Below are 57,671 nucleotides of genomic sequence, written 5' to 3'. Positions count from 1 at the left end.
AATTGCTTTTGAGAACGGTGATAAAGTTGAAGAGCTACATCAAATAGGTACGTGTGCTAAACGAGATACAGGAACCAGTGTTCATTTCTGGCCGGATAGCACTTACTTTGATATTCCTCGTTTCTCATCAAAAAGCTTATCTCATGTATTAAAAGCCAAAGCGGTGTTGTGCCCAGGCGTCAATGTCTCTTTTACCGATAAAGTCAATAATACCCAAGAAACGTGGTGTTACGCTGATGGTTTAACTGACTATTTAAGTGAAGCTGTCGCTGAATTTGTTCGCCTGCCTGAAGAGCCATTTACAGGGAAATTTGAAGGTGATAACGAAGCCGTTGAATGGTCAATGCTTTGGTTGCCGGAAGGCGGTGATTTACTCACAGAAAGTTATGTGAACCTCATTCCAACCGTACAAGGTGGTACACACGTTAATGGTTTGCGCCAAGGTGTATTAGATGCCATGCGCGAGTTTTGTGAATTCCATAATTTATTGCCAAGAGGCATTAAATTAACCGCAGATGATACATGGGAGCGTTGTGCTTATGTGTTATCAGTAAAAATGCAAGATCCTCAATTTGCAGGACAAACCAAAGAGCGTCTATCGTCACGTCAAACCAGTGCCTTTGTTGCTAGTGCAGTAAAAAATGCATTTAGTTTATGGTTAAACCAAAACGTTCAAGTCGGTGAATTACTCGCTGAAATGGCTATTAGTAGTGCGCAACGACGTATGCGTGCGGCTAAAAAAGTGGTGAGAAAAAAACTGACTTCGGGGCCTGCATTGCCGGGTAAATTAGCAGATTGTACTTCGCAAGATTTACGTTATACCGAACTCTTCTTAGTTGAAGGGGACTCTGCGGGGGGCTCTGCTAAACAAGCTCGCGATCGTGAATATCAAGCGATTATGCCTCTACGTGGTAAAATTCTTAATACTTGGGAAGTCTCTTCTGATGAAGTATTAGCGTCACAAGAAGTGCATGATATTTCTGTGGCGATCGGGATGGATCCTGATAGTGATGATTTAAGCCAATTACGTTACGGAAAAATTTGTATCCTTGCGGATGCGGACTCCGATGGTTTACATATCGCCACTTTGCTTTGTGCTTTATTTGTTCGTCATTTCCCGGCATTAGTAAAGCAAGGTCATGTCTATATGGCTATGCCACCTCTTTATCGTATCGATTTAGGTAAAGAAGTGAGTTATGCCCTTGATGAAGCAGAAAAGAACGCTATTTTGCAACGCCTTAGCCGTAAAAAAGGTAAGCCAAATGTGCAACGCTTTAAAGGCTTAGGTGAGATGAATCCACTGCAATTACGTGAGACAACGCTTGATCCTAATACACGTCGTTTAGTGCAATTGGTGATTGATGATGAAAATTATCAAGAAACGTTGGGCATGATGGATATGTTACTTGCCAAAAAACGTTCTGAAGATCGCCGTAACTGGTTGCAAGAAAAAGGCGACGAAGTTGACATCGAAGTGTAATGGAACTCACCAAGCGTCTGAGGAAAATATTGAATGAGTGAACTGACTCATGATGGTGTAGAGCGCCAACCGCTCCACTTATTTACGGAAAATGCCTATCTCAATTATTCAATGTACGTGATTATGGATCGTGCATTGCCTTTTATTGGCGATGGGTTAAAGCCAGTACAGCGTCGTATCGTCTATGCGATGTCTGAATTAGGTTTAAACAGCAGTGCTAAATTTAAAAAATCAGCACGAACAGTGGGGGATGTATTAGGTAAATATCATCCCCACGGTGATAGCGCCTGTTATGAAGCCATGGTATTGATGGCGCAACCCTTCTCTTATCGTTATCCATTAATTGATGGGCAAGGTAACTGGGGGGCTCCGGATGATCCAAAATCTTTCGCAGCTATGCGTTATACCGAGTCTCGCTTATCTAAATATTCACAGATCCTGCTAAGCGAATTGGGACATGGTACTGTTGATTGGATCCCCAATTTTGATGGCACCCTGCAAGAGCCAAAAATGTTGCCTGCTCGTTTACCTAATATTTTATTAAATGGGACAACGGGGATTGCTGTCGGTATGGCAACGGATATTCCGCCACATAATGCGCGGGAAATCGGCCAAGCATTAACCATGCTATTAGATAATCCTGATGCTGGGTTATCTGATGTTATGCAATATGTACAAGGACCTGATTATCCAACAGAAGCGGAAGTGATCACCGCTCCTGAGGATATCAAAAAGATTTATAAAACAGGACGTGGTTCTATTAGAATGCGTGCTGTTTGGCAAAAAGAAGAGGGTTGTGCGGTGATAACAGCTCTCCCTCATCAAGTCTCTGGTGCTAAGGTACTTGAACAAATTGCTGCATTAATGCGAGCGAAAAAATTGCCTTTAGTTGATGATTTACGTGATGAGTCAGATCATGAAAATCCTACTCGATTGGTGATTGTTCCTCGTAGTAATCGCGTCGATTTAGAACAAGTCATGTATTACTTATTTGTAAATACAGACTTAGAGAAAAGTTATCGCGTTAACCTCAATATGATTGGGTTAGATAACCGTCCTGCTGTGAAAGGGCTATTAACCATTTTAAATGAGTGGTTAGTTTATCGCCGTCAAACCGTAACCAATCGTTTAAACCATCGCTTAGAAAAAGTATTACGCCGTTTAGAAATTCTAAAAGGTTTATTAATCGCTTATCTCAATATTGATGAAGTGATTGAGATCATCCGTTATGAAGATGAGCCAAAAGCGGAATTAATGCGTCGTTTTGCATTATCAGATATTCAAGCAGAAGCGATTTTAGAGTTACGTTTACGTCACTTAGCTAAGCTTGAAGAGATAAAACTGCAAGCTGAAAGTGATGAACTGGAAAAAGAGCGCGACAGTATTGAAAAACTGTTAAATTCTCCTCGCCGTCTCAATACGTTATTGAAAAAAGAGATAGAGGCAGACGCTAAAGAGTTTGGTGATGAACGACGTTCTCCTATTCGACCTCAAGAAGAGGCGAAAGTGGTTAATGAACAAGATATGTTGCCATCAGAGCCTGTGACTATTGTGCTTTCTGAAATGGGATGGGTGCGTAGTGCGAAAGGGCACGAAATTGATCCTAGTACCATGAGTTATCGTGCCGGAGACAGTTATCATAGTGCGGTACGGGGTATGAGCAACCAGCCAGTATTGTTCCTTGATTCAACGGGTAGAAGCTATAGTTTAAGTCCCAATGACATGCCATCAGGCCGTAGCCAAGGTGAGCCTTTAACCGGTAAATTGACCTTCCCACCTGACGCCAGCGTAAAATATATGTTAGCGGGAGCCGCTAAACAGGAGTATTTACTGGCAACAAAAGAGGGTTATGGCTCCGTACTCAGTTATGAAGAGATGGAGACAAAAAATAAAACCGGTAAAGGGTTGTTAACGGTTTCAGATGAAACAGAATTGCTAGCGCCTTTCTTAGTCGATGCAGAAAAGAAAAACAATCAACATTGGTTAGTTATTATCACCGATAAAACACGTATTCTGGCGATATCTGCAGAACATCTAAATGAGATGAATAAGAAAGGTCGAGGCACTCGCTTAGTTGCATTAGGCAAAGAGCAAAGTGATGTTATCGAACAAATCGTATTAATAGCAAAAAATGAAGCCCTCACTTTTACTGTTGATGGTCAACAACAAACATTAAAAGCAGAAGAGATTAGCTATTTTAGTGGTGATGTTGGCGATGAGCCTATCCCATTAAAACATCTTCACCCTGAAGCGGTTACCGTGATCATGTCTGAAAAAGGGCTTATCCGTTGCCAAAAAGGCCATAACATTGATGCGAAATCAGTGGGCTTTAAAACAGGGGATGATTATTTTGATGCAGTTGAAGGGATGAGCAATCAAGCGGTACATCTGATTGATACCACGGGTCAAAGTTATACTGTTGATGTTGACGCATTACCATCAGGCCGTAGTAAAGGTGATGATTTAACAGGACGATTAAAAGTCCAAAAAGGGGCTCAATTACGTCATGTAGTGATGGGGGAAAGTAGCGATAAGATCTTAATGGCATCCGACGCTGGTTATGGGTTTATCTGTAGTATTGATGACTTAACCTCTAAAAATAGAGCTGGTAAATCATTATTAACATTACCTGAAAATGCATTACCATTACCACCTCAACGCTTAAATGATGAATTGAGTGATTTGATCATGATCATTACTCAGGGTGGGCGAATGCTGATTTTTGAAGCCTCTGAGTTGCCAACTATGGTAAAAGGAAAAGGTAACCAAATGGTTTCTATTCCTGCTTCACAGGCTGCAAGTGGTGAAGATAAAGTCGCTTGGTTGCGGGTATTACCAGAAAATGCCAGTGTTACATTGCATTTTGGTAAACGTAAACTCACGATGTCGATGAATGAATTACAGACATTTAAAGCCAAACGTGGTCGTCGTGGAACCTCGCTCCCTCGTGGTGCACAAAGTATCGATCATATAGATATCGAAACTCATTAATTTTAACTTTCAATGTAGATTAGTGGGTCATATGACCCACTTATTATTAGGACGCTAAAAGCTTATGCTAGCCATTATTCGAGGCATTATTGTCATTCTGTACACCATTATTGTGGTGACTTTTGGGATGATCTATTGCATGTTTTCTCCCAGAAATCCGAAACACGTAATGACTTATGGACGTTTATTCGGCAAATTATCACATGTCTTTGGGATCAAATTAGTTGAGCGTTTTCCTAAAGAAGCTAAAAGTTATGGACCCAGTATTTATATTGGTAACCATCAAAATAACTTTGATATGGTGACAATGTCGAATGCGGTACAACCTAATACCGTGACGGTGGGTAAAAAAAGCTTGGTGTTTATTCCTTTCTTTGGACAGCTTTATTGGATCACTGGCAATATTTTGATTGATAGAGGTAATCGCTCTAAAGCCCATAGCACCATCACTCAGGTTGCAGAGCAAATCAAAGCGAAAAAAATCTCTGTATGGATGTTTCCTGAAGGAACACGTAGCCGAGGACGTGGTTTATTACCTTTTAAAACAGGGGCTTTTCACGCGGCGATGCAAGCGGGGGTGCCTATTGTGCCTGTTTGTGTCTCTACCACACAAGGTAAGATAAAATTAAATCGCTGGAATAATGGCTACGTTATTGTTGAAATGTTGCCTCCCATTGATGTATCAAAATATAACAAAGATCAGGTGAGAGAATTAGCTGAAGATTGTCGTCAGATCATGAAGGCTAAAATTGAAGAGCTTGATAAAGAAGTGGAAGAAATGAATAAACGCGATTTTGCAGGTAAGTTAAATTAACAGTCTGTAATTTATTTAATTGTTTATCATACCTAATGCCAAATCGATTTGATTTGGCATTTTTATAACATCATGATTTTTATGGTTTAATTATATACTTTATAATGGCTAACAATAAACGTTATAGGTTGATTGATAGTTTGAATATATCCCGATTTTCGGACGGATATTGTCTTTAATAAATTAAAATGCACTAAGTTATCAACTATTTTTAGGATTTATGTCATATCCGCGTTATTATGCTGTCATAATTTGATTTAAGTCTTTTGTCTTTAAATATCACAGCAGCTTTTTTCCTATCAGTTGATCCTCACTCGTGGGATAGGAATATGGGTATTTTGTTGCGGAGAAAGTATGTCATTTAGTCGTCGCCAGTTTTTACAGGCTTCAGGCTTAGCGGTATGTCTGGGCTCATTATCTTCATCTGTTCGTGCAGGATCAGTTAGTGATAGAAAACTACCTATTCCCCCATTACTTGAATCACGTAATGGTCAGCCTCTTTTTGTAACGTTACAAAAAGTGCATTGGGCCTTTGATGGCACACAAAAAACAGAAGTCTGGGGCATTAATGGCTCAATGCCGGGTCCGACAATCAAAGTAAAAAGCGGTGATGATGTCAAACTGATTTATAGCAATCGCCTTAATGAACCCGTTTCTATGACCGTAAGTGGCTTATTAGTTCCGGGAACACAAATAGGTGGAGCTGCAAGGATGATGTCTCCGGGAGCCTATTGGTCACCGGTGTTGCCTATTCGTCAAAAAGCGGCCACCTGCTGGTATCATGCGAATACGCCTTTTAAAATGGCGCCTCATGTCTATAACGGATTGGTAGGCATGTGGATTGTTGAAGACGAAGAGAGCAAATCGTTACCATTGCCTAAACATTATGGGGTAAATGACTTTCCTATTATTCTTCAAGATAAACGCCTTGATAACTTTGGAACGCCACAGTACGACAAAGAAGCCGCGACAGAGGGATTTTATGGTGACACATTATTAGTGAATGGCTGTGAAGATCCCTATATTGAAGTATCAAGAGGTTGGATTCGTTTACGCTTAGTTAATGCCTCGAATGCCCGACGCTATGAGTTATCGGCGAATGATGGTCGCTCACTCTATCTGATAGCCTCTGATCAAGGTTTGTTAACATCACCGGTAGAATTGAAATCTATTCCTATGGCACCGGGTGAGCGACGTGAAATTCTTATTGATCTATCAGAAGGCGAAGAAGTGACTATCACTGCTGGGCAAAGTGCCGGATTTATGGATAGATTACGTGGTATTTTTGAACCTTCTAACTTATTACGCAATACCAATGTGCTAACCATCAAGCCTACTGGACTGATGTCACTGGTTACCGATAAAGTTCCACAACAGTTGGTGGTGGATGACACACAAATTACCACCTCAATTCAACCGAGAACGATCCAATTACAAAACAGTCCTCCTGGTATTAATAATGCGCGTTGGGAGTTATCAAGGATCGATCTTGTCGGTAAACAAAATGGCTGGGAACGTTGGTTAGTGACAGTGGAAACACCACAACCTTTTCATATTGAAGGTGCACGTTTTAAAGTGATTAATCATGATGGACAAAAACCAGCGCCTGCTGATTTTGGTTGGAAAGATACAGTGTGGATCGAAAAACAGAGTGAATTATTAGTTGAGCTAAAACAGCCTTCTTATTCTCATTTCCCTTTTGTTTATTATAGCCAAATACTCGAAAATGCGGATAAAGGGATTGCGGGGCAAATGGAAATCACGCCATCAGAATAAAAATTAAGTAATATCACGTCAAAAATTAAAATAAAAACAGTATTTTTAAAATAAAGATACTGTTTTTTTTATTACTATAAAATTAAGAAAAATAAATTTTTCATACTAGAATTAAATAGCTAAATCAGATTATAAAATAAATTGTTAATTAATTTAGCTATTATGTTTTTTTATTGGTTTACTTTTTATCAGCTTTATTTAGCTATTGAAAGCTGTCAGTATTACTGTAGAAAACGTTAAATCTATTTATATAATATTAGATTATGTTTTAAAATTGTTTAATTAAACTATTAAGTTGTGATTTGTTAGGCAATCTATCTATTTTTGTGGTTTAGCTTCGTATATTTGAGAGATCCCTCAAGTAATTATTGTTATAAAAAAGAGAGGATCGCTACGTCTTTTGTTTTTATTCCTTAATTAATGTTATCCCTTTCAACATAACAGAAGGTACAGAATGAACAAAGAAATAGCTTTAAGTCACCATCCCATTAATCAGAAAAAAAATACCACAAACTCTCTATTTCAACTCTCCCTTATTACTTCGGCACTTCTTTTTTCTGGCTATGCTGTTGCATATTCAGAAGTTGGACAATTAGGTAATAAACAAAGTTGGGAAAGCCCTGAATATCAAAAAGACTGGGGGCTTGCAGCCATGAATGCCTCTAGTGCTTATGCTCTGGGTTTTCATGGTCAAGGTGCTAAAGTCGGGGTGATGGACTCTGGTGCACTGCTCTCACATCAAGAGTTGAGTGGATCACGCTTTCATGCAGTAAAAGCCAAAGGTGAATATGGCTCTACGGGAATGCGCTATCCACAAGAAATGGGCGGACATTATGAAAAAGGCCAAGTCTTTGATGTTGATGGTAATTGGATCAAAGGGGTGAATGATACCCATGGCACACATGTCACTGGTACTGTGGGGGCTAACCGTGATGGTAATGGTATGCATGGTGTGGCGTGGGGGGCTGATATTTATTTAGGGAATACTGGGGCAACAGACAGCAATAACTATGGCCCTTATCAAGACTATACCTATTTCTATACTGGCTGGAAAGCGATGGTCGACGCGGGTGCGCAAGTGATTAATAATAGCTGGGGGACTAACCCGCGCATTATTAATACAGATAAAACAGAGGGGCCTGATGGTGGTAATACCACGATACATATGCCAGTTAACACCACGGCACAGACAGAATACGAATATTTCTACTTTAAAAAAGTCTATGGTGATAAACCTTCCTTTGTTGATGCTGCTTATGATGCAGTTAAAGGAACGAATGTTGTTCAGGTCTTTACAACGGGTAATCGCGACTTTGCTCAACCTTATTATCGTCCTCTTTATCCTTATTTTAATCCCGAAGCCGAACAGCATTGGATTGCGGTGGCGGGATTGAAGCAAAATGCGGATAACACCGGTTATGTATTAGAAAAAGTCTTCAATGAAGCGGGTAATGCAAAATGGTGGACAGTGGTTGCACCGGGTCGAAATATCTATTCTACAGTGGTTGATAAAGAGGGAAATCCAGGTTGGGATACCTTTAGTGGTACTTCAATGGCAGCTCCTCATGTGACGGGGGCGATGGGAGTATTAATGTCTCGTTATCCTTCCATGAACGCCATTCAAGTTCGTGATGTCATGTTCACTACCGCTAACCATCGTGATCCTGATGGCTCTTTATATGAGAGCTGGACGGCCGCAGAAGGTACTCCTGATGTACGTTATGGGTGGGGAACACCAGATTTAGATAAAGGGATGTATGGTCCGGGTCAATTGCTAGGTAAATTTGAATATAACCTAAATGCGACACCGCTTGATGTGTGGACTAATGATATTTCCCAAACAGCTTTAGATCTACGTAAGCAAGAAGATCTCGCATGGTTGAAAGAATATACCGAAAAAGGTATTGCGGCAGGAGGTGATTATCATCTCGGTACTGATTTTGTGATTAATGATGGCAATCCTGATCCTACATCGCATATTGTTAGCCAAGAAGATGCTGAAAAATGGCGTCAAGAATATTACCAAAAACGCGCTGATGCTATTCAAGCTAAAATTGATGCTGGCTTATATGATGGTGCTTTGGTGAAGCGAGGCGAAGGTACGTTAGTCATGACGGGAAATAATAGTTACCGTGGTGGTACAACTGTCGAACAAGGTACTTTATATGGCTTTAGCGGATCTTTTGGGACGCAAGCCGTCAATGTTAATGGTGGGAAATTAGGTATTATTGAGCGTTATAACGATACTTTTACTCAAAAAGGCCAATTAACCTCAAACCAAAACCATAAAGTAAACATTAATATTAATGATAAAGGTCGTTATTTAGTGACCGCAGGACACAATGTTAATATTGGTAACTTAGTGCTTAATCAAGGAGCCGATATTGATGTGGGGGCGGATAATGTTGGGCAACTAAAAGATATTTATCTTAATAATAGTGTTGTTGTCGGTGAGGTGAATACAGATAGTTTAGTTGATAATCGCACTAAAACGAAAATGTTAGCCAGTAACCGTGTGGTTGCAGATCCAGCCACAACCACGACTGTCACCAATAATGATTATGCTTTATTTGATAAACATATCACGATAACAGATAAAACCATCAGTGGTAGTTTAACTAAGAAAGAAAATACGACTTTAGCCACCTTTGCTGATAATGAAAATGGTCGTGCTATTGCTAATGCATTAGATAATACAGGAGATGGTGAGCTATTTAATGCTGTATTACCGATGAATGAAAATGATCTGAAAACCACTTATCAATCATTGGGTAGTGATATGTATTTAAATGCCAATAATGCCAGTATTGTTAATGTATTGGGTTTAACTCGTACAGTGAAAGATCAGGCTATTGGTATCGGTGATGGTCGTCATGCACAACTAGGTAATAGTAATGCGCGTATTTGGATCAGCGGCATGGGTCAGTGGGGTAAGACGGATTATGGCCACAGTGATATGGATGTTGATTTCTATGTTGGGTTATTAGGTGCTGAAATTGATGTTACTGAAAATACTAAAGCGGGTCTATTTTTCGGTGCAGGCTCCACCAAATATAAAGGTAATCAATATGGAAAGATAGATAGTAATGATATTCATATTGGTGCTTATGGGATCTCTAATCTTTATGATGTTGCCTCATTAAATTATGGATTTACACATACAAACCAAGATAGAGATGCCAAAAGAACACTCTGGATAGGACAAACTGCAGGTTATAACTCAACCAGTTACGATGCGAAAATTAGTCAATTCTTTTTAGAAGGTGCTTATACTCAATTGAATACTAGCCAGTACTCAATTGAACCTTATGCTGGATTTAGTTGGTTAAGAGTATCCACTGATAATATCAATGAAAATGTGGGTAATATGAAGTTTACCACTAAAACAGATGCACAAGATATTCAAGTTGCTACGGTTGGTTTACGTGGTGGATATCCATTTATGGCAGGCAATATTAATATGGCATTAAAAGGTGATATATCAGCAAGCCATCTGTTTGGTGATAATCGCCCTGAATCACGTCTATGGTTATCCAATTCAGGTGAGGCATCACTACGAGGTGGTAAACTAGATAATTTATTTGGTGTTGGTCTAGGTGTTGATGCGCAGTTAAGTAAATCAACCACTTTCGGTATCTCTTATCAAGGTCAATATAATAGTGATATCAATTCGAGTGGTATTAATGCAATATTGAAAATTAATTTCTAAATCTTATTTGTTTTTTGATATTTATAGCCCTTAGTAATAAGGGCTTTTTTTTGTATGAATATGTAAGTAAATAAAGGATAGTTTTACTATGAATAAGGAGTTTTTATGCATATAAAAAATAATTCTGATAACGTTACTTCAATAAAAAAATACTATGAAAATATAAAAGAGAAATACCAAATAAAAAATAAAATCAACAATGTGTTAAATACACTTTCAAGTCTTTATATTGAAAGGGAAAAAATTACTTTACTATCTAAAATATCATTTTTTATAAAGAGTGTTTTTAATATTAATGTTGGGGTGGTTTTTCTATTAGACAAAAGTCAACATGCGAAAATTAATACATTATCCATTTTGATGAGAAATGGAGGGGAAGTATATTTTAAAAACTGTAAGCTAATTAACTCAGATTTTGTTAGCTTTAAGAATAAACATTTAGATACATTTTTTTTAACTTTAAGTTATGCAATAAAAAATGATTGTCATGATGATGTTAAAAGATTAATACAATGTTATCTTTATGAAAAATCAAAAACAAAAGGAGACTTTATTACTATAATGGACATTGCTTTCAATATAATTAATCATTATCCAAAAGAAATGTTTGAACAATTAAAGAAATATCACCCAAAGTGTGATGATATGGTATATTATAGTGATTTTAACTATAAACAACATATTGATATGGCATTAATTTATGTTTGTAAGGAGATTAATAGAAAAGATAATAATGAATTAATTAATTCAATAATGAATTTAGTTACTATAATGTATAATATTTATTCGGTGGAGATGGATAAAGCGTTTATTGTCAATATAACTAAATGTTTTATTGATAAAGCAATGGAATATAATACGGTAAACTATATTAACGATGCTTTTAAAAAGTCAATATCAAATTTTTTGACTAATAAATTAAGAAATAATGAAGACGTTCAAAAGTTTGTAGATGATATGCTTACATTAGGAGTGTTAGAAAAAAAAGATATTATTAAAGCTAAAAAAATGACAATGGAAGACGAGAGTTTTATCACTAAACATAATAGAAGAATGCAAAATATTTTTACTAAGAATGAAAATAGTGATGAAATGAAATATACCATTGCTAATGTTATTAGAAATAATCATGAGAATATTTTAGAAAAAATAGACAATGAGTGTGGTGATCTTAAAGATAAATATAAAGATATTTTACTGGATATTATTGATTACTTAAGGGACGATAAGGATTGGAATTTTGATTCATTAATAATCGATTACACCTATTTCATTGATAATTATTTACATCTATTTTAGTTCTTTTTATTAAAGAGATCTTTGTTTCTTTAACACTACTTTAATCTTTAAACCAACCAGCACGACACTTAGCACTTTATTGAGCTATTTTTTATTGACAAACTTTAACTAACAAAGGCAAGTAAACGACTATTAATCCTAAGTAATAAAAGCGTATCACAATTTTTCACCTGTACTCGAACTGACTCATATTGATGTTACATAGCGATAAAAAAGAGGGGAGCTTAAGAGAGTGTTGATGAAAGAGAAAATGGTATAAGAGTCTTTTTAACGTAGATTTGCAACCAATACTCTCTATTTTTATCAATCGTATGATTGCCTTAACGAAAGGTGATACTTTAATGTTAAAAGTGCTATAAGCCAGTCAATGAGAAGTGGCAGTGCCTCTTTTCGCATGTTATTGATAAGGTGCTACATTTTTTACGATGAGAAAAAAGTAAGGTTCTTGCGCCTGTAATGAGCGTAAAGTAATTGTAAAAACACCTAAAGAATTTTCAAATATAATAGCAACTGCCATATAGCACTATTATAATGTTTAAAGCTTTCATGATTAAGTTAACACTTCCTGTATAAAGCAATTATTTATTATCGGTGAAGCATAAATTGTATCGACTCAAGTTTTCGCTTTCCGTATAGTATAAATAGTTTTCCCATTTTTACCCGTAGGTATGTAAATGAATATTAGTTTAATCGCAGCATTAGCGGCGGATCGTATTATTGGTATGGAAAAGGCGATGCCTTGGACATTACCGGGTGATCTCGCATGGTTTAAAAAAAATACATTAAATAAACCCGTTATTATGGGCCGGGTGACTTATGAGTCTATCGGGCGTCCTTTACCTAATCGTCTCAATATTGTATTAAGCAGTCAGCCTGGAAATGATGACAATGTTGTTTGGGTGAAATCCGTTGAAGAAGCACTACAAGCTGCTGAAAATAATGATGAAATCATGGTGATTGGTGGCGGTAAGGTTTATGAGCAATTCCTACCAATGGCGAATAAATTATACCTTACTCATATTGATGCTGAAGTGATTGGTGATACAACCTTCCCCGATTATGAGCCTGATGAGTGGGATTCTACTTTTATGGAATACCATGAGGCAGATGAAAATAATTCGCATAACTACTGTTTTGAAATATTAAAAAGAAGAAAATAACAAAATTTAAATAAAAAAGGAGATTAAATATCTCCTTTTTATTTTTATTAATTTATTAATATATTCATATTTAAATATGAATAGTTACTATAACTAAAATATAATTAGCTATAAAGAGTACCCTATAATTAAATATTCATTATTTATCTTTTAATAAATATCTTTATAAAGAATAATCTATAATAAATAGCGCAATATAGCGGTTAATTCTGCTTGTTGTTATAAAAAAGCTACTTAATTTGTTTTGAGAAAAAATAACCTATTGATTTAAATCAAGTTATCTTTGTGATGGCTCTCAGAAGAGAGTAGATAGCCCAGATAGCATAGTAAAATAAATCAACACCTATGCTATCTTAACGCTACAAAATTATGGTAAGTGTGTGAGACTAGGTTGGATAAAATAACGTTTGTCTTCCCAACGTAGACAGGTTAGAACACCGCCCCAGCAACACCCAGTATCTAGCGCATAGATATTTTCAGGGGTGCCTTTTCCCTCTAAAGAGGCCCAGTGGCCAAAGATAATACTGTAATCATTCGGTAGTTGATTAGGTAGATCAAACCAAGGTTTTAATGGCGCAGGCGCATTTTCAGGCTTATCTTTACAAATCATATCCAACTGCCCGTTAGGAAAACAATAGCGCATACGAGTAAAAGCATTGGTGCTAAAGCGTAATCGCGGTAAGCCAGTTAATTCGGGTGACCAATTATTGGGCATATCACCATACATGGAATTAATGAAAAGGGGGTAACTATCGCTACTTAATATGGCTTCTACTTCTCGGGCACATTTTTTAGCTGTTGCTAAATCCCACTGAGGGGTAATACCTGCGTGTGCCATAACGATTTTCTTTTCTTCATCAACTTGTAATAGCGGTTGACGTCGTAACCAATTAATTAATTCATCAGCATCTGGTGCATTGAGTAATTCATTAAGCTTATCTTTGGGTTTATTACGACTAATCTTTGCAAATACCCCCAGTAGATGCAGATCGTGATTCCCTAATACGAGTTTTAACGCTGAGCCTAAGCTTTTGACAAAACGCAATACTTCAAGTGAATCAGGTCCTCGAGCAACCAGATCCCCCGTTAACCAAAGTGTATCTTGATTGGCGTCGAAATTAACTTGATTGAGAAGTTGGCGTAATTCACGATAACAGCCGTGAACATCGCCAATTAAATAAGTAGCCATAATTAATTTATCAATGTAGGGATAGCAAGGCGGAAAACAGGGATGTCAATTTGAAACAGACGTCCTTGTGCGTCAATCATTTCATAATGACCTTCCATGGTGCCCATCGGCGTTTCAAGAACTGCGCCACTGGTATAACGATACCGTGAGCCAGCTTCAATCAGAGGTTGTTCACCAACAACCCCTTCACCTTGAACTTCAGTGGTATTTCCTTGTGCATTGGTGATCAACCAATAGCGACGTAGGAGGCGAATAGCATGTTTATTCAAGTTATGTATGGTGATGGTATAAGCAAAAACATAGCGCTGTTCTTCTGGCGAAGATTGGCTCTCAATGTAAACGCTTTGTACCTGTATCGCCACTTTGGATGAAGTAAACATAATACCTCCTAGGTCTAGTGTGCGCTATTTCACTCAGCGTGTTGCTGTTGTGATGATAACCAGTTTGCCACTTTACAGTATTGCTCAACAGAAATATTTTCTGCGCGTGCTGTGGGATCAATATCTAATGCCAGCATATCTTCTGCTGTAAGTAGTCCACCTAAGCTATTACGTAACGTTTTACGGCGCTGATTAAAGGCTTGTGATGTGATACGGCTTAACATAGCAATATCTGTCACCGGATAGGGTTTTTCCTTATAAGGGATCAGACGCACAACGGCAGAATCTACTTTCGGGGCTGGCTTAAATGAGCTTGGTGGCACTTCAATAATAGGAATGACTTGGCAGTGGTATTGTGCCATGACACTTAAGCGGCCATAAGTTTTACTACCATGACTTGCCACTAGGCGATTAACCACCTCTTTTTGCAACATAAAAGTCATGTCAGAAATGGCATCAGCAAAACTAAATAGATGGAACATTAATGGCGTTGAAATATTATAAGGTAGGTTACCAAAAACCCGCAGAGGTTGCTGACGCTCTTTTGCTAATTGGGCAAAATCAATCGTCATCGCATCTTGCTGAATAATGGTTAGCTTATCTTTTAATGTAGGGTGAACTTCTAAGCGTGCAGCTAAATCACGGTCAATTTCGACGACCGTCATTTTATCCATTCTTTCCCCCACCGGCTCAGTAAGCGCGCCTAAACCAGGACCGATTTCAATAACGGCTTCACCGGGTTGTGGATAAATAGATTCAACAATACTTTCAATAATATAGCTGTCTGTTAAAAAGTTCTGCCCGAAGCGTTTGCGGGCAAAGTGCCCCTGATGGACTCTATTATTCATTACAATTTTGTATCATATTAATGGCTAAATTTAATGCGGTGCGAAAACTGCCAGCATCTGCGCTTTTAGTACCTGCAAGTTCAAGGGCGGTCCCATGATCAACAGATGTACGAATAAAAGGTAGACCGAGCGTGATATTCACAGCACGACCGAAACCTTCATATTTTAGCACAGGTAATCCTTGATCGTGATACATCGCAAGCACAGCATCTGCATGTGTTAAATATTTAGGCTGGAATAAGGTATCCGCAGGGTAAGGCCCATGAAGTTGAATACCTTGTTGGCGTAATTGCTCTAATGCGGGTTCAATAATATCGATCTCCTCACGCCCCATATGACCGCCTTCTCCAGCATGAGGATTTAGACCGCATACGTAAATATGTGGTGATGAGATGCCAAATTTGGTTTTTAGATCATGGTTTAAAATGGTGATGATCTCATTAAGCAACTCACCCGTAATCGCATCAGCAACTTCTCTTAAGGGCAGGTGTGTGGTGGCGAGAGCGACTCTTAAAGTGTCCGTTGCCAGCATCATCACCACTCGTTGACAATGGCTACGATCGGCAAAGAACTCTGTATGCCCTGTAAATGGCACACCGGCATCATTAATAACCCCTTTATGTACCGGCCCTGTGACTAAAGCAGAAAACTCTCCGTTTAAACATCCATCACAAGCGCGAGCAAGCGTTTGTACCACATAGTGGCCATTGGCAGTATTAAGTGTACCTGCGACAACCGAAGGGTCGGTTAATTCAACGGCAAGTACACAAATTTGGCCAGGGATATGTGCTGTAGGTGGATTATCTGGGGAATATTCAACTAAAGTGAGTGGGAGATTGAGTTGCTGTGCTCTTGCTCGTAATAATTGAGGATCAGCGCATACTACCCAAGGAAGTGCCCACTGTGACTGTGCTAATGAAATAATCAGGTCAGGACCAACCCCGGCGGGTTCGCCGGGGGTGATAACGAGGGGTTTTTTTAGCTTAGTTTGCATTATTCTCGTTCATTATTTTCACATAAGCGCCTGCACGCAACTCTTGCATCCAGTTTTGCACTTCTTCATTAAACTTGCGGTTAAACAGTAAGCGGTAAGCTTGTTCTTTATTCGCTGCATCTGTTTTATCAACGCTACGCGTATCTTCAAGTTCAATTAAGTGCCAGCCAAAATTAGAGCGCACAGGTTGGCTTAATTCATTTTTGTTTAAACGCATCAACGCGTCACGGAAAGCTGGATCATAAATATCAGGCATTGACCATCCTAACTCACCGCCACGTAATGCTGAACCGGGATCTTCAGAATACTCTTTAGCCGCATCCGCAAAACTGATTTTACCGCTACGAATATCGGCGGAAATTTTCTGTAGTTTGGCATAAGCTTGCTCATCATTCATGATAGGCGAGCTTTTTAGTAAGATATGGCGTGCTTTTACTTCTGTCACAGAAACGGTTTTTGAAGCACCACGTATATCATTGACTTTAATAATGTGTAGACCAACACCTGATTGCAGTGGCCCGACAATTTCACCTTTTTGTGCATTAGCAAGCTGTTTAGCAAAGATTGTCGGTAACTCATCAATTGATGCCCATCCCATATTACCACCATTAAGTGCTTGTGGATCGGCAGAATAAGTGGCAGCTAATTTTCCGAAATCAGCACCGTTTTTTAGCTGGTTCTTAATACGGTTCACCACTTGCTGTGCTTTTTCAATTTCTGCAGGTGATGGATTTTCTGATAATGGAATTAAGATATGGCTAAGATTAAGATCAATACTTTGGCTTGCTTGGCTTTCAATTTGTTTAGCTAATGAGTCCACTTCTTGTGGCAAAATCGTAATACGACGACGAACTTCGTTATTACGCACTTCTGCTAACATCATCTCTTTACGAATATCTTGACGATAATCGTTATAAGCAATGCCATCGGCAGCAAGACGTTTTTTTAACTGCTCTAGTGTCAGGTTATTTTCTGCGGCAATCCCTTGAATGGTTGACTCAATGGCAGCTTCAGGAATATCAATTTGCATCTGTTGAGCCATTTGCAAGATGATGTTATCCATCACCAAGCGCTCTAAGATTTGTTGGCGCAAAACTTGCTCATCAGGCATTTCTTGCCCGGCATTTTTGGCATTCATTTGCACCGTTTGTAACATTCTATTGACGTCGCTTTCCAGAACGACACCGTTATTGACGATAGCCGATACGCGGTTGAGTTCTTGTGCTGCAAAAGTGGTTGTGCTGGTGGCTGCACCAACCGTGATCATTAAGCCGATAACCAGCGTTTTCCAATTTTTCATAAGTTTCCCATTATGTGTTTTCCGCATTTTGCGCGATGACATATTCATTCAGCCAATTTTGTCGTTTGGGTTAATCAAAACGCTCTTTGATAAGGTAAGATACCGCGCTCAAGCATTTTTTGACTACCTAAACTATGATTGTTACTTAGGCCTCTGAGTTCCAAATTGATTGACCATTTGTTGTCAATATCGCTGTGGTCTTCTTTCCAGCCAACAATTTTACGTTCATAACCAACGTTTACCGCCCAGCAACAGGTGTTATATTGTAAGCCAACCATTTGGCTTACTGGCTCTGAATCTTTGGTATCAAAGTAATAAGCGCCGACCAGTCCCCAACGTTCTGCTAAAGGCCAACTGCCGACAACACCAATTTGAGAAATGCCTTTTTGGTATTCAGGTAGTTGTCTTATACTGCCATCATAAGGGCGAACCCGTGTTGCTTGAATATAATCACGGTCTACATAACGATAGCTCAATTGTAAGAGATGGTCGCTATCACGGCGATACTCCATAATCGCATCACCCATAGAGACACTGCCTAAACGACGGTCATATTGTAAACCACCACGCATACCTAAAGTATCAGTAATGCGCCAATATGCATCGCCTGCCCATACCATAGACCCGGTTTCATCTTTGTTATTGATAATTTCATTCGATGAACCTGTTTTAGGACGCTCAAAGAAATAGATTTGACCAACAGAAATATTAAAACGTTCAACCAGTTCACTGTCATAAAAACGTGAAGTAACACCTGCCGTTAATTGGTTTGCAGAAGCAATGCGATCTAGACCACCGTACATTCTGTCACGGAAAAGTCCGCTATAGTTGGATTGTAATAGCGCTGAGTCAAAGTTATTGATATTAGACTGATCTTTATACGGTACATATAGATATTGTACTCGTGGCTCTAACGTTTGCGTAATATCGTTAGTGTCATATTGGCGTTCAAATACCACTTTCATATCTGACTTAAATTGTGGTAGTACGCGGTTGACGCTATCATCAAGTCTTGGATTTTTAGCGTTATTTTTATAAGCATCAGGAATATCTTGATCATAATGAGTCGCCATCAATTTAAACTCATTATTAAAGCTTGCCCAGCCAGTGGAGGCAGGTAAGGAAATGGTTGGCTCTATATGATAACGGTTCGCTTCAGGGGTGTTTTCTCCGACACTGGTAAAGCGGACAAATTGTGCATAAGTACGAAAATCAAATGGGCCAATATCATTTTTATAATAATTAAGATCAAGCTGCGGCTCAGCACGATAAGCCCTTGCATCTTTATTATCTGAGAAAATTTGGAACTGTTTAGTGGTTAATGTGGCATTCCAATTTTGCTGAGCATAACCGGTACTGAATTTTTGTGTCGCATAACCATCAGTGGTATTACCATATTGCGAAGTAAAGTCGGTGAAATATTTGTTATCACTGACTTTTGTGTAGTCAACATTAAAGCGCCACACATTGTTCATCACCCCACTGTGACCCCAATAGAATAACCAGCGTGTAGCAGAATCACGCGCCAGATAACCCGCTTTTTCGTCTGCTTTATCTTTATTGTATTGACTGTCGTGGTGGATCCAATCAACCGCAATCGTACCGCGACCCGGTTTTGTTAAATAACGAAATTCATTATCGAATTTTAAACCACGGCGACTAATATAATTCGTGGTAATAGTCGCATCATAATTAGGGGCAATATTCCAATAGTAAGGCAGTTGGAAGTCAAACCCAGAACTACGAGAATAGTTACCATTAGGAATTAAGAAACCAGAGCGACGTTTATCGCCAATCGGTAATTGCAGATAAGGACTATAGAAGACTGGGACGTTAGCAACACGAAAACGCGCATTCCAAATTTCTGCTACTTGCTCTTCACGATCTAAGATAACCTCAGAGCCGACAACACTCCAACTATCGTCGCCGGGTAGACAAGAGGTAAACATCCCTTTATCCATAATGGTATAGCGGTTTTCGCCACGCATTTGCATTTTATTCGCGTAGCCACGGCCTTGTCGGCCCACCATTTGGTATTTACCTTCTTCGATATCAGTATCTTTATTATTTAGATTAGACCAAGCACGTGGGCCTTTTAAGATGATTTGTGGATCATCATAAGAGACATTACCTGTCGCGGTGACCATTCTTAATGGTGTTTCACCTTCTGTTTGGGTCAACTCAACATTATCTGCGCTTAATGTTTGATTTCCCTGTTTAATGTCCACATTGCCTCTATATTGGATCATGCGTGGGTATTCCCCTTGCATATCCTTAGCCGTAATGGTGACAGGTAATGAGTTAGGATCGCCTTCGACTAATGGCTTATTATAAACAGGGACTCCCAGTAAACATTGAGAGGCAAGATCAGCATATGCAGGCTGAGCATAAATTGTGGCCCAAACTAAGGTGGCCAGCAGTGTGGGATAACTTTTTTTCATGAGTATTTATGTGCTTCCGTCATCAGTGGCTTCTACTGCTAAATAGCGAGAAACTAACGCAGGGAGTTATGCAACACTAGCCCAACGTCCTGAACATTGTTCTAACGGTAACCGAAAAAAGAGCAGTTCCCTTTTTTCGATGTTTCTATGTTGAAATCGGTTTATAGCTTTATTAGAAACAAAAAAACACCGCGCTTGTGCGGTATTTCGTGCTGCATAACAACGCTAAAGTTATTCGTTTGGTCACTTATTTTACTTTAACACAATTTAAACGAAAACAGCATTATCTCTGTGCAAGCAGCTAGCGAAAACCTCATCATTTTAAGAAAAAGTTTATTTGAGCTTGCTTGATGTTAGGTGTGAAAGCAAATGAATAGTATGATAATGCAAAATTGTGAGCAGGGCATTGAAGATTTGAGGAGTCTATGCGCTATTGGGGAAAATTATTAGGCCTTATCATCGGTAGTTTTGCCGGGATCGGCTTTTGGGGCATTGTGATTGGGGTTTTTCTAGGACACCTTTATGACGTACAAAGAAGTAAATTAAGCTATGGTGGGCGCTATAATCGTGATAGACAAGCCTATTTCTTTGCTGCCACATTCCAAGTCTTAGGGCATTTAACCAAATCCAAAGGACGAGTGACACAAACCGATATCACATTAGCCAGTACGTTAATGGATAGAATGAATTTACATGGGGCAGCACGTCAAGCAGCACAACAGGCGTTTCGAGAAGGTAAAGAGGTTGATTTCCCACTTAGAGCCACCTTACAACGTGTTCGCCAAATTTGTGCTGGTCGCCGTGATTTACTGCAGATGTTTCTGGAAATTCAATTACAAGCCGCATTTGCTGATGGGCAGTTACATCCTAACGAACGTAAAATGCTGTTTATTATTATTGATGAGCTCGGATTTTCTCGCGCCCGTTTTGAACATATATTAGCCATGATGCAGGCGGGGCAAAGTTTTCATTATCAACAAGGGCAAAATTATCAGCCACAAACTCAAGGCCCAACGCTTTCTGACGCCTATAAAGTGTTAGGTATTAAAGAGGGTGATGATGTTAAAACAATAAAAAGAGCTTATCGAAAATTAATGGGAGAACATCATCCTGATAAATTGGTTGCAAAAGGTTTACCACCGGAGATGATGGAAATTGCAAAACAAAAAGCACAAGCTATCCAAGTTGCTTACGATTTGATTAAAAAAGAAAAAGGATTTCGTTAACATCTTGTAAATAAAGATGAGAAAAGAGAGAATTAATCCGTGATGAAGATAACTCAGTCTTAGTTGAGATTATTATTTGTCACGGTAAAATATAAGTGAAATTTAATTATTTCACTCTCATTCTCTTATAAAAGGAACTATATCAATGTCAAACGTCCGTGTTCTTGTTGGGGTAATAGGATTAGCGCTCTGTCTGCTCCTTGCTTCACTAAGTTCGGTGACCGTTTTAGTGTCGTAAGACAGGTTAAAAATCTGCCAGGCATTCAAAATGTATCGGTGAATGAAAGGCCGGATGCGTAATAAATAATTCCTGAGCATGTAACTGCAGGCGAGGTGCGAGTGCTCTTGCCTGCGGATGAGCATAAAAACGATCCCCTAAAATAGGATGACCTAATGCTAGCATATGAACCCGTAGCTGATGGGAGCGTCCGGTTATTGGTGATAGTTTTACCCGCGTTGCATTTTCTTCATATTCCAACACTTCATAAAAAGTTTGTGCAGACTTTCCTGTTTCATAACATACTTTTTGCTTAGGTCGATTAGGCCAATCGCAGATCAACGGCAGATCTACTAACCCTTGTGGTTTTTCAAGCTTTCCCCAGACACGGGCAATATAGGTTTTTTTCGGCTCTCGTTCACGAAATTGGCGTTTTAATTCACGCTCGGCGGCTTTATTAAGCGCAACAACCATCACACCACTCGTGGCCATATCAAGGCGATGAACAGATTCCGCATCAGGAAAATCGGCTTTTATACGCGACATAATGCTGTCGTGATGTTCTAGCGCTTTGCCGGGTACAGATAGCAATCCACTGGGTTTATTAACAACAATAATATGCTCATCTTGATATAAAACGTGTAACCAAGGATCAGTGGGGGGGTTATAAACTTCCATCATAGTGGATATCTCAGCAAAATAACGGGGGAGATAAAGCTTTCCCCCGTTTTAACAGTGATTATTGGTGGGTAACAACAATTAAACGGATCGCATCTAAGCGCCATGTCGCTTCATCTAAGTGGTTAAGAATATGCGTACGCTCATTTTCAATTGCTTCAACTTCGTCATCACGTATATTTGGGTTAACGGCACGTAATGCCTCTAAGCGTGATAACTCATGTGTTAATGCGTTGTCTGCTTCTTGCTTCGCTTGTTCAATTAGCGTTTTCGCTTCCGCTTCCATTAAGGATTCTGATGCTTTTAGTACATGATGAACTTCATTTTGTACCGCATTGACCAATTTGCTGGATGTGTGGCGATTCACCGCATTTAATTGGCGGTTAAAACTTTCAAATTCAACTTGTGATGCAAGATTATTACCTTTTAAATCAAGTAATAAGCGTACTGGAGTTGCCGGTAAGAAGCGAGTTAAATGAAGGTGTTTAGGGGCTTGCGCTTCTACGACATAAATCAGTTCAACTAATAGCGTACCTACAGGTAATGCTTTGTTTTTCAATAAAGAAACCGCACAACTACCTGTATCACCAGATAAGACTAAATCTAAACCATTGCGGATAATAGGATGTTCCCAACTGATAAATTGCGTATCTTCACGAGAGAGTGCATGCTCTCTATCAAAGGTAATTGTGCAACCATCTTGTGGTAATCCTGGGAAGTCAGGAACTAACATATGATCTGATGGCGTTAATACAATTAAGCTATCATTACGATCTTCTTGGTTAATGCCCACAATATCAAATAAGTTTAAGGCGAAGTTAACCAAATCGGGATCGTTATCTTGCTCTGCAATCTTATTCGCTAACTCAACGCCAATTTCACCGCCGTTAGAGTGCATTTCTAATAGACGGTCACGACCTTGCTCTAGTTTGAGTTTCATCTCATCATGTTGCTTACGACAAGAAACGATAAACTTATCAAAATCACCTAGTTCATTAGGTTGAGCAAGATAATTGACTAGCGCATCATATTCGTTGTCATAAATTGTACGACCCGTCGGGCAGGTATGTTCAAATGCATCTAACCCTTCGTGATACCAACGTAATAGAACAGATTGAGCGGTTCCTTCAAGATAAGGCACACTGATATCAATGTCGCGGTTTTGACCGATACGATCAAGACGACCAATACGTTGTTCTAATAAATCAGGATTAAAGGGGAGATCAAACATCACTAGTTGATTAGCAAATTGGAAGTTACGCCCTTCTGAACCGATTTCAGAACATAGTAACACTTGTGCACCTTCCTCTTCTGAGGCGAAATAAGCGGCTGCACGATCTCGTTCAAGTAAAGACATCCCTTCATGGAATACTGCGGCACGAATACCTTCACGTTCACGTAAAACTTGTTCTAATTGCAATGCTGTGGCGGCTTGAGCACAAATGACTAATACTTTTTCATGACGATTGGCGGTTAAAAAGCCTAGTAGCCATTCAACGCGTGGATCAAAGTTCCACCATGTGGCATTTTCACCTTCAAACTCTTGGTAGATACGTTCAGGATAGAGCATCTCTTTTGCTCGTACTTCGAGGCTCTTTTTCGCTGCCATAATCTCAGCCACCTTAATGGCGGTTTGATACTGAGTTGGTAGTGGCATTTTTATTGCGTGCAACAGTCGGTTAGGAAAGCCTTTGACGCCGGAGCGAGTATTGCGAAATAACAGACGACCCGTACCGTGTCTATCCATCAACATATGAATAAGCGCTTGGCGAGATTTTGTACGCTCTTCACCTTGGGTATTAGAGGCTTTTAGCAACGGCTCTATATCTTGCTCGCTGATCATCTCACTGATGCTATTTTGCTGTTCGTTATTTAAATCATCTTCTGAAAGCAAAATGGTTACCGCATCGGCCACGGGGCGATATTTTTGTTGTTCATTAATAAATTCGTTGTAATCGTGGAAACGATTAGGATCGAGCAAACGTAAGCGGGCAAAATGGCTTTCTTGACCAAGTTGCTCCGGTGTTGCGGTTAATAACAATACAGAAGGGATCGCTTCAGCCAGCGTTTCGATAACTTGGTATTCTCGGCTTGGTGCCTTTTCACTCCATACCAGATGGTGGGCTTCATCGACAACTAACATATCCCAAGTCGCTTCAACAAGGTGTTCAAAGCGTTGTTTGTTTTTACGCACAAAGTCTAATGAGCAAATGATCATCTGCTCTGTTTCGAAAGGATTATCGCTATCTAATAAAGATTCGCTATAACGGCTATCATCAAACAGTGAAAAACGTAGGTTGAAACGACGTAACATCTCAACTAACCACTGATGTTGTAAGCTTTCAGGAACGATAATTAAAACACGCTCAGCGCGTCCATCCATGATTTGCTGGTGGATTATCATACCCGCTTCGATAGTTTTACCCAGCCCAACTTCATCCGCTAATAAAATGCGTGGATTATGACGTTTACCCACTTCATTAGCAATATAGAGCTGATGAGGAATAAGACTTGCGCGAATACCACGTAGACCACTTTGTGCTTGCTTAAACTGTTCGCTCATAAATTTACGCGCACGATAGCGTAAAGCAAAACGATCCATACGGTCTATTTGACCGGCAAAAAGACGATCTTGTGGCTTATTAAAAGTGAGTTTGTTATCTAAGAATACTTCACGCAGTTGTGCTGGCTCTTCGGTATCTAAACGTACGCCGTGATAAATAAGTAAGCCATTATCTTCCACAACGTTGTCGATGGCGAGCTTCCAGCCTTCATGGCTGGTGACAGTATCCCCCACATTAAACATCACCCGCGTTATTGGGGCATCATGGCGGGAATAAAGACGATTTTCGCCACATGCAGGAAAAAGTAAGGTCACCATACGGGCATCAATTGCCACAACAGTACCTAGTCCAAGTTCGCTTTCTGTATCGCTAATCCAACGTTGACCAAGAGTAAAAGGCATATATATAAACTCAGCTCTCAAATATATAATTTATTAAATCATTATTAATGAATGCAGTATTGCGGTGTTGTCATCCAATCTACGGGATAAAAAATAGTATCTTTCTCAAGATGAGAAAAAAGGTGATTATCACCAAAGGGGCGTTATGTTAATAGATGCAAAGCAAGCCGTCACCTGCAAAATAACACATCTTAAAAAGAGAGCGTCATTTGCCCATTTAACAAGGTAGAAAAATCATCTTGTAGAAATGGCAAAATAGCATCTGCTATCGGCATTAATTGCTTATTAATGTAGTGTTCATAGTCAGGTGTCGAAGTGATATGCTCTAACGGCTCTGGCCCCAAGTGAGTAATTATATAACTAATCCAACCGCCTTGCTGATATTGTTGCGGCCTATTTTGTAATTGATTATAGTCATCCGCTAATCGAGCTGCTTTGACGTGAGGGGGGATATGGTGCTGGTAGTCTGATAATTTTCGTCGCAATCTTTTTCGATAAACCAGTCTATCATCATATTTTCCTAATAGCGTATCAGCAACATAATCACGAATAAACTGTTGATAAGGTTGCTGATTAAAGATGCGTGTATAAAGCTCTTTTTGAAAAGCTTGCGCCAGTGGTGTCCAGTCTGTTCTGACTGTTTCCAATCCTTTAAACACCATTTTATCATGACTTAGCCCTGCATAACGTTTTTTACTTCCGGTTTCCATGCCTCGAATAGTGGGCATCAAGAATCGGCGATAATGGGTTTCGTACTCAAGCTCTAATTGGCTATCAAGCTGGTAAGTTTCAGTCAGATAGCTTTTCCACCATTGATTAACATCTTGCGCTAATTGACGACCGATCTGCTCTGCTTGTACTTCGTTATGAGCGGCTTTAAGCCAAACAAAAGTAGAATCAGTATCACCATAAATCACTTGATAGCCTTTTGACTCAATTAATTCACGGGTCTTTTTCATTATTTCATGACCACGTAAAGTAATTGATGAAGCCAATCGAGGATCAAAAAAACGACAGCCTACCGAGCCTAATACACCATAAAAAGCATTCATAATAATTTTCAATGCTTGAGAGAGCGGGGCGTTGTTATGACGTTTAGCATTATCTCGTTCATGCCAGATTTGTGAAACAATGGTGGGTAAACAGTGTTTTTCTCGTGAAAACCACGCTTGACGAAAACCGGGAACGGCATGTGTGCTATCAGGGTGATGCATACCTTCAATCATTCCCACCGGATCGATTAAAAAGGTGCGAATAATAGAGGGATATAGGCTTTTATAGTCCAGTACCACCACTGAGTCATAGAGACCCGGTGTTGAGTCCATGACAAAACCACCAGGGCTATGCTCTTCGGGTTTTTCACCTTGATTGGGGGCAACATAACCAAGACGATGCATTGAGGGTAAATAGAGGTGAGTAAATGCTGCGACAGAGCCACCACTTCTATCTGCTGCCAGTCCTGTTACACTGGCTCTTTCTAATAAGAATTCCATTAAGTGTGTGGTATCAAAGATACGATTAACCAAGACACAATCTTGCCAGTTATAATACGCTAAGGCGGGCTTATCCTCTTTAAAACGGCGATTGATTTCGTCCATTCTGGCATAAGGTGTATCAATCGCTTTCCCTTCCCCTAACAGTGTTTGAGCAACTGACTCTAGGCTAAAAGAGGGAAAATTCCATGTCGCCATTTTTAAAGCATCAATACCATCAATAATTAAACGCCCTTGTGCTGAGGCAAAAAAGTGCCCCGCTTTAAAACCATGTTCACGCCACTCTAATGGGGTATTTTGTCGTCCTAATAATAAATTGATCCCGTAACGCTGAGCATGGGTATGCAAGATACGCAAATCAAATTGAATAAGATTCCAACCAATAATCGCATCAGGATCGTACTCTTGTATCCAAGCATTTAGTTTTTCAAGGAGTTGTAATCGACTACTTACATAGCACAGACGATAGCCTTCAGGTTGTTGGCTTTCTTGAACTTCTGGGAGGGTGTCACTAAGCATAAAAACAACGTTATCACCGCAACCGGCTAATCCAATAGAATAAAGCTCACCAAACTCACTGGTTTCAATATCTAAAGAGACGGTACGTAATGTAGGACGATAATCACTGGCAGGTTTTAGCGTGACAGTATGACTATTTTGATAACGAAACCATACAGGCGCGGTGATAAAACGCTCCATCATATAGCGTTCATGTGGGCGGATATCGGCTTCATATAGGCGAATATTATACTGTTTTAATTGCTGTTCAAGCTGGGTAAGTTGGCGGTATTGTTTACAATAAATCCCCAAAACAGGTTGTCTTTCAAAGTCTTTTAACGCCAGAGGACGAATATCAATATCGCGATTATGACCAACCACTGAGCGTAATATACTTTCATTTTGTTGAGCAACAAAACCAATAGCATACTGCTTTGCAACCGTGACTTTACGCGGTCCATTTTCTGTCGCCAACCAATAGGAGACAGCGATACCTTGTGGGGTGTCACTCCAATGGCGGGTAAGAATAAAGCCTTGCTCTGTGTGGTATGTCATAAATAATACATATCAAGTAAGTGAAGATATGTTTATTATAGTTAAATTAGTGGTTATTTATACAGCTATATTTCAATAGATTAATTAAAAGGTATCCCTAAAAGCAGTGATTGATCCACTTCGCCTTTGATTAATGACGCTGTATTTCCATCATAGACAATGGTGCCATTATCAATAACAAGCGCTCTTGGTGCGATTTTATGAGCATCTTCTAAGCTGTGAGACACCATGAGTAAAGTGAGATTTTTTTCATCACAAATTTGTTCTAATAATGTCAGCATTTCGATACGTAATGCGGGATCAAGGGCGGAAAAAGGTTCGTCTAACAATAAAATAGGCTGTTCACGTACCAGACAACGGGCAATTGCCACTCGTTGACGTTGACCTCCTGATAGCTGTGAAGGTAAACGCTCTAGATAATCACTTAAAGAAACCTGTTTGGCTCGACTTTCTAATAGTGCTTTCTGTGCCACAGTGAGCTTTAACCCTGGATCTAGCCCTAAACCAATATTTTGTCTTACCGTGAGATGAGGAAAAAGATTGTTATCTTGAAATAACATCGAGATAGGGCGTTGGGCAGGGGCTGTTTTGGTATGATCTTTCCCTTTTAAAAATAACGAGCCTGACTCTGAGGGCAGAAAACCCGCTATTAAGCTGAGTAATGAGCTTTTACCTGCACCACTGGGACCTAAAATAGCAATACGCTCCCCCGCTTTTACCGTTAAATTAAAGGTCAGATGTTGGTGCTCATAGGTATAAGAAAGCTGCTCTAACTTAATCATAGGATTTTCCTGAAACGCGTTCGATAAGGCTAAAAAGCGTGAAACATAACAGCAAAAGGAGCATCGCGGTGACAGCGCCATCTTGTGTGTGATAAGCACCGATTTGCTGATAGAGGTAAAAAGGTAATGTTCTAAAAGTTTCATTTCCAAATAAGGCAACAATACCAAAATCACCAATGGAAATGACACAAGCAAAAGCCAGTGCTTGTGATAGTGGTTTTTTCAAAGCGCGTAGCTCTATCCAACGTAGACGATTAATACCTCGCAAATTAAGGGAAGCACATAATAGATTATAGCGGGCTGCAATATCATTCATTGGGTTTTCAAGTACTTTTAAAGCATATGGAATAGCCATAAGCGCATTAGTGAGGATCACTAAAAGATAGGGGGATTCAGGTAATCCGGTTGTGCTGTTTAATAATAGAAAAAAGCCCGTCGCTAATACAATGCCCGGCATAGCCAGAATAATGAGTCCACTCATTTCCAGCGCTTGTCCGGCCTTTTTAAAATGGCGTAAGCGTAATTCTCGACTACTCCAGAGCAACATCATCGTTAAAATAACACAAAGTCCCCCAGCGCCAAGTGCAATAATTAATGATGTTGTAAAGGCTTGCCAAAGTACCGGCTGTTGTAGAACACCTAATAATTGACTGTTTAAGCCATCACTTATCACCGCTAATAACGGAGGAAGTAAAAAGAGCATAGCAAGTACGATAATTAAACTATCCGTTATTTTATTGATTAATGAGTCGCTAGGATCACGCCAGCTTAGTTTTTGATGACTACCGACAAAGAGTGTTCCCTTTAATTTTTGGCTAACAAGTACTAATCCTAAGCAGCAAAATAGCTGAATTAATGCTAATAGCGCTGCACGATGTAAATCGTAGTCATAACTTAATGCTTGATAAATTGCCAATTCAACAGTTGTTGCCGCAGGCCCACCTCCCAGCGCTAATACAGTCGCGAAACTTGCAAAGCAGAGCATAAAAATCAGTGATGCAGTAGGCAGGATTTGTCGCCATAAATAGGGCCACTCGAGAAAACGAAAACGTTGCCAGCCATTCATTCCCAATTGTGATGCTAATTGGCGTTGCTCGGTAGAAATACTTTCCAAGGCTTGTAACAACATTCTGGTAGCCAGTGGCATATTGAAAAAAATATGTGCGAGTAAAATGCCTTGTAAACCATAAGGCGTAAAATGGTAATCAATCCCTAACCATTGGCATATTTGAGCCAGCCACCCCATGCGACCATACACAGTTAAAATGCCAAATAGCGCCACTAACACCGGTAGAACTAAACTCATTGCACATAAGCGTAAAAAGAGCGTTCTGCCAACAAACTGGCGTCGATAGAGCGCTTTTGCTAACCAAATTGCCGGTAAAATGGAAAATAGCGCGGATAAAAATGCTTGCCAAAAAGTAAAGCGCACCACATGCCATAGGTAACTATCAGCAAAAATAGTCGATAAATCACCACTTGGCGCGTTAAACCATAAAGCACCGAAGGAGAGAAGGGCGACGGTAAGTAATAATCCCGAGGCGCATAGCCCCGGGATAAGCCATTTACCCATTAGCGGCTAACCGCAGATTGCCAGTTACGTGTCCATGTTTGGCGCTCTTTGGCTACCACATCAGCATCAAATTGTAATGACTTTTGCGGTTTAGGCATAACGGAGTAGACCTCAGGTAGTGGCATATCAATAACAGGATACATCCAATTAGTGGTTGGGATGGTTTCTTGGAAAGCGGGGGTTAGCATAAATTGCATAAATTGCTGAGCTAATTCTGGCTGTTTGCTGGATTTTAGCTTGGCTGCAACTTCTACCTGTAAATAGTGTCCTTCATCAAAAATAGCAGCCGCATAATTGTCTTTTTTATCAGCCAAAATATGGTAGCCCGGAGATGAGGTGTAACTGAGCACAAAATCCCCTTCTCCTTTCAAGAATAAGCCATAGGACTCACTCCAGCCTTTGGTTACTGTCAGTGTTTTATTCGCCAATTTTTGCCACTGCTCAGCGGTATTGTTTGGATACAGTGATTGCATCCATAACATTAAGCCTAAGCCGGGGGTACTGGTACGTGGATCTTGATAAAGGATTTTCCACGGCTGTTGGCTATTTAACAACTCATCCATGCTTTTAGGGGGATGAGTAATACGATTTTTATCGTAAATAAAAGCGAAATAACCGTAGTCATAAGGCACAAAAGTGTCATCAGTCCATTTTTCAGGTAATGCCAGTTTTGATGTATCAATATTGCTTGGTGCAAAAAGTCCGGTCTGTTTTGCCGCATGAATAAGATTGTTATCTAGCCCTAAAATAATATCTGCCTTACTTTTACTCCCTTCCATACGTAAACGATTAAGGAGAGAAACCCCATCCGAAAGGGCAACCAGTTTTAGCTCACAATCACATTGTTGTTCAAATGCTTTTTTAATTGCCGGACCAGGCCCCCAATCCGCGGTAAAAGAGTCATAGGTATAGACGGTAAGTGTGGGTTTGGTTTGTTGTGCATTTGCGGCAAAAGCACTGAACAAACCTAGTGCACTGAATAAAAGAGTTGAACGAAGAGAATTTATTAACACGCTATTTTCCTCAGTAAAAAGTCAAGTAGGATCTGAGGAGTGAGGAGGCAAATGAGTTATTATTGCGCCATCCTGACTCAAATCCCTACGCCAGTATTAGCTGGATCAGGTTCCACGAGTTTTTCTCAGCTTAAAAAAGCACCCCGTTGAGACATTCCCATTGTAGATAAATACTCACGTTGTGCAAAGTCTGTTGATAGTGGTTTACCGTTTGTGGGTAGTATGAAACAATGAGTTATCTTTCAAGTTTGGTTATTGAGGTAGTCTGGTGATCGATGATGATGGCTACCGCCCGAATGTGGGGATTGTAATTTGTAATCGGCAAGGGCAAGTGCTTTGGGCCCGTCGCTATGGACAACATTCATGGCAATTTCCTCAAGGGGGAATTAATCCTGGAGAATCACCAGAACAAGCCATGTATCGTGAGTTGTTCGAAGAAGTTGGATTAAGTCGTAAGGATGTTAAAATCCTTGCCTCCACGCGTAACTGGTTACGTTACAAGTTACCTAAGCGTTTGGTGCGTTGGGACACAAAACCTGTTTGTATTGGACAAAAACAGCGTTGGTTCCTTTTGCAGTTAACAAGTAACGACAAGGACATTAATGTTCAGCAGAGCAAAACGCCAGAGTTTGATGGTTGGCGTTGGGTTAGCTATTGGTATCCTGTTCGTCAAGTCGTCTCTTTTAAACGAGATGTATATCGTCGCGTGATGAAAGAGTTCGCACCAGTAGTTATGCCATTACAAGAACAAGTGTCTATGTCTCGTCCTTCCTATGGATATCGCCGTAAAAGGTATTAGATAACACTATGCTGACACGTTTGCGGGAAATTGTAGAAAAAGTGGCTATGGCAGCGAGTCTGCCAGAAGCACTTGAACTATTAGTGAAAGAAACGTGTCAAGCCATGCACACGGATGTGTGTTCTATTTATCTTGCCGATATTCCTCATCGCTGTTTCTATTTAATGGCCACAAAGGGATTGAAAAAGCCGAAAGGACGTGCCGTCAGCCTCTCATTTGATGAAGGGGTGGTGGGTGAAGTAGGACGTCTTTCTGAGCTGATTAATCTGGCTGATATTCGTGAACATCCTAATTTTACCTATCTGCCACAAGTAAAAGAGGATGATCTGCGCGCTTTTCTCGGCGTGCCCATTGTCTATCGTCGTCAGTTACTTGGGGTGCTGGTGGTTCAGCAAAAAGAGCGACGCTTATTTAATGAAAGCGAAGAGTCTTTTATGGTGACACTAGCCACCCAATTAGGGGCGATATTGTCGCAAGTGCAAACGAAAGGATTATTTGGACAATATCGTCAAAGCCGTATTAAAGCCCTATCCGTTTCTACGGGGGTAGTGATGGCATATGGTTGGCAAGAGATGTCTCAGCCAACCTTAGATCATGTTTTTAAAGCAAGTGCACTGGATATAAAAAGTGAATTAAACCGATTAACGGTCGCCTTAGAAGATGCGACATCGGAGTGTCGCCGTTTTAGTAAGCGCTTTATGGCAAATTCACAAAAAGAGAGTGCGGCTATTTTCGATCTCTATTCGCATTTACTTAACGATCCCCAATTAAGACAAAAAATGACTGGGGTTATACAACAAGGCTATGTTGCTGAGTGGGCAGTAAAAGTGGTGATAGAGAAGTTTTCTGCACAGTTCTCAAGTCTTAAAGATAGTTATATGCGAGAACGAGCTTCAGATTTAAAAGCATTAGGTCAGCGCTTACTATTTCATTTAGATGATGATCTCAGTACGACAAATACATGGCCAGATCGCTTTATTCTTGTGGCGGATGAGCTTAGTGCCAATCTATTGGCTGAGTTGCCAGAACAACAACTGGCAGGGGTGATAGTTCGTGATGGTGCGACTCATTCACACTCAGCGATTTTAGTGCGAGCAATGGGGATCCCTGCCATTATGGGGGCAGATATTCAACCGGAGCTGCTTCACAACCGAATGCTGATTCTTGATGGTTATCGTGGTGAGATTTTTATTGAACCAGAACCCTTTATCATGCAGGAATATCGGCAAATTATTGATGAAGAAAGAGTATTGAGTCAACTTGCTGAAGAGCAGCTTGAACAGCAAGCGGTATTAAAAAATGGTGAATCCATCAGTGTGCAATTAAATGCAGGGCTAAGCATTAAATATGAACAACGTATTAGCGTTGGTATAGATGGTGTCGGTCTTTATCGCACAGAAATCCCTTTTATGTTACAAAGCGGTTTTCCTTCCGAAGATGAACAAAAAAACCGTTATCGTGAAATCTTATCATTTTTTCCCAATAAACCCGTCGTACTACGTGCTTTAGATATAGGTGCAGATAAACAGCTTCCTTATATGCCGATAAATGAGGAGAACCCTTGTTTAGGGTGGCGGGGGATCAGAATATTACTTGATCAGCCAGAAATATTTCTGATCCAACTACGAGCGATGTTAAAAGCTAATCTTGAATTTAAAAATTTGAAAATATTGTTGCCGATGGTGACAAGTATTGATGAAATTGAAGAAGCGAAAGCATTGTTACTAAGAGCATGTGCTGAAGTTAGCCGAGAAATGAAATGCGAATGCATTCTACCACCTGTGGGGATCATGCTTGAAGTCCCCTCATTGGTCTTTATGTTACCGCAATTAGCACATCGAGTAGATTTTATCTCGATTGGTACTAATGATTTAACGCAATATTTACTTGCAGTCGATCGTAATAATACCCATGTAGCACTGCTCTATGATAATTTGCATCCTGCATTACTGCGTTCGCTTAATATTATTGCTTTAGAATGCCAACGTTATCAGTTACCAGTCAGTGTTTGTGGCGAAATGGCGGGTACGCCGATGGGGGCATTGCTACTAATAGGGCTAGGTTTTCGTCAGTTAAGCATGAGTGGCCGTAGTTTACCTAGGGTAAAATACTTATTGCGCCATCTAGATCCTGCTATCTTACAGCCTTTTATGCAACAGGTGTTGAAAGCTGAAACGGCAATAGAGATAAAAAAATTGTCTGCTGATTTTATGGAAAGACAAGGATTAGGTGGATTAATTCGCGGAGGTATCTGATAGGCCTTCGTATAAACTTTTTGTCTAAGGGGTTATCCATATCGACCCATAGATAGAAAATCATTAATAAAGTGAAGTAGGGAAGAATGAGTATAAACTACCTTAAATTTCCAGAAATCGATCCAGTTATGTTTTCTATCGGGCCAGTATCTTTGCACTGGTACGGCATGATGTATTTGATTGGATTTGTGTTTGCATTATGGCTAGCAAACCGCAGAGCGGCAAAACCTAACAGTGGTTGGCAAAAAAGTGAAGTCGAAACATTACTTTATGTAGGGTTTGTGGGCGTGTTTATTGGTGGGCGTCTAGGATATGTTTTATTCTATAACTTACCGGTATTTTTAGATAATCCACTTTACCTATTTAAAGTCTGGGATGGCGGAATGTCCTTCCACGGTGGCTTAATTGGGGTGATCTGCGCCATGATTTGGTTTGCTCGTCGCACTAAACGTCACTTTTTTCAAGTCGCAGACTTTGTTGCTCCATTAATCCCATTTGGTTTAGGTTTAGGACGTATTGGTAACTTTATTAATGGAGAGCTTTGGGGGAGAGTCACCTTAGATACCCCGTGGGCGATTTTATTCCCAGGCTCCCGTGCAGAAGATCTACAGCTTGTCGCGCAAGATCCCACTACACTATTACCTATCATTCAGCAATACGGCGTATTGCCTCGCCACCCATCGCAACTCTATGAAATGTTCCTAGAAGGCGTGGTATTATTTATTATTCTGAATATCTTTGTACGCAAAAATCGTCCTATGGGCAGTGTATCGGGGTTATTCTTAATTGGTTATGGTGCTTTCCGTATTATTGTTGAATTCTTCCGCCAACCTGATGCGCAATTAGGTTTATTTAGCGGTATCAGCATGGGGCAAATTCTTTCCATTCCAATGATAATATTAGGCATTATCTTTATGGTGTGGGCGTATCGTCGCGATAAAGCCACTCCACAGACGCCAACAACACACTAACTATTATTAGCTAACAAAAAAGAGAGACTACATGAAGCAGTATCTGGCATTGTGTCAACGCATTATCGATGAAGGTGAATGGATTGATAATAAACGGACAGGAACCCGTTGTTTAACGGTGATAAATGCCGATCTGGAATATGATGTTGCCAATAACCAATTTCCACTCATAACAACGCGTAAAAGTTTTTACAAAGCCGCGATTGCGGAACTATTAGGGTACTTACGTGGTTATGATAATGCAGCACAATTTCGTGCTATTGGCTGTAATACGTGGAACGCGAATGCTAATGAAAATAGCGCATGGTTAAATAATCCGCATCGTAAGGGTGAAGATGATATGGGCCGAGTCTATGGTGTTCAAGGACGCCAATGGCAACGCCCTGATGGCTCGCACTTTGATCAATTACGTAAAGTGGTAGATAACTTAACTAACGGTATTGACGATCGTGGTGAGATAGTCACTTTTTATAATCCCGGAGAAACAGCGTTAGGGTGTTTACGTCCATGCATGCATACACATACTTTTTCATTGCTCGGTGACAGGCTTTATTTAACCTCATATCAACGTAGCTGTGATGTCCCATTAGGGTTGAATTTTAATCAAATTCAATGCTTTGTATTATTAGCGCTGGTGGCTCAAATCACAGGACATAAACCAGGTAAAGCATTCCATAAGATAGTTAATGCTCACATTTATGAGAACCAATTACCTCTGATGCGTGATGTTCAACTAAAAAGAGAGCCATTGCCATTACCTAAGCTACATATTAATCCAAACATTAAGACATTAGATGATATAGAAACTTGGGTCACGACAGATGACTTTAGTGTTGAAGGTTATCAGTGTCACGAGGCGATAAAATACCCGTTTACGGTGTAGTTTAACTCACTGATTTGGTTTAACACTTAATAACCCCCAATAGTTGAATTCGATTATTGGGGGTTTTTGATATACAAAACCCCCCCTTTATTGGGGTTTATTTGTATATCAAGGTAATGTACTATACTCAAATATACAAAATAACCCCTCGTTGGGGGTGATTTAGTAGAGGTTGATATGGAGTTAATAAGAGCAATTAATGTTTTTAACAAATTCAGTAAGCAAGGTAGAAATATCTTCCTCACCAAAGATTTAAAAATGCTTTTTCCTGATGAGTCTCCGAAAACATTACAAAAATCAGTTGACCGGCTGATCGCGCATGATGTGCTACGCCGAGCATCAAAAGGTGTATATATCTATACTCAAGGTTCATTGGGGCCTTACCCTTTAGAACGTCTGGCCGAAAATATTCGACGAGGCCACTACAACTACATTAGTTTGGAATCCGCTCTATCTCAGTACGGTGTAATTTCACAGATCCCCATCGACAGACTTACGATTATGTCCACAGGCCGGTCTGGAGAGTTTGTAACGCCTTGGGGCGTTATTGAGGTTACCCATACTGCCAAGAAGCCTCTTGAAATACTCAATACTACGGTGGAAGGAAGGGGGCCATTAAGAATTGCAACAAAGGAGACTGCCATTAAGGATCTAATGAAGGTTGGCAGGAATACACACCTCATCCAACGTGAGGAATTAAACTATGTCTGATTTTGTCAATTTTAATGAGCTGGTTGACAGCATTGTCATCGAAAAGGATTACGGCGCGAACAGGCCTGTCGTGGAAAAAGAATTGCTACATTATGACATTCTTTATGCTCTTTCCGCCACAGGGCTTTTAAAGCACATCACATTTCAGGGCGGTACATCGCTTAGGCTTTGCTATGGATCAAACAGATTTAGTGAAGATCTGGACTTTGCTGGTGGTCGTGACTTCTGTTCAGCGCAACTGCTTGAGATTAAAGCGTGTATTGAGAAATATGTTGGTGAACGATATGGCTTGGAGGTTGTGGTTAAAGAGCCAAAAGAGCTAAGAAAAGAACCTGATTATGCAGATGTAAAAGTCGATAAGTGGCAAATATCAGTGACTACCAATCCAGGAAAAAAAGACCTACCAAAGCAGAAGATCAAAGTGGAAATAGCCAACATTCCTGCATACACAAACACCCTTCGAACGCTTGTTAAAAACTATGAGCAGCTTCCTAGTGGCTATTCTGACCTGATTATTAGAGTGGAAGAGCTTACGGAGGTCATGGCTGATAAATTGGTTTCATTCCCAGCAACAACCTCACGTATTCGGTATAGAGATATGTGGGATTTGGTGTGGTTGCACCAGAAAGGGGTTAAACCAGACGCTGAACTGGTAATGAAAAAGGTTGCCGATTATAAGCTCAATGAGCATTTTGAGGAATGGTTGCAAGCAAGAATTGAGTCTTTGCCTGCATTGGTTGCGAGTGAAAAGTTTAAGGGAGAGATGAAGCGATTCTTACCTGTGTCTGTCGTAGATAGAACTCTCCTTCACCCAGATTTTCTTGAGTTTTTACAAATTACTCTTCATGAACTGCTAGTCACTATCCAAACAGATATTTATGGAAGTAAAGATCCGAAGCTAGTAAAAAAATTTGAAATGTAGCACTCCAGCTAAGCCCGAACCTTTGAAGTGACCCCCAATAGTTGAATTTAATTATTGGGGGTTTTTGATATCAAAAAATAGTCATTTTATTGTTATTAACTTAAAAAAATATCGTATTGCGTAACCTCTCTTAAATTTGATGAGCTTTTATTTACCTATCTGGTTTTTGCCTGCATTGTTATTGAGATAAAACAGTAAAAATGACAAGGAAAACAAGCAGGAGGCATGGATGACAGGCAATCATTATTCCCACTCTAAACATTTAGGGAGTAGCTTATTCGAGGTGCTTATTGTTATGGCTATAGTAGCAATATTGAGCGCTTTATCCTTGAGCTCATATCATCAGTTGTTACGCCAACGCCAGTTAGTTCAAAGTGTAAGAGAAGTGATGGCGTTTTTAGCTTATCAACAACAACGCTCACTGCTCTTTAATTGCAAAGTGCAAATTGTATTGTGGCTATCACCTATCAATAAATTAGAGGCAAAATCGTTAATAACACCCACAACCAAAGAAAGTATTCAATTAGGGTTAAGCAATCAGCTTATTCGCTCTACAGCAACACGCTTTACATTTTGTGGCTTACGCCAAACATTACGACCGATGCATTTTGTGCTGTCAAATGGTGATGAAGAGGTCAAAATTATTATCTCTTCATTAGGGCGTATTCGAGCGTGCAGTCAGACAATAAAGGCATTTTCAGTATGCTAAAGCGTCCTTTGTCTATTCAATATCATGATTTTGCGGGTTTTATGTTGATGGAGTGCCTCTTTGTGATGACGATAAGTAGTATTTTATTAGTTTGTATTGGACGTTCTTATCCTTATATTATCAATGAGTTAACTTCTTCTTATCAACAATATCGTTTAGAGATTTATCTAAAACAGCGTTTGCAGTTACTGGAAACGCAATTAAGGCGAGCAGGGTACTGCAATGGTGATTGCACTGTTAAAAAGGCTTCTTTACCTGTACCACTTAAAATAGGTCATTATCCTTATCACCCTCATGGCTCTTGTGTTTTGTTTGTTTACGATATGAACAATAACGGCCGTTGGGAGAGTCCAGAAGAACAAGAGAGTGATTACTTTGGTTTTAGATTAAAAAACGGTCAGCTTGAACAACGTCGTGGTGTGCAAAATTGTGATTCAACAGGATGGCAACAGATCTTCGAAAAAGAAGAAATTGAGGTGACAGAATTTATCTTAACTCCCTATACACACTATTCTCCAATAAAAAAACGTGCATTTAACTATCTATCATTATCATTAAAATTCCAAGCAAAACAAAATATTAACCTAAAAGTACACTATCAAACATCAATACTATTAAGGAATATTTCGTGATAACGACACAGGGAACAATAAAGGAGCAACAGGGTGTCATCGGTCTGATGGCTGCAGTAGGTTTTATGGTGATAAGTTTATCGTTACTGACAAGTTTTGCTTATCACTATCGTCAATGTCAATTAATGGTGATGCAAGAGTTACAAGCAAAGCAGACCTTTTTATTCGCTGGATCTGCGTTGTCATGGGGAATGACCTTAACATGGGATTTATCGCCTTCTCGTCTTTATCAATGGCAATGTCGTACTTTTACTGCTGAACCTAATATGAAAAGCTGTTTCTCTTTGAGAGGAAAGACAAGCGCTTTACTACTCGGAGAGGCTAAAAGTCATAGCGGAGATAAGATATCTCATTATCAATGGATTAATCTGGTGGGTAAGGAAAAACTGCATATTGAAGCACAACATAATGGTTGGCTAGACTACTGTCCACTAGTTAAAGAAGGCTGTATTTGATAATAAATACTTAATTAATCATGAAAGAAAAGAAGATAGTATGCTAATTAATATGGTGTCAGTATTGCTATTCTTTAATATTAGCTTTGTCGCTATTATAGGGTATAGCCAAGCCTTAAAAGTTGATTTTCAGCGCTTAGTGGCTATCCAACAAGCCGGAGCGTCTCTTTTTGCTTTTTATGGGCAAATGTCATTCAACTCTGTTGATAACCTTAAAATAATGACACAATCACTTATTGAAGCGGAAGGCTGTCAAAAAATAGAGGGATCGATAACCCACCATTCAGGTTATGTGACACGCTTATACCATTGGTCATGTGATTAATAAAATGAGGATCTGATGTTCCATATTTACCATTCAAATCAATTATCACTACTTAAATCACTGATGGTACATTTTATGCAAAATCGGCCACTATCATCGCCTTTTGAGCAAGAAGTGATTTTAGTGCAAAGTCCCGGAATGTCGCAGTGGTTACAAATCCAATTAGCAGAAAGTTTGGGTATTGCTGCTAATATCCGTTATCCATTACCCGCTACTTTTATTTGGGAAATGTTTACTCGGGTATTATCAGGTATACCTAAAGAAAGTGCGTTTTCTAAAGATGCCATGACATGGAAACTAATGGCATTATTGCCTAATTACCTTGATGATCCGGCATTTAAACCCTTGCTACATTATCTTAAAGATGATGAAGACAAACGTAAATTACATCAACTAGCGGGGCGTGTGGCGGATCTCTTTGACCAATATCTGGTTTATCGTCCCGATTGGTTGTCGGCATGGGAAAATGATCAACTAATTGATGGCTTGAGTGACAATCAATACTGGCAAAAAACACTGTGGTTGGCACTGCAACGCTATACAGAAGATCTTGCGCAACCTAAATGGCATCGTGCTAATCTTTATCAACAATTTATTTCTACTTTGAATGATGTGCCTATGGGGGCGCTTGCGCACTGTTTTCCATCGCGTATTTTTATTTGTGGTATTTCAGCATTGCCACAAGTCTATTTGCAAGCACTGCAAGCAATTGGTAGACATACCGAAATCTATTTATTGTTTACTAATCCTTGCCGCTATTACTGGGGAGATATTCAAGATCCAAAATTCCTCGCTCGTCTAAATAGTAGAAAGCCTCGACATTATCAGCAACTTCATGAACTACCTTGGTTTAAAGATGAACAAAATGCATCGACACTATTTAATGAAGAAGGGGAGCAAAATGTCGGCAATCCACTATTAGCGTCTTGGGGAAAGTTAGGTAAAGATAATCTCTATTTTCTTTCTGAGCTTGAATATAGCGATGTGTTAGATGCTTTTGTTGATATACCAAGAGATAATTTACTGCATCAACTTCAGGCCGATATACTCGATTTAGAGGATTTTTCACAAATAGGTCAGACGCTTGAGGATTACCAAAGTAGTGAAAAAAAACGGATCATCGCCAATGATGATCGCTCTTTGACCTTTCATGCTAGCCATAGCCCACAACGGGAAGTCGAGGTATTACAAGACCAATTACTGCATCTCCTCGAGCAAGATGCTGATTTATTACCGCGAGATATTATTGTTATGGTGGCGGATATTGATAGCTATACGCCCTATATTCAAGCCGTATTTGGTAATGCGCCCGCAGAGCGTTATATTCCTTTTGCCATTTCAGACCGAAAAGCTCGCCAAGTACATCCTGTCTTACAAGCTTTTATCACTTTATTAGAATTACCTCAAAGCCGTTTTACCGCAGAGCAAGTGCTTGCATTACTTGAAGTACCCGCCTTAGCTGCGCATTTTGCCATTTTTGAAAATGAGTTGAAGCTACTACGGCGCTGGGTTGAAGAGTCAGGTATACGTTGGGGATTAGATGATGAAAATGTGGCCTCCTTTTTATTACCTGTGACAGGAAAAAATACGTGGGAGTTTGGGTTATTAAGGATGCTTCTTGGTTATGCGATGGACAGTGAGGCAGGGCCGTGGCAAGGGGTACTGCCTTACGATGAATCAAGTGGCCTAGTCGCTGAGTTAGCAGGGCATCTAGCAGATTTTTTATATACCTTAAGTGAATGGCGAACTCGATTAAGCGAAACTCGAAACTTAGAAGAGTGGCTTGATATCGGTCAACAGCTTGTTGATGCCTTTTTTGACACTGATGAAGAGACAGAGCTGGTATTGGCGCTTATCACACAACAGTGGCAAAAGGTGATAAAAAATGGTCTAGAGGCGCACTATCAACATGAAATTCCATTAGTGCTGATCCGCGATGAACTTACAGTGCGTTTTGATGATGAGAAAATTAGCCAACGCTTTTTAGCCGGAAGCCTTAATTTTTGCACCTTAATGCCAATGCGTTCAATTCCATTTAAAGCAGTCTGTTTATTGGGAATGAATGATGGGGTCTACCCACGTAATATTCAGCCATTAGGATTTGATTTAATGGCAGAAAAACGTCGTCGAGGTGATAGAAAACGTCGTGATGATGATCGCTACCTGTTTTTAGAAGCATTAAGCTCAGCAGAAAAATACCTTTATATCAGTTATATTGGTAAATCTATTCGTGACGATCGCGAATGTAATCCTTCGGTATTGATTAAAGAGTTACAAGATTATATTGGGCAAAATTTCCGTTTAAGGGAAGATGCATCATTAAATGTTGATGACAGTGCGCAGCGTATCATCAGCCACTTATTAACCCAACATAGTCGAGTGCCTTTTGCGCCAGAAAACTTTAAAACGGATGCGCTATATCGCTCTTATGCCGCTGAATGGTTACCGGCAGCAAGTGGGAAAGGGACTGCTCACCAAGCATTTCCAACGCCATTAAATAAAAAAATTGAGAAAGTCTCTTTAGATGAACTATCACGCTTTTATCGCCATCCCGTACGCGCTTTTTTCCAGCAAAGTCTAAAAACGAATTTTGTTATTGAAGAGACCGAGCTACCGGAAGAAGAGCCTTTTGTCATTAATGCATTACAACGTTATCTATTAAACCAATGGTTATTAAAAGCCTTAATCGAAGGGACATCAACAGAAGCACTTTATGAACGCATTAAAGCAGCTGGAAAATTACCAGCTAGTGCGTTTGGTCAAATTTATTGGGAGCAACAAATAGAAACGTTGCAACCTTTAGCCGAAAAAGTCAGAAGTGAACGTTTAGCAACCCATTCTGTCACAATAGAATACCAATTTAATGCGATCCCATTAATTGGTCGTTTAAATGAAGTACAAGCCGATGGCTTACTCCGTTGGCGACCCGCCACATTAACAGCTAATGATCTACTGCAATTATGGATAGAACATCTCGTGTACTGCTTAAGTGGTGGAACTGGCGAAAGCCGTTTTTATGGTAGAAAAGAGTCGCAATGGTGTCTATCACCGGTGTCTGCGGATATTGCGTATTCAACCCTTGAAAGATTGATCCAAGATTATCAAACAGGGATGAATACACCTTTAGCCTTATTCGCCAATAGTGGTTGGGCTTGGTTACAAGCTTGCTTCGATAAAAAAACACAGACGTTTTTATTTGATGATGAAGAGATACAAAACAAGGCAGAATTGGTATTAACGCAATATTTAACCGATAGCTATAACCGAGAAGGTGAAATGAATGATATCTATATTCAACGTGTATTTCATCAGCTTGATGCACCTTTTCTTGAGGCAGTAAAACAGACCACGTTAGCCATATTTAAGCCAATCATTCCATTTATAAAAAAATAAGGGAGCTCATATCAGATGAGAAAATACTTATCGCAACTTTGGATTATGTTGCTATTGATGCTAGTCAGTATCAACAGCTTCGCAACAGATCCACTTTGGCAAGTATTGCCGGATAGCATTGAAAAAAGTGAAAGTGATCCACGTGATTATCAGGCTATTAAATTAGCTAATGATATGACCGTATTACTGGTTTCAGATAAAAAAGCGGTCAAATCATTAACCGCCGTTGCTCTGCCTGTCGGTGCATTAGAAGATCCAGATAGCCAACAAGGTCTTGCCCACTATTTAGAACATATGGTGTTAATGGGCTCGACCAAATACCCAAAATCAGGGGATCTGACAGAGTTTTTAAATAAAAATGGTGGCTCTCATAACGCCAGCACAACCACTTACCGCACCGCATTTTATTTAGAAGTTGAAAATAGCGCCATTAATGAAGCTGTTGATCGCTTGGCAGATGTACTAGCGGAGCCATTACTTGATCCTAAATATGCCGATCGTGAACGTAATGCGGTTAATGCGGAATTAACCATGGCTCGCTCCCGCGATGGAATGCGTTTTTGGCAAGTGAGAGCCGAAACTTTGAATCCGGCTCATCCAAGCTCTCGTTTTATGGGAGGAAACTTAGAAACATTAAGTGATAAGCCAGAGAGTAAATTACAAGATGAATTAGTGAAATTCTATCAAACATACTATTCTGGTAACTTAATGAATGGGGTGATTTATAGTAATAAATCACTGGACGAACTCGCTAAATTAGCGGCTGATACTTTTTCCCGTATTCCTAATAAAAACACCCAAGCACCAGTAACGACGGTGCCTGCGATGACAGAAAAAGAAAAAGGGATAATGATCCACTTAGTCCCAGCTCAGCCACAAAAAACCTTACAAATCGAATTTGGTATTGATAATAATCTTGCCGATTTTCGCAGTAAATCAGATGAATATATTGGCTACCTTATTAGCAATCGTAGCACGGGAACACTAGCAACTTGGTTACAAGAGCAAGGATTAGCAGAGAATATTAGTGCTTCATCTGAATCCTATATCGATCGCAACCAAGGTTCATTTACCATTTATGTTTCTTTAACAGACAAAGGCCTTGCTGAGAAAGATAAAGTTATTTCAGCGATTTTTTCTTATATTCAACTGATCCAAAATAAAGGGGTCAGTGAGCGCTATTTTAAAGAAATAGCCAATGTGCTTGACCTCTCATTTCGCTATGGCTCTATTGTCAGAGATATGAACTATATTGAAGATATCTCCGATATGATGCTGCGTTATCCGATTAAAAATATTCTTAATGCAGATTTTATTGCCGATGATTATCAACCTTCAGCGATCCTTTCTCGCCTAGGATCGCTTACACCAGAAAATGCGCGTATTTGGGTGATTAGCCCTAATGAGCCTTCAAATAAGCAAGCTTATTTTGTTCATGCACCTTATCAAGTGGATAAAATTACTGCGAAGCAATTAGCTTCATGGCAGGAATTAGCCAGCGACATCTCATTGTCATTACCGACACTAAACCCTTATATTCCTGATAATCTGTCACTTATTGATGCTGATAGTAACATCACTAAGCCTCAATTATTATGGCAAGACAGTCATGCTCGGTTATTCTATATGCCATCGCACTATTTTTCTGATGAGCCGAAAGCCAGTGTGACGTTAAGTTTAGTGAACAAAAATGCAGATCGCACAGTTAAACAGCAAGTTATACAAACATTGACCAATTACCTTGCTGATCTAACCTCTAGTGAACTGGCTTATCAAGCTTCTGTTGCCGGCATGAATATCTCCTCTTCTTCTGGGCGTGGAGTCGATTTCTCAGTCAATGGTTATACTCAACATTTACCAGAGCTAGTAAATGCCACACTAAAAAGCTATATAACGTTTGAAGCCACTCAGCAAGAGCTTGATCAAGCTAAATCTTGGTATCGTGAACAACTGGAAGTGACGCATAACCTTAAAGCGTATGATGCTGCAATGTTACCTGCCCGTCGCTTAAATACGATCCCTTATTATGAAGAAGCCGATAAACTTAAGGCGTTAGAGTCGATAACGTTACAAGATATTAAAGATAATCGTCGTGATGTCATTGAAAATGCAGCGCTTCAAGCATTAATTATCGGTAATTTAACGCCAGAGCAGAGCCGTGAGATAGTTAAATCGGCACAAGCATTATTAGGCAATAAAGGAACAGAATATTGGATTGGCGACACATTAGTTTTTGATAAATTAAATCAAGTTACATTCCAAAATAAATCTAAAAGTACCGATAATGCGCTAGGGGAATTGTTTATCCCTGTTGGCTATGAGCGTCTACAAGGAAAAGCGATTACATCAGTATTATCCTCTATCGTGCATCCTTGGTTCTTTGAACAACTCAGAACAGAAGAGCAATTAGGTTATGCGGTCTTTGCTTTCCAAGCTTCAATGGGCGAGCAGTCCGGTTTAGGCTTTTTACTGCAAAGTAATGCTAAACCACCAGTTTATCTCAATGAGCGTTATCATGCATTTTATCAACAAGCTTATGATCGTTTGAAAAAGCTAAGTGAAGCTGAATTTAATCAATATAAAAAAGCCATTATTGATGAAGTAAAACAACCACCGCAAACATTTTATGAAGAGGTTTCTCTTTATCGTAATGATTTTTATCGTAATAACTTAAAATATGATGGTCGTGAGAAGTTTTTAGCCCAACTGAATAAGGTAACGCTAAAACAAGCAATCGAATTTTATGAAAAAGCGATAATTAAACCGACAGGACTCGTGTTTGTTTCACAAATAATCGGGAAAGAGGGTAACAACGCTGATTATGCGCAAAATAAACAGTGGAAAATCTATTCAACCGTGAGTGAATTACAAAAAACATTACCTGTTGAGGAAATTAAAGAGTGAGTGAAGTGATACAGGCACAGGTATTAGATCCCTATACACTTCCTTTGTATCAAAGACGCCTCATTGAGGCGTCTGCGGGAACAGGGAAAACGTACACTATAGGGTTATTGTATTTACGATTACTGCTTGGATTAGGGGGCGAGTCAGCATTTCATCGCCCCTTAAGTGTTGAAGAGATCTTAGTCGTTACTTTTACCGAAGCGGCAACGGATGAATTACGCGCCCGTATTCGTCAAAATATTCATCAGTTAAGGCTAGCCTGTATCCGTCATCAAGTAGAAAATGACAATAACGCTTACCAAATATTATTAGATCAAATCCCGAATAAAATGGTGGCGGCGCAATGGCTATTAGAAGCTGAGCGTCAAATGGATGAAGCCGCCATTTATACTATTCATGGTTTTTGTCAGCGCATGTTAGCCACTAACGCCTTTGAATCTGGTGTATTGTTTGAACAGGTGTTGATCCAAGATGAATATGAGTTAAAAAAACGTGTTTGCGCTGATTTTTGGCGCAGGCACTGTTATCCCCTTTCTTATGATGTTGCCTATGCGGTAAGCGAAATTTGGTCTGGCCCTGAGCAACTGCTGTATGAAATTCAACCCTATTTACAAGGTGAATGCCCCGAAATTCAAGGTATTGATTTCGACGCTAAAAAAGAGACTGTTGAACAGCGCCATCAAGCAGTCATTGAGGCCATTGATAAAGTTAAAGCACTATGGCGTCATCATTGCAATGAGATTGCAGATTGGATAACTTCATCTGGTGTTGATAAACGCAGTTACAGTAGTCGTTTCTTACCTAAATGGATCGATGAAATCACCGCATGGGCCACTCCACTCGAAACCAAAAGTTATCAGTTACCTGACTGTTTAAGTCGTTTTTCGCAAGCAACCCTACATGAAAAAACTACAAAGGGTGCTGCGCCTGAGCACGCTTTATTTGCGGAAATCGAACTACTTTGCCAACAAAGTTTAACGTTACGTGATGTGATCATTGCTAATGCCATTCCTGAAATACGCCAAGGGATAGAAAATGAAAAAATGCGTCGTGGTGAGTTGGGATTTGATGATCTGTTGACGCGTCTCGATAAGGCATTGCAACGAGAAGGCGGCGAAGCATTAGCAGATGCTATTCGCCAACGTTATCCCGTCGCGATGATTGACGAATTTCAGGATACCGATCCTCAGCAGTATCGTATTTTTGATACTATCTATGGTGAGCATACAGAGAGTGGTTTGCTATTTATTGGTGATCCCAAACAAGCCATTTACGCATTTCGTGGTGCAGATATCTTTACCTATATTCGGGCAAGGCAACAAACCGATCACCACTATACATTGAATACTAACTGGCGCTCGGCTCCGGGTATGGTAAGTGCAGTTAATAAACTGTTTTTACGTTCTAAAACCCCTTTTTTGTTTGATCATATTCCTTTTATTGAGGTCAATTCGGCTGAAAAAAATCAGCATATGAAGTTTATTTACCAGCAAAAAACGGTTGCCCCATTAAATTTTTGGTTAGCTGAAGGTGAAAGCCTTTCAACTGGTAATTATGAACAATTAATGGCCTCGCAATGTGCGATGCAAATTCGTGACTGGTTATCAGCCGGTGACAATCAACAAGCTTGGTTAATCGAACAAGATAATAAAAGCGCTGTTACATCTGCCGATATTGTGGTGCTAGTGCGTAGTCGCCGAGAAGCATTATTGATCCGAGATGCATTAGATCTGTTATCTATCCAATCAGTATTTTTATCCAATAGAGAAAGTGTGTTTGAAACCAATGAAGCCAAAGATCTACTTTGGTTACTACAAGCAGTGGTAACCCCTGAAAAAGAACGGGTGTTAAGAGCTTCTCTTGCCAGTGCACTGTTTGGATTTAACGCACAACAAATTGACGAACTTAATCAAGATGAACAGCGTTGGAACCGCTATGTGGAGCAATTCGCTGATTATTTTGTCTTGTGGCAAAAACGTGGTGTGTTACCTATGCTACGTAAAGTCATGATAGAAAACCAAATCGCTGAGAACTTACTCGCAAGCCAAGCAGGAGAACGACGTTTAACCGATATCATGCATATTGGCGAGTTGCTACAAGAAACATCATTACAGCTTGATAGCGAGCACGCCCTTATTCGTTGGTTAGCCCAGCAAATTTCTCGACCAGATGCACAAGCGGAAAGTCAGCAAATGCGTTTGGAAAGTGATAAAAATCTAGTGCAAATTTGTACCATTCACAAATCTAAAGGATTGGAATATCCCATTGTTTGTCTACCTTTTGCCTGTAATTATCAAGAACAAAAGGGCGCGCTTTATCATGATAGAGATGAATTTTACGCAAAACTAGATATTTTTAATCAACCTGATAGCGTGCGTCTTGCTGATGAAGAGCGATTGGCAGAGGATTTACGCTTGTTGTATGTTGCATTAACTCGGGCGAAATTTTGTTGTTATGTTGGTGTTGCGCCTTTGGTTAAAGGAAATAAACGTAAGTCAGGATTAACTGATTTGCATAAAAATGCGCTGGGATATCTGTTGCAGCATGGGGAAGAGGGTAATAGTGAGCTATTACATCAATCCATTAATCAATTGCTTGATGACAATATAAAAGTGATCACGTTAGGTGATACCTCAACGCATCGATATCAATCTCCACACACAACGAATATTGCTTTAGATGCCGCCATATTTAAGCGAAAAATTAATGATAATTGGCGTATCACCAGTTATTCGGGATTAACGGCACAACACTCTGCTCGTGGATATCTATTTGATAGTGCTGATTTGGATGCCTTGGTGCAATCTATCGCTCCGGGCTTAGATACCGATGCTAAAGGTGAGAAAACGGCGCAACACAGCGATGAACTCTCTATTCATCACTTCCCTCGTGGTGCAGTCGCGGGGACATTTTTACATAGTTTGCTTGAACAGCTTGATTTTTCACAGCCTATTGATGAAAGTTGGATGCAAGAGCAACTTATTGTCCAAGGTTTTGAGGAGAAATGGACGCCATTGTTGGTGGCTTGGATGGAAACCCTTTTTCATACCCCATTAAATGCGCAAGGCTTATGTTTAGCTGATATTCCTAAGGAGCATCAACTCGATGAGCTACAATTCTATCTGCCTATTGAAAAGGAGATGTCGGCGGCACAGTTAACAGCATTAACCCGTCAATACGATCCTTTATCTGCGCAATGTCCAGCCCTCAATTTTCAGCAAGTGCAAGGCATGCTAAAAGGTTTTATTGACTTAGTATTTTGTTGGGAGGGTAAGTATTATGTGGTTGACTATAAATCTAACTGGCTTGGTGAATCGAGTGAGGATTACACGCAAGAGGCGATGAGCAATGCAATGCGCGATCATCGTTATGATTTACAGTATCAACTCTATACTTTAGCGCTACATCGATTTTTACAACAACGCTTACCTGATTATGATTATCAACGTAATTTTGGTGGGATCTGCTATCTCTTCTTACGTGGTATTGATGCTGACTACCCGGGCAATGGCGTCTATACCTATCTCCCTGAAGAAAAGTTTGTAGAGGCATTAGATGCGCTATTTAAAGGGGAAGCGCTTGAGGTTAACGGCAGTAAAGTGAACGTGCTGGGTGAGAACAATTCAAATGATTAAATTATTAGAACAAGCAATTGCACAAAACCTATTGCGCCCGTTAGATTTACGTTTTGCTCAAATGCTGGTGGCAGATGAAAATCCTATCCTACTGTTTATTTTTGCCTATCTCAGTGCTCAAACAGGGGCGGGCCATGTTTGCTTACCGTTAAATATCATACAACAAGATAAATTGTTTGATGGACGACACACCGAGCTTTCACAAGCCATTTGGCAGGAAATGGCGCAACCATCAGCGAAAGAAATACTGGCAGAGCTTAATCAGAGCGAGTGTGTTAATCAAGGCCATAGTGATCTACCTTCACCTATTATTCTCGATAACGGATTACTTTATCTACAAAGAATGTGGCGTTATGAAGAGCAAGTTGCGCAATTTTTTCGCCAAGAGCAACGGGTGGTTGATATCGATGAAAATCAATTAACAAACGTATTAAATCAACTTTTCCCAAGCGTTAAAACCCATGCTGAAACTAACTGGCAAAAAGTCGCCGCAGCGGTTGCTATTACAAGCCCTATTTCGATTATTTCGGGTGGCCCAGGAACAGGGAAAACCACGACAGTAGCAAAGATTTTAGCTGCTTTTGTCATGCTAACGGCGAATGAAAAACCCATTATTCAACTAGCCGCACCCACGGGAAAAGCGGCAGCTAGATTGACCGAATCATTAGGTAAAGCATTAGCGCAATTGGCACTAAGTGAAGAAGAGTTAAAATGGATGCCCGATCAAGCGCAAACCATTCATCGCTTATTAGGTGCTCAGCCGGAAAGTCAGCAAGTTCGTTATCATCGCGATAATCCGCTACAACTTGATATCTTGGTCATAGATGAAGCTTCTATGGTGGATTTACCGATGATGGCGCGTTTAATTGAGGCTTTACCGGAACATTGCCATGTTATTTTTCTGGGAGATAAAGATCAGCTCGCTTCGGTAGAGGCAGGAGCCGTTTTAGGGGATATTTGTCGTTTTGCGGATCAGGGGTTTAGCCAACGCCGTTTTGAGCAGATTGATCGCTTAACACAAGGTGAATTACAGAAAGATCCCGCTTCTATGACGACTTCTACTACGCCAGTTTCGGTGGTCAGTGATTCACTATGTTTACTGCGTAAAAGTTATCGTTTTGGCTCACATTCAGGTATTGGTCAATTAGCTTTTGCGGTTAATCAAGGACAAGTGAAGAGTGCTATGACGTTACTGAAAAAAGCGACAGTAACACAAGAGAGCACTGAGCGAGAAAAACATACCGATCCGCAGGACATCGAATTTATCTCATTAGACACCGATGAGAGCTATATGAAGATGCTTCAAGATGTTGCTAAGGCTTATCATCACTATCTATCGTTAGTCGCACAAAAAGCAGCACCAGAGACTATTCTTCATAGCTTTAATCAATATCGTTTATTGTGCGCTTTGCGAGAAGGGCCTTTTGGTGTCACAGGACTAAATGAACGTATTGAGATGCTGTTACATCGCCAACGCTTGATACGACGACCTATAAATAGTTATCAGCGGGAGTATATTGGGCGACCAATTATGATCCAGCGTAATGACAGCACATTGGGGCTATTTAATGGTGATATCGGCATTATGCTTAATAGCGATGAAGGAGAAATGAAAGCTTTCTTTCAGTTGCCTGATGGCACATTGAAAGCTATCCAACCTAGTCGTTTACCGCAACATGAGACTGCCTATGTGATGACAGTGCATAAATCACAAGGTTCGGAATTTACCCATACGGCATTGGTATTACCGACACAATTTTCTCCTATTGTTAGCAGAGAATTACTCTATACGGCGATAACGCGAGCCAAGCAGAAGCTATCACTTTATTCTTCTGAATATATGGTGAAAATGGCGATCCAGACACGTATTCAACGCCGCAGTGGATTAGTTGAAAAACTGCGTTACTGAGTGATTTTTTAATTTAATATAATTATAGTGAATAGTAAAAGACAGGCTTTGAGAGGGGGAGCCTGTCTTTTTTACTTTATTAATAAAACTACTCTTTATGTAGATCTAAAATTAAGATCTTAGAGCGGCGCTGATAGTTATACAGAGCCTGTTTTTCAATAGGTAATTTATCGATTTCAGCAGGCGTAAAGCCTTTTTCTTGGAACCAATGAATACTACGAGTCGTGAGCACAAATAATTTATCTAACCCCATCTGTTTAGCTTGGGTTGATATGCGTTGTAACAACACTTCACCTCGACAAGAGCTACGATAGTCAGGATGAACGGCGACACATGCCATTTCTCCTATTTTTTCAGACTGATAAGGATAGAGGGCGGCACAAGCAATGGTGAGATTATCGCGCTCAATAATAGTGAATTGATCAATTTCCATCTCAAGTTGCTCTCTTGAGCGGCGTACTAAAATGCCTTGTTGCTCTAATGGACGAATAAGCTCTAATATGCCACCAATATCATTAATATTGGCGCGGCGGACTTTCTCGGCACTTTCCATCACAATCTGCGTACCAATACCGTCACGAGAAAATAACTCTTGAACAATGGCACCATCCGCTTGATAGCTTAATAAATGGCTACGCTCAACACCACGACGGCAGGCTGTTACCGCACCTCGTAAAAAACGTACAGTACCTGAGTGATAATCGCCTGTAGTTTGTAATGCTTGAATTCGTTCTTCTGCTTGATTAGGTAAAAGTTCAGACACAATCTGGCCACTTGCATCTACAACCCCTTGCGAAGAGCAAAAGCCAATAAGCTTTTGTGCTTTAAGTTTGATAGCTAGCTGGGTTGCGACCTCTTCAGAGGTTAAATTAAAACTTTCCCCTGTAACAGAGACGGCAACAGGGCCAATTAACACAATGGCATTGTTATCTAACTGACGATGAATGGCCTCTTCATCAATACGGCGAATTTTACCGCTATGGCAATAATCGACCCCATCATCGACACCTAAAGGTTGGGCAATGACAAAATTACCGCTAACCACATTAATATGCGCTCCTTGCAAGGGCGTATTACTTAAACTCATTGATAAACGAGCAGTAATATCGAGTTGTAAGGTACCGGCAGATTGTTTAACTACTTCAAGGGTTTTACTATCAGTAATTCGTGTGTGTTTATGATAGAGCGGAGAAATTTTTTGCTCTTCAAGAGCCATGTCGATTTGTGGTCTAGCGCCGTAAACCACCACTAACCGTATTCCTAAACTATGCAATAAACCAATATCGTTAATGATAGAGGGAAAGTTCTCATGGGCTATTGCTTCTCCCCCTAGCATAATGACAAATGTTTTACCTCTATGTGCATTGATATACGGAACCGAGTGTCGAAAACCATCGACCAATTCGGTGCTACGCTCTTTCATAAAGCCCCTCTCAAGTGAATTTTTATTCGCATTTAATGTATTTTTATTCTTTTTGAGCGGAAATGGCAAGTAAAATCCGATCTTACTGTTTTAACAGAAGGCAGAATATTTGTATAAAAGTGTGTAATTGTGCTGTTTTTAAGTGACAGTGAAGTGTGGATTCGGTAAAGTTTTTCGTTCAGATATTTTTTGACCGTCTGTTTTAGCACTTTTTGATGTTAATCGTTTTTTTTGGAATATTTTCATGAGTCATTCAGAACATAATCAAACACGTCGTCGTCTTATTAAAGGAATTGGCGCGTTATTGTTATTAAGTGTTAGTCCTGTTGGCTTAGCGGCAACATCATCAGTGGTTGCCGTCAGGGTATGGCCTGCATCGACTTATACACGTGTGACTATCGAATCAAGTAGACCCTTGAAATATCGCCAGTTTGCGTTATCAGCACCAGATAGAATTGTGGTTGATCTTGAAGGTATCCAACTGAATAGCGTTCTGAAAGGTATGGCTAGTCAAGTGCAAACAAACGATCCTTACTTAAAACTTATTCGTGTCGGTCAAAATACCCCAACTACGGTTCGTTTAGTGTTTGAAATTAAAACCCCCGTTCAGCCACAAATGTTTACTTTAAAACCAGTTGCTGAATTTAAAAATCGCTTAGTGCTCGATTTCTATCCAAGTCATGCGGCGACAAGTGAAGATGATCCGCTATTAGCGCTATTGCGTGAATATAACGAAGGGGATTTACAACAAGCTGTGCCTGAACAAACGGATACGCGTAAGCCCGGAAGAGCAGGACGAGATAGGCCGATTATTATCATGATTGACCCCGGCCATGGTGGTGAAGATCCGGGAGCGATGGGGAAATATAAAACTCGTGAGAAAGACGTTGTACTACAAATTGCCCGTCGCTTAAGAGCTTTGATTGATAAAGATGCCAAAATGAAAGCGTATATGACGCGTAATGAGGATGTGTTTATCCCCTTAAAAGTGCGAGTAGCGAAAGCGCGGAAAATGCAGGCTGATCTCTTTGTCTCTATTCATGCAGATGCATTTACCAATCGCTCGGCTAGAGGCTCTTCTGTTTTCGCGTTATCCAAAACAGGCGCAACAAGTAATACCGCACGTTACCTAGCTCAAACCCAAAATGAAGCGGATTTAATTGGTGGGGTGAGTCGAAGTGGTGATCGCTATGTTGATCACGCAATGCTTGATTTAGTACAGACCGCGACAATTAATGACAGCCTAAAATTTGGTAGTGAGGTATTAAAATTATTAGGTGGCGTGAATAAGCTACATAAAAATAAGGTCGATCAAGCCGGATTTGCGGTTTTAAAAGCCCCTGAGATCCCTTCTATTTTAGTAGAGACGGCTTTTATTAGTAATATTGAAGAAGAGCGAAAGCTCAAAACAGCCAAATTCCAGCAACAAGTTGCTGAATCTATTTTCAAAGGTATTAAAGCCTATTTTGCTAATGGTGGTGAACTGACATTAGCTGATCGAGGCTGATCTCGCTATACAACTACAACTTATTTTTGAGACTTCTAGTGGGAAATAAATAGTTATTTTCTACTAGAGGTAACAACTTATTATTTTTTTATCCAATAAGTTAAATCATAACTGAGTAACAGGGAGTATATCGGTTATTGTAAATAGAGTAGGGATTAAGAGAGTATTTAATGGGAATTTGTAGAAAATAGAATTAGGGAAAGGATTGGTTGCGGGGGCCGGATTTGAACCAACGACCTTCGGGTTATGAGCCCGACGAGCTACCATGCTGCTCCACCCCGCGTCCGAAAACATTTATAGAAATTGGTTGCGGGAGCCGGATTTGAACCAACGACCTTCGGGTTATGAGCCCGACGAGCTACCAGACTGCTCCATCCCGCGACTGAATCTATAAATTTTAACTTAATGCGTATGTTGTGAATTGGTTGCGGGGGCCGGATTTGAACCAACGACCTTCGGGTTATGAGCCCGACGAGCTACCAAGCTGCTCCACCCCGCGTCTCCACAGAGGGGCACTATACTCAGGATCTGATAACTTGCAAGTTTTTTATGTAATTTTTGCCATTTTCTTTTAAAAACGGTCAGAAATAATACATAGAGGTGTAATTTTAGACAGTTATACTTTAGATAACACACTAAATGGTGAAGCCGATAATTAAAAAAACCGCAACCACTTCTGTATCGATATCTTTCTTGATTTGGCTTTGGTATCTTTCTTGTCATCAACTCTTTTTAAAGTAGGAATATAAGTAAAAAATGGTTACTTGGCGAAAATCGTTGCTTTTGGGGATATTAGCGCTTGCCTTAACAGGCTGCCATCGTCCAACAGATCAGGGACAACAGTATAAAGATGGTAAGCTTAAGCAAGATCTTATTGAAGTTAACTCGCCAAATACGCAAGGCAAGCCCATTAATGGCTCAGATTACCTTGAACAAATTAACCAAATAAATCAAACATCTTCACGTCTATACAATAGTAATCAAGATACTTATCAAGCAGTGGAAAATTGGTTACGCTCAGGGGCAGATACGCGTCAATTACGTCAATTTAATATCGCAGCCTTTCAAATGGAAGGGGAAGATAATTATGGGAATGTAAAATTTACCGGATATTATACCCCTGTTTTAGAAGCACGTTTAACGCCACAAGGTGACTTTAAATATCCGCTCTACCGCATGCCAGCCAAAGTGCGTGGTAAATTGCCTTCACGAGCGGCTATCTATAACGGTGCTTTAAGCCCCACTTTAATTGCCGCTTATAGTAACTCCATCATGGATAACTTTATGATGGAAGTGCAAGGCAGTGGCTATGTCGATTATGGTGATGGTAAACCTTTAACCTTCTTTGGTTATGCTGGGAAAAATGGTCATCCCTACCGCAGTATTGGTAAAGTGCTGATTGATAATGGTGAAGTTGAAAAAGAAGCGATGTCAATGTTGGCAATTAGAGAGTGGGCTGATAAGCATAGTGAACAAGAAGTCAGAAAATTATTAGAACAAAACCCCTCTTTCGTTTTCTTTAAACCTGAACCTTTTACGCCAGTAAGAGGGGCAAGCGCTATTCCGCTGATTGCTAAAGCGTCAGTGGCTTCGGATAGAAGTATTATCCCCGCAGGAACCGTATTATTAGCTGAAATCCCTATTTTAGATAATACCGGTAAGTTTACTGGACAATACCAAATGCGTTTAATGGTTGCTTTGGATGTGGGGGGAGCCATTAAAGGACATCATTTCGATATTTATCATGGTATTGGTAAAGAAGCCGGACAAATGGCGGGTTTTTATAATCATTATGGACGTGTATGGGTATTAAAAAAATCGCAACCCACCTTACTGAACCCCATACAGTAAAACGATTGACTATTTATATTGTCATATTAACGGTAAAATGAGCAAACGCCATGGCTATTGATTAACAATAGCCATGATTATTTCTGCTATCTAGGTTGTTATCGCATTATGCAAAATTCATTATCAGACTCCTATCTGCAACGCTTTTCTGGTATTGGCCGTCTTTATGGACAACAAGCGCTGTATTATTTTTCTCAGGCACATATTTGTGTTGTCGGCATTGGTGGCGTTGGTAGCTGGGCTGCAGAAGCCTTAGCTCGCAGTGGGATCGGCGCTATTACGTTAATTGATATGGATGATGTGTGTGTCACCAATACCAATCGACAAATTCATGCGTTAAAAGAGCATGTCGGCCAGCCTAAATGTGAAGTGATGAAGCAGCGAATTTTGCAAATTAATCCTGAATGCAAAGTTACTTGTATTGATGATTTTGTTACGGTTGATAATGTGGCAGAAATGATGCAAAACTCATTTGATTATGTGATTGATGCTATTGATAGTGTTAGACCAAAGGCTGCATTATTAGCTTACTGTCGTCGCTATAAAATTCCTGTTATCACCACTGGTGGCGCAGGCGGACAGATTGATCCAACTCAAATCCAAGTCGTCGATTTAGCGAAAACCATTCAAGATCCATTAGCCGCTAAATTACGTGAGCGTTTAAAATCTGATTTTAATGTTGTGAAAAATAGCAAAGGTAAATTAGGCATAGATTGTGTTTTTTCAACCGAGCAATTAGTCTACCCTCAAGGAGATGGTACGGTGTGTGCGGCCAAAAGTACTGCCGATGGCGTCAAACGTATGGACTGCTCAGCGGGTTTTGGCGCGGTGACAATGGTAACTGCTTCCTTTGGTTTTATTGCCGTTTCTCATGTATTAAAGAAGATGTTAGCTAAGGCGCAACGTACTCGTCATACTTCAAGTTGTAGCGTTGTTGACCGCATTCATTCGCACTAGTCACATACTGATGTATGCTCCTAGCGACTCATTCACTTGTCGCCTAGCT

Annotated in this window: 38 protein-coding genes, 3 tRNA genes and 1 riboswitch (1 of these 42 running past the window's edge); of the genes, 25 read left to right on the top strand and 16 right to left on the bottom strand. The window is 40.0% G+C overall.

What is annotated here, in order from left to right:
• The 7 genes from parE to folA all read left to right on the top strand — a co-directional run.
• Window positions 1–1,480: the 3' portion of a DNA topoisomerase IV subunit B gene (parE, locus tag AACQ49_RS05265; RefSeq protein ID WP_004245554.1), read on the top strand. Its footprint begins 416 nt before the window's first position; only the last 1,480 of its 1,896 coding nucleotides appear in the window; the start codon falls outside the window, past its left edge; its stop codon occupies window positions 1,478–1,480.
• A 33-nt stretch (window positions 1,481–1,513) separates the two neighbouring features.
• Window positions 1,514–4,471, top strand: coding sequence for a DNA topoisomerase IV subunit A (gene parC / locus AACQ49_RS05260; protein ID WP_004245552.1), 2,958 nt, complete (start codon window positions 1,514–1,516; stop codon window positions 4,469–4,471).
• 64 nt (window positions 4,472–4,535) lie between these two features.
• Window positions 4,536–5,285 (top strand): 1-acylglycerol-3-phosphate O-acyltransferase, encoded by a 750-nt coding sequence (locus AACQ49_RS05255; RefSeq protein WP_004245551.1) that lies wholly within the window; start codon window positions 4,536–4,538, stop codon window positions 5,283–5,285.
• A 354-nt stretch (window positions 5,286–5,639) separates the two neighbouring features.
• Window positions 5,640–7,061, top strand: coding sequence for a cell division protein FtsP (gene ftsP / locus AACQ49_RS05250; protein ID WP_004250218.1), 1,422 nt, complete (start codon window positions 5,640–5,642; stop codon window positions 7,059–7,061).
• Between the two features lie 454 nt (window positions 7,062–7,515).
• Window positions 7,516–10,770 carry an autotransporter Pta gene (gene pta, locus AACQ49_RS05245; protein WP_049203150.1) on the top strand — a complete coding sequence of 1,085 codons (3,255 nt, stop codon included), beginning with the start codon at window positions 7,516–7,518 and terminating at the stop codon, window positions 10,768–10,770.
• 105 nt (window positions 10,771–10,875) lie between these two features.
• Window positions 10,876–12,069, top strand: a complete 1,194-nt coding sequence (locus AACQ49_RS05240) for a hypothetical protein (RefSeq protein ID WP_155290020.1) — start codon at window positions 10,876–10,878, stop codon at window positions 12,067–12,069.
• A gap of 674 nt (window positions 12,070–12,743) precedes the next feature.
• Entirely contained in the window at window positions 12,744–13,229 is a 486-nt protein-coding gene (gene folA / locus AACQ49_RS05235) for a type 3 dihydrofolate reductase (protein WP_004245545.1), read from the top strand.
• Between the two features lie 367 nt (window positions 13,230–13,596).
• Here folA and apaH read toward each other — a convergent pair whose 3' ends face one another.
• From apaH to lptD, 6 genes are read right to left on the bottom strand one after another with little or no spacing between them, the layout of a single operon-like run.
• Window positions 13,597–14,418, bottom strand: a complete 822-nt coding sequence (gene apaH / locus AACQ49_RS05230; RefSeq protein ID WP_004245544.1) for a bis(5'-nucleosyl)-tetraphosphatase (symmetrical) ApaH — start codon at window positions 14,416–14,418, stop codon at window positions 13,597–13,599.
• A gap of 2 nt (window positions 14,419–14,420) precedes the next feature.
• Window positions 14,421–14,798 (bottom strand): Co2+/Mg2+ efflux protein ApaG, encoded by a 378-nt coding sequence (gene apaG / locus AACQ49_RS05225; RefSeq protein ID WP_004245543.1) that lies wholly within the window; start codon window positions 14,796–14,798, stop codon window positions 14,421–14,423.
• A 29-nt stretch (window positions 14,799–14,827) separates the two neighbouring features.
• Window positions 14,828–15,646 carry a 16S rRNA (adenine(1518)-N(6)/adenine(1519)-N(6))-dimethyltransferase RsmA gene (gene rsmA / locus AACQ49_RS05220; protein ID WP_004245541.1) on the bottom strand — a complete coding sequence of 273 codons (819 nt, stop codon included), beginning with the start codon at window positions 15,644–15,646 and terminating at the stop codon, window positions 14,828–14,830.
• A complete protein-coding gene (gene pdxA, locus AACQ49_RS05215; protein WP_004245539.1) occupies window positions 15,639–16,640 on the bottom strand; it encodes a 4-hydroxythreonine-4-phosphate dehydrogenase PdxA in 1,002 nt (333 codons plus the stop codon). The genes rsmA and pdxA overlap by 8 nt, the downstream gene beginning before the upstream one ends.
• Complete coding sequence (gene surA, locus AACQ49_RS05210) at window positions 16,630–17,967, bottom strand: peptidylprolyl isomerase SurA (RefSeq protein WP_161778929.1); 1,338 nt, start codon at window positions 17,965–17,967, stop codon at window positions 16,630–16,632. The genes pdxA and surA overlap by 11 nt, the downstream gene beginning before the upstream one ends.
• Before the next feature lie 47 nt (window positions 17,968–18,014).
• Window positions 18,015–20,381, bottom strand: coding sequence for an LPS assembly protein LptD (gene lptD / locus AACQ49_RS05205; RefSeq protein WP_161778920.1), 2,367 nt, complete (start codon window positions 20,379–20,381; stop codon window positions 18,015–18,017).
• A 425-nt stretch (window positions 20,382–20,806) separates the two neighbouring features.
• Between lptD and djlA the strand changes: the two genes are divergently transcribed.
• Window positions 20,807–21,607, top strand: coding sequence for a co-chaperone DjlA (gene djlA, locus AACQ49_RS05200; protein WP_004245533.1), 801 nt, complete (start codon window positions 20,807–20,809; stop codon window positions 21,605–21,607).
• A gap of 244 nt (window positions 21,608–21,851) precedes the next feature.
• Here the strand turns inward: djlA and rluA are convergent, their stop codons facing one another.
• The 6 genes from rluA to thiB all read right to left on the bottom strand — a co-directional run bounded on the left by rluA (window position 21,852) and on the right by thiB (window position 31,381).
• Window positions 21,852–22,505, bottom strand: a complete 654-nt coding sequence (gene rluA, locus AACQ49_RS05195; RefSeq protein ID WP_004245532.1) for a bifunctional tRNA pseudouridine(32) synthase/23S rRNA pseudouridine(746) synthase RluA — start codon at window positions 22,503–22,505, stop codon at window positions 21,852–21,854.
• A 58-nt stretch (window positions 22,506–22,563) separates the two neighbouring features.
• Window positions 22,564–25,467, bottom strand: coding sequence for an RNA polymerase-associated protein RapA (gene rapA / locus AACQ49_RS05190; RefSeq protein ID WP_161778919.1), 2,904 nt, complete (start codon window positions 25,465–25,467; stop codon window positions 22,564–22,566).
• Between the two features lie 191 nt (window positions 25,468–25,658).
• Window positions 25,659–28,013 (bottom strand): DNA polymerase II, encoded by a 2,355-nt coding sequence (locus AACQ49_RS05185; RefSeq protein ID WP_161778918.1) that lies wholly within the window; start codon window positions 28,011–28,013, stop codon window positions 25,659–25,661.
• A gap of 80 nt (window positions 28,014–28,093) precedes the next feature.
• Window positions 28,094–28,795 (bottom strand): thiamine ABC transporter ATP-binding protein ThiQ, encoded by a 702-nt coding sequence (gene thiQ, locus AACQ49_RS05180; RefSeq protein ID WP_004245527.1) that lies wholly within the window; start codon window positions 28,793–28,795, stop codon window positions 28,094–28,096.
• Window positions 28,788–30,368, bottom strand: coding sequence for a thiamine/thiamine pyrophosphate ABC transporter permease ThiP (gene thiP, locus AACQ49_RS05175; protein WP_004245526.1), 1,581 nt, complete (start codon window positions 30,366–30,368; stop codon window positions 28,788–28,790). Before thiP ends, thiQ begins: the two co-directional genes overlap by 8 nt.
• Window positions 30,368–31,381, bottom strand: a complete 1,014-nt coding sequence (gene thiB, locus AACQ49_RS05170) for a thiamine ABC transporter substrate binding subunit (RefSeq protein WP_004250228.1) — start codon at window positions 31,379–31,381, stop codon at window positions 30,368–30,370. Before thiB ends, thiP begins: the two co-directional genes overlap by 1 nt.
• A 64-nt stretch (window positions 31,382–31,445) precedes the next feature.
• Window positions 31,446–31,537, bottom strand: a riboswitch (TPP riboswitch).
• Window positions 31,538–31,649: 112 nt separating this feature from the next.
• On the opposite strand from thiB, the gene rppH reads away from it, so the two are divergent.
• The 14 genes from rppH (at window position 31,650) to recD (ending at window position 51,884) form a co-directional block, all read left to right on the top strand.
• Window positions 31,650–32,180, top strand: a complete 531-nt coding sequence (gene rppH / locus AACQ49_RS05165) for an RNA pyrophosphohydrolase (RefSeq protein WP_004245524.1) — start codon at window positions 31,650–31,652, stop codon at window positions 32,178–32,180.
• A gap of 8 nt (window positions 32,181–32,188) precedes the next feature.
• Window positions 32,189–34,435: a phosphoenolpyruvate--protein phosphotransferase gene (gene ptsP, locus AACQ49_RS05160; RefSeq protein ID WP_004249490.1), complete on the top strand. Its 2,247-nt coding sequence runs from the start codon at window positions 32,189–32,191 to the stop codon at window positions 34,433–34,435.
• Window positions 34,436–34,521: 86 nt separating this feature from the next.
• Window positions 34,522–35,406, top strand: coding sequence for a prolipoprotein diacylglyceryl transferase (lgt, locus tag AACQ49_RS05155; RefSeq protein WP_004245522.1), 885 nt, complete (start codon window positions 34,522–34,524; stop codon window positions 35,404–35,406).
• Window positions 35,407–35,437: 31 nt separating this feature from the next.
• On the top strand, window positions 35,438–36,289 hold the full coding sequence (locus AACQ49_RS05150) for a thymidylate synthase (protein ID WP_004245521.1): 852 nt from the start codon (window positions 35,438–35,440) through the stop codon (window positions 36,287–36,289).
• 177 nt (window positions 36,290–36,466) lie between these two features.
• Window positions 36,467–37,000 carry a type IV toxin-antitoxin system AbiEi family antitoxin gene (gene abiEi / locus AACQ49_RS05145; RefSeq protein ID WP_004245520.1) on the top strand — a complete coding sequence of 178 codons (534 nt, stop codon included), beginning with the start codon at window positions 36,467–36,469 and terminating at the stop codon, window positions 36,998–37,000.
• Window positions 36,993–37,922 carry a nucleotidyl transferase AbiEii/AbiGii toxin family protein gene (locus tag AACQ49_RS05140; protein ID WP_049199423.1) on the top strand — a complete coding sequence of 310 codons (930 nt, stop codon included), beginning with the start codon at window positions 36,993–36,995 and terminating at the stop codon, window positions 37,920–37,922. The genes abiEi and AACQ49_RS05140 overlap by 8 nt, the downstream gene beginning before the upstream one ends.
• A 229-nt stretch (window positions 37,923–38,151) precedes the next feature.
• Window positions 38,152–38,631 (top strand): prepilin-type N-terminal cleavage/methylation domain-containing protein, encoded by a 480-nt coding sequence (locus AACQ49_RS05135; RefSeq protein ID WP_004250230.1) that lies wholly within the window; start codon window positions 38,152–38,154, stop codon window positions 38,629–38,631.
• Complete coding sequence (locus tag AACQ49_RS05130) at window positions 38,625–39,263, top strand: prepilin peptidase-dependent protein (protein WP_071233881.1); 639 nt, start codon at window positions 38,625–38,627, stop codon at window positions 39,261–39,263. The genes AACQ49_RS05135 and AACQ49_RS05130 overlap by 7 nt, the downstream gene beginning before the upstream one ends.
• Entirely contained in the window at window positions 39,260–39,718 is a 459-nt protein-coding gene (locus AACQ49_RS05125) for a DUF2509 family protein (RefSeq protein ID WP_004249493.1), read from the top strand. Before AACQ49_RS05130 ends, AACQ49_RS05125 begins: the two co-directional genes overlap by 4 nt.
• A 40-nt stretch (window positions 39,719–39,758) precedes the next feature.
• Window positions 39,759–40,043 carry a hypothetical protein gene (locus AACQ49_RS05120; protein WP_004245514.1) on the top strand — a complete coding sequence of 95 codons (285 nt, stop codon included), beginning with the start codon at window positions 39,759–39,761 and terminating at the stop codon, window positions 40,041–40,043.
• 15 nt (window positions 40,044–40,058) lie between these two features.
• Window positions 40,059–43,436, top strand: coding sequence for an exodeoxyribonuclease V subunit gamma (gene recC, locus AACQ49_RS05115; RefSeq protein WP_049257360.1), 3,378 nt, complete (start codon window positions 40,059–40,061; stop codon window positions 43,434–43,436).
• 15 nt (window positions 43,437–43,451) lie between these two features.
• Window positions 43,452–46,340, top strand: a complete 2,889-nt coding sequence (ptrA, locus tag AACQ49_RS05110; protein WP_161778917.1) for a pitrilysin — start codon at window positions 43,452–43,454, stop codon at window positions 46,338–46,340.
• Complete coding sequence (gene recB, locus AACQ49_RS05105; RefSeq protein WP_161778916.1) at window positions 46,337–49,975, top strand: exodeoxyribonuclease V subunit beta; 3,639 nt, start codon at window positions 46,337–46,339, stop codon at window positions 49,973–49,975. The genes ptrA and recB overlap by 4 nt, the downstream gene beginning before the upstream one ends.
• The gene (recD, locus tag AACQ49_RS05100) at window positions 49,968–51,884 is read left to right on the top strand and encodes an exodeoxyribonuclease V subunit alpha (protein WP_161778915.1); all 1,917 of its coding nucleotides are present in this window, start codon (window positions 49,968–49,970) and stop codon (window positions 51,882–51,884) included. The genes recB and recD overlap by 8 nt, the downstream gene beginning before the upstream one ends.
• An 88-nt stretch (window positions 51,885–51,972) precedes the next feature.
• On the opposite strand, the gene argA is transcribed toward recD, so the two are convergent.
• The gene (argA, locus tag AACQ49_RS05095) at window positions 51,973–53,307 is read right to left on the bottom strand and encodes an amino-acid N-acetyltransferase (RefSeq protein WP_036895561.1); all 1,335 of its coding nucleotides are present in this window, start codon (window positions 53,305–53,307) and stop codon (window positions 51,973–51,975) included.
• A 244-nt stretch (window positions 53,308–53,551) separates the two neighbouring features.
• Here argA and amiC point away from each other — a divergent pair, with 244 nt between their 5' ends.
• Window positions 53,552–54,814, top strand: coding sequence for an N-acetylmuramoyl-L-alanine amidase AmiC (gene amiC, locus AACQ49_RS05090; RefSeq protein WP_004245505.1), 1,263 nt, complete (start codon window positions 53,552–53,554; stop codon window positions 54,812–54,814).
• 206 nt (window positions 54,815–55,020) lie between these two features.
• Here amiC and AACQ49_RS05085 read toward each other — a convergent pair.
• The 3 genes from AACQ49_RS05085 to AACQ49_RS05075 all read right to left on the bottom strand — a co-directional run bounded on the left by AACQ49_RS05085 (window position 55,021) and on the right by AACQ49_RS05075 (window position 55,313).
• Window positions 55,021–55,097 (bottom strand) — tRNA-Met (locus AACQ49_RS05085).
• A 21-nt stretch (window positions 55,098–55,118) separates the two neighbouring features.
• A tRNA-Met gene (locus AACQ49_RS05080) sits at window positions 55,119–55,195 on the bottom strand.
• Window positions 55,196–55,236: 41 nt separating this feature from the next.
• Window positions 55,237–55,313 (bottom strand) — tRNA-Met (locus tag AACQ49_RS05075).
• Window positions 55,314–55,570: 257 nt separating this feature from the next.
• Here AACQ49_RS05075 and mltA point away from each other — a divergent pair.
• Both mltA and tcdA read left to right on the top strand, forming a co-directional pair.
• Window positions 55,571–56,665, top strand: coding sequence for a murein transglycosylase A (gene mltA / locus AACQ49_RS05070; RefSeq protein ID WP_004245504.1), 1,095 nt, complete (start codon window positions 55,571–55,573; stop codon window positions 56,663–56,665).
• 108 nt (window positions 56,666–56,773) lie between these two features.
• Window positions 56,774–57,622 (top strand): tRNA cyclic N6-threonylcarbamoyladenosine(37) synthase TcdA, encoded by an 849-nt coding sequence (gene tcdA, locus AACQ49_RS05065; RefSeq protein WP_004245501.1) that lies wholly within the window; start codon window positions 56,774–56,776, stop codon window positions 57,620–57,622.
• The last annotated feature ends 49 nt before the right edge of the window (window positions 57,623–57,671 follow it).

Origin of the sequence: Proteus sp. G2675 (genome assembly GCF_963886535.1) — a bacterium.
Lineage (GTDB): Bacteria > Pseudomonadota > Gammaproteobacteria > Enterobacterales > Enterobacteriaceae > Proteus > Proteus mirabilis.
The sequence above is the reverse complement of the archived record's forward strand: the minus strand, read 5'-3'. Positions and strand labels throughout refer to the sequence as shown.

Bases quoted from the DNA above. Each gene is read 5' to 3' on its own strand.
- tcdA (WP_004245501.1), top strand. From the start codon at position 56,774: ATGCAAAATTCATTATCAGACTCCTATCTGCAACGCTTTTCTGGTATT.
- djlA (WP_004245533.1), top strand. From the start codon at position 20,807: ATGCGCTATTGGGGAAAATTATTAGGCCTTATCATCGGTAGTTTTGCC.
- recD (WP_161778915.1), top strand. From the start codon at position 49,968: ATGATTAAATTATTAGAACAAGCAATTGCACAAAACCTATTGCGCCCG.
- ptrA (WP_161778917.1), top strand. From the start codon at position 43,452: ATGAGAAAATACTTATCGCAACTTTGGATTATGTTGCTATTGATGCTA.
- abiEi (WP_004245520.1), top strand. From the start codon at position 36,467: ATGGAGTTAATAAGAGCAATTAATGTTTTTAACAAATTCAGTAAGCAA.
- pta (WP_049203150.1), top strand. From the start codon at position 7,516: ATGAACAAAGAAATAGCTTTAAGTCACCATCCCATTAATCAGAAAAAA.
- folA (WP_004245545.1), top strand. From the start codon at position 12,744: ATGAATATTAGTTTAATCGCAGCATTAGCGGCGGATCGTATTATTGGT.
- surA (WP_161778929.1), bottom strand. From the start codon at position 17,967: ATGCGGAAAACACATAATGGGAAACTTATGAAAAATTGGAAAACGCTG.
- thiQ (WP_004245527.1), bottom strand. From the start codon at position 28,795: ATGATTAAGTTAGAGCAGCTTTCTTATACCTATGAGCACCAACATCTG.
- apaG (WP_004245543.1), bottom strand. From the start codon at position 14,798: ATGTTTACTTCATCCAAAGTGGCGATACAGGTACAAAGCGTTTACATT.
- recC (WP_049257360.1), top strand. From the start codon at position 40,059: ATGTTCCATATTTACCATTCAAATCAATTATCACTACTTAAATCACTG.
- rapA (WP_161778919.1), bottom strand. From the start codon at position 25,467: ATGCCTTTTACTCTTGGTCAACGTTGGATTAGCGATACAGAAAGCGAA.
- AACQ49_RS05140 (WP_049199423.1), top strand. From the start codon at position 36,993: ATGTCTGATTTTGTCAATTTTAATGAGCTGGTTGACAGCATTGTCATC.
- AACQ49_RS05185 (WP_161778918.1), bottom strand. From the start codon at position 28,013: ATGACATACCACACAGAGCAAGGCTTTATTCTTACCCGCCATTGGAGT.
- AACQ49_RS05120 (WP_004245514.1), top strand. From the start codon at position 39,759: ATGCTAATTAATATGGTGTCAGTATTGCTATTCTTTAATATTAGCTTT.
- AACQ49_RS05150 (WP_004245521.1), top strand. From the start codon at position 35,438: ATGAAGCAGTATCTGGCATTGTGTCAACGCATTATCGATGAAGGTGAA.
- thiP (WP_004245526.1), bottom strand. From the start codon at position 30,368: ATGGGTAAATGGCTTATCCCGGGGCTATGCGCCTCGGGATTATTACTT.
- AACQ49_RS05130 (WP_071233881.1), top strand. From the start codon at position 38,625: ATGCTAAAGCGTCCTTTGTCTATTCAATATCATGATTTTGCGGGTTTT.
- AACQ49_RS05255 (WP_004245551.1), top strand. From the start codon at position 4,536: ATGCTAGCCATTATTCGAGGCATTATTGTCATTCTGTACACCATTATT.
- mltA (WP_004245504.1), top strand. From the start codon at position 55,571: ATGGTTACTTGGCGAAAATCGTTGCTTTTGGGGATATTAGCGCTTGCC.
- rsmA (WP_004245541.1), bottom strand. From the start codon at position 15,646: ATGAATAATAGAGTCCATCAGGGGCACTTTGCCCGCAAACGCTTCGGG.
- apaH (WP_004245544.1), bottom strand. From the start codon at position 14,418: ATGGCTACTTATTTAATTGGCGATGTTCACGGCTGTTATCGTGAATTA.
- argA (WP_036895561.1), bottom strand. From the start codon at position 53,307: ATGAAAGAGCGTAGCACCGAATTGGTCGATGGTTTTCGACACTCGGTT.
- parC (WP_004245552.1), top strand. From the start codon at position 1,514: ATGAGTGAACTGACTCATGATGGTGTAGAGCGCCAACCGCTCCACTTA.
- amiC (WP_004245505.1), top strand. From the start codon at position 53,552: ATGAGTCATTCAGAACATAATCAAACACGTCGTCGTCTTATTAAAGGA.
- lptD (WP_161778920.1), bottom strand. From the start codon at position 20,381: ATGAAAAAAAGTTATCCCACACTGCTGGCCACCTTAGTTTGGGCCACA.
- ftsP (WP_004250218.1), top strand. From the start codon at position 5,640: ATGTCATTTAGTCGTCGCCAGTTTTTACAGGCTTCAGGCTTAGCGGTA.
- AACQ49_RS05240 (WP_155290020.1), top strand. From the start codon at position 10,876: ATGCATATAAAAAATAATTCTGATAACGTTACTTCAATAAAAAAATAC.
- pdxA (WP_004245539.1), bottom strand. From the start codon at position 16,640: ATGCAAACTAAGCTAAAAAAACCCCTCGTTATCACCCCCGGCGAACCC.
- ptsP (WP_004249490.1), top strand. From the start codon at position 32,189: ATGCTGACACGTTTGCGGGAAATTGTAGAAAAAGTGGCTATGGCAGCG.
- lgt (WP_004245522.1), top strand. From the start codon at position 34,522: ATGAGTATAAACTACCTTAAATTTCCAGAAATCGATCCAGTTATGTTT.
- rluA (WP_004245532.1), bottom strand. From the start codon at position 22,505: ATGATGGAAGTTTATAACCCCCCCACTGATCCTTGGTTACACGTTTTA.
- AACQ49_RS05135 (WP_004250230.1), top strand. From the start codon at position 38,152: ATGACAGGCAATCATTATTCCCACTCTAAACATTTAGGGAGTAGCTTA.